The organism is Rhodococcus sp. USK13 (assembly GCF_018343855.1).
Lineage (GTDB): Bacteria > Actinomycetota > Actinomycetes > Mycobacteriales > Mycobacteriaceae > Rhodococcus_F > Rhodococcus_F oxybenzonivorans.
In genome coordinates this window covers 5805724-5863394 of record NZ_CP069242.1, presented here as the reverse complement: position 1 = coordinate 5863394, position 57671 = coordinate 5805724, and the positions used below count along the sequence as shown (strand labels likewise).

Here is a 57671-nt window from a genome sequence, read left to right as displayed (position 1 = left end):
TCGCCAACCGTGGTGAGATCGCCCGCCGCATCTTCGCCACCTGCCGGCGGGCGGGCATCGGCACCGTCGCCGTGTTTTCCGACGCCGACGCATCGAGCCCGCATGTTGCCGAGGCCGACGCCGCGGTCCGGTTGCCCGGCAACAGCCCCGCCGACACGTACCTGCGCGGCGACCTCGTCATCGAGGCTGCCCGCCTGGCCGGAGCCGATGCCATTCACCCGGGCTACGGGTTCCTCTCGGAGAATGCCGATTTCGCGCGCGCCGTCCACGACGCGGGACTCACCTGGATCGGGCCACCCTCGCCCGCCATCGAGATGATGGGCTCGAAGGTGGAGTCCAAGAAGCTGATGGCCTCCGCCGGGGTCCCCGTCCTGGCCGAACTCGATCCCGACTCGGTCACCGAGGCCGATCTGCCCGTACTCGTCAAGGCGTCCGCGGGCGGCGGCGGGCGTGGCATGCGGGTCGTACGCGAGCTCGCGGACCTGGCGGAACAACTGGAAGGCGCTCGCCGTGAAGCACAGTCGGCCTTCGGTGACCCGACGGTGTTCTGCGAGCGTTACCTGGAAACGGGCAGGCACATCGAAGTGCAGGTGATGGCCGACCGTCATGGAACGGTGTGGGCGGTGGGGGAGCGTGAATGCTCCATCCAGCGTCGTCACCAGAAAGTGATCGAAGAGGCGCCGTCCCCGTTGGTCGAGGCCACACCCGGGATGCGGGAGCGGCTTTTCGAGGCGGCCCGGCTCGCCGCGAAAGCCATCGACTACGAGGGTGCCGGCACGGTCGAATTTCTTGCCGACCAGGCGGGAGAGTTTTTCTTCCTCGAAATGAATACCCGCCTGCAGGTGGAGCACCCGGTCACCGAATGCACCACGGGGCTCGACCTCGTGGAACTGCAACTGCAGGTGGCGTCGGGTGTTCCTCTCGACGCGGAGCATCCCACCGTGTCGGGCCACTCCATCGAGGTTCGGTTGTACGCCGAGGATCCGGCTCTGCACTGGCAACCGCAGAGTGGCACCGTCCACCACTTCGACGTGCCGGGCACGACCACGGAGTTCGACGTTCTGCGCTCGCCCGGCGTCCGCCTCGATTCCGGTGTGGTCGACGGCTCCGTGGTGGGCGTGCACTACGACCCCATGCTCGCGAAGGTGATTTCGTTCGCGGCGACGCGGTCCCAGGCGGCTACCCGGCTGGCGTCGGCCCTCGGCCGTGCGCAGATCCACGGGCTGCGCACCAACCGGGACCTGTTGGTCAATGTCCTCCGGCATCCGGCGTTCCTTGCAGGCGACACGGACACCGCCTTCTTCGCGACCCACGACCTCGAGGTGTTGTCGCGGCCGCTCGCGTCGGCCGACGCCCACAGGTTCTCGGCGCTCGCCGCCGCCCTGGCGGACGCGGCGCACAACCGCGAGGTCGCGGCGGTGAACGCCACGCTCCCCAGTGGGTGGAGGAACCTGCCGTCCGCTCCGCAAAGTAAGACGTTCAGCACAGGTGACCGTGAGATCGAGGTCCGGTATCTACTCGGCCGGTACGGGCTGACGGCGGACGGTTTCGACAATGTCACCCTCGTCGCGGCGACCGCGCGCAGGGTCGTGCTGGACGTTGCTGGGTTGCGCAGATCGTTCGAGGTGGCGCGCTACGGCGACGACGTGTTCGTCGACTCGGCGCTCGGGCCGGTGAGCCTGCGCGCAGAGCCGCGATTCACCGATCCGAGCACCGTGGTGGCGGAGGGGTCCTTACTCGCCCCGATGCCCGGCTCGGTCATCCGCCTCGGCGCCGAGGTCGGCGATTCCGTGACCGTCGGCCAGCCGATCGTGTGGCTCGAGGCGATGAAGATGGAACACACGATCAAGGCACCGGCATCCGGTGTGGTCACCGAACTGTCGGTGATCGCCGGTCAGCAGGTCGACGTGGGAACGGTACTGGCAGTGGTCGAAGCAGCGCAGGCTGAAGGAGAATCATGAGCTTCATCGAGACCGAAGAACAGAAGGAACTCCGTGCCTCCGTGTCGAGGCTCGGGGAGCGTTTCAACTACGTCGATTACGTGCTTCCTCGGGCGCGGCGCGGTGAACCACTGACCGAATTGTGGAACGAGGCGGGCAAGCTCGGGTTCCTCGGCGTCAACCTTCCGGAGGAATACGGCGGCGGGGGAGCGGGCATCTACGAACTGGCGCTGGTCCAGGAAGAACTTGCCGCGCACGGTGCCGGGCTGCTGCTCGTGGTGGTGTCGCCCGCCATCTGCGGCACCATCATCGGCAAGTACGGCACCGAGGAGCAGAAACAGAAGTGGCTCCCAGGACTCGCCGACGGGTCGAAGATCATGGCATTCGGCATCACCGAGGCCGACGCGGGTTCGAACTCGCATCAGATCACGACCACCGCGCGGCGGGACCGGTCGAGCGGAGCGAGGGGTGATGATCAAGCCGAGGACTGGGTGCTGTCGGGGAACAAGATCTATATCTCCGGGGTCGATCAGGCCGATGCCGTCCTGATCGTCGCGCGGACCGAGGACTCGAAGACCGGCAAGCTGAAGCCTGCGCTGTTCATCGTCCCCACTGACGCCGAGAATTTCGTCAAGACGCCGATGGAGATGGACATCGTCGAGCCCGACCACCAGTTCATGCTGTTCCTCGACAACGTGCGGCTTCGGGCGGACGCACTCGTCGGCGAGGCCGACGCCGCGTTGATGCAATTGTTCGCGGGCCTGAATCCCGAACGCATCCTGGGTGCGGCCATGGCGGTCGGTATGGGCCGGTACGCGCTCGACGCGGCCGTGAAGTTTGCGAAGGAGCGCACGGTATGGAAGACGCCGATCGGCGCTCACCAGGGGATCTCGCATCCGCTTGCGCAAATCAAAATCGAGCTCGAACTCGCCAAGCTGATGATGCAGAAGGCCGCAGTGCTCTACGACAGCGGCGACGACTTCGGGGCCGCGGAGGCCGCGAACATGGCCAAGTACGCCGCCGCCGAGGCGAGCATCAAGGCCCTCGACCAGGCCATCCAGACGCACGGTGGGGCAGGCCTGACCAAGGAATACGGCCTGGCAGCGATGCTCGGTGCGGCCCGCATCGCCCGGGTGGCGCCGGTCAGCCGGGAAATGGTCCTGAACTTCGTCTCCCAGCACTCGCTCGGGTTGCCGAAGTCGTACTGATGTCGAACGGACAGCGCATGACCGAAGTACACGCCGACCGGTTCGTCCGGTACGAGGTGAGTCGCGGGTTCGCCACCCTCACCCTGGACTCGCCGCATAACAGGAACGCGATCTCCGGGAGGCTGGTCGAGCAGATCCTGCAGGGATTGCGGGACGCCGCTGCGGACAACGACGTCCGCGGCGTCGTTCTGACCCACACCGGCGGCACCTTCTGCGCCGGGGCCGATCTCAGTGAGACCGGTGGAGATGTCCGGTCCCGGACCCGTCAGATGGCGGAACTGCTGCGCGCCATCGTCGAGCTGCCTAAACCGGTGGTGGCGCGGATCGACGGTCACGTCCGAGCGGGAGGCATGGGTCTGGTGGGTGCCTGCGACATCGCGGTCGCCGGACCTCGCAGCACCTTCGCCCTCACCGAGGTGCGACTGGGGCTCGCCGCCTCGATCATCTCGTTGACCGTCCTTCCCCGCATCGACGCACGCGCGGCAGGACGGTACTTCCTCACGGGGGAAAAGTTCGGCGCGCACGAGGCCGAGGCGATCGGACTGATCAGTGAGTCGGCGCAGGACCCGGACGACATCGTCGAGGAAATTCTCGATCAGTTACGGCAGGGGTCACCACAGGGGCTGGCGGAGAGCAAGGCCCTGATCACGAAGGCACTGCTCGCCGATTTCGACCGCTACACCGACGAGCTGACGACGCAGTCCGCGAGGCTCTTCGAGTCCGAGGAAGCCCGGGAAGGCATGATGGCGTTCCTGCAGAAGCGGCCGCCCACCTGGGCCTCCGGCCCCGTGCGCGGTTGACGAGTCTCAGGACTCGTCAACCGCGCACGGGCGAACAGCGCAACGAGAGGAAGTGACCGCATGACCCGCGAACCGAAGCAGGACCGTAGCCGGGTCACGCGTGAGCATCTGCTCGAGGTCACCATCGACTGCCTCGCCGAATTGGGGTGGAGCGCCACCACCGTCAGCCTGGTGGCGCAACGCGCCGGGGTGTCGCGCGGTGCCACTCAGCACCATTTCCCGACCCGGGAGGATCTGATCACTGCCGCCCTCGAGGTGATGTTCGACGCCAGGATGGAGCAGGCCCGGCGGGAGGCCACCGACCTGCCGTCGGGAGCGGGCCGCACCGAGGCCGTGGTGTCGCGGCTCGTCGACTACTACACGGGCACTCTCTTCAAAGCGGCCCTGCAGGTGTGGACCGCAGCCGCGGCGGACCCGGAGCTGCGGGCGCGGATCGTGCCGCTCGAGGAACGCTTCGGACGTGTCGCCCACCGCACCGCCGTCGAGCATTTCGGCTTCGACGACTCCGACCCGGTGGCACACCGCCTCGTGCAGGCCACTCTCGACCTGGCCCGCGGGCTCGGCCTCGCCGACGTCCTCACCGACGACTCGAAACGCCGCGCCGAGGTGGTACGTCAATGGGCTGCGCAACTCGACGCCGCGCTCCCACGGGGCACAGACGGCGCCGAACGGACACTCGACGCGGTGGCAGTCGACTGAACCCGGCACACCCCGGCCGGATCGGTAGAGTCAGCGTTCATGGGCAGGAAATGGGGAGTGCTCGCCGCGGTCGGAGTCGTGGCTGCCCTGGCCGGCTGCGGGGGCGGCGACGATGCCGGGACCGATACTGCCGCCCCACCCGCCACCGGGCAGATCACCGAACCGGGACCCTTCTTCGGTCAGTGCGGCTCCGTCACGGACGACGAAGTGTCGACGGCATTCGGTATGCCCTCCTTCACCGGCGTCACCCGCAACTCCGTCGGCTGTGAATGGGAAACCGCGGGAATTGGCGGGCCCAGCGTGACGTTCTCCTGGTACCGCGGCAGTCCGATCGGCCGCGAACGGGCGGGATCGGAACTGATCGGCCGGCCGGCCACCGACATCGACATCCAAGGGAACCCTGGCTTCATCGCCTCCTCGGAGGGGATTCTGTGCGAGCTCGGTGTGGAGTTCGGCGGCGATTTCATTCACTGGTCGGTGATGTATGCCGACGCCCGGCCGGCCGCCGACCCCTGCAAGGTTGCGCGGGACCTCGCCGAACTCAGCGTGTCGAGGGCGAAATGAGTGGGGGCCAGATGAGCGGAGGGGTGATGAGCGGCGGACGTCGCCGCGCGGCCGAGGCTACGGCCGCGATCGTGTCGGTGGTCGGGCTGATCGCGGGATGCGGGTCGTCGATCGACGGTTCGCCCCGACCCGAAGGTGCCTCTGTCACGGGTGACACGGAGAGGTTCACCGCCCTCCTCGAGGAGTGCGACGCAGTCACCGACGAACAGATCGCCGAATCCGTCGCCGCCGACGCCATCGAGCGCGGCTTCTTCGGCGCGATCTGCCGCTGGGATGCCGTCGGCGCGAACGGTCCGGTGAAGATCACCTTCAACTGGTTCGAGACAGGTTCGCTCGACACCGAGAAGGAGACGGGCGAGGAGCTGGGCTACAAGGTGGAGTCGTCGACCATCCAGGGGCGCAGAGCCGTGGTGATGCGACCACCGGAGGATCCAGGAGCCTGTGGGGTGAGCGTCGGGTCGCCGTCCTCGGGTGTGGTCGGCTGGTGGGTGCAGTTCACCGCTGCCGCGGCGGATCCGTGCAAGGCGGCGTCCACCCTCGCCGATCTGACGCTCAACCTGAGCAGCTAGTGTGCTGGCACTCGAACCGGAAGCCCTTCCTCTCGCCTCGCAGCCCTTACCACCGCCCGCCCGCTTTGACCTTCCGGCGCGCCGCCGGGTATCGTTGTGGGTCGTGTCCGGCATGCCCGGGCCGATCTGTGTGCCTAGCGAGGTATTGCCGTGCGCGCGTTCGTGCAGATTTGCTGCATGGAACGAGCATCCGGCTGCCTGTGTGGGGGTATGCGACACACCCGACCGTGGGGTGCGTGCACGTCACGCACCGTCGATCGAGTGCGGGGCAGTAGCTTCCTTGCCCCAACTGCTAGATCCCTAATTTCAGAACAGCCAAGGTTGCTTGTCCAGAGCAGTCTGTTCAACACGAAGAAAGCCGGTAAATGCCAACCATCAATCAGTTGGTCCGCAAGGGCCGCCGCGACAAGACCGCCAAGGTCAAGACGGCAGCTCTGAAGGGCAGCCCGCAGCGTCGTGGCGTGTGCACCCGCGTGTACACCACCACCCCGAAGAAGCCGAACTCGGCGCTCCGTAAGGTCGCGCGTGTGCGCTTGACCAGCTCCGTCGAGGTCACCGCTTACATCCCGGGTGAGGGCCACAACCTGCAGGAGCACTCCATGGTGCTCGTCCGCGGTGGTCGTGTGAAGGACCTCCCCGGTGTGCGCTACAAGATCATCCGCGGCTCCCTCGACACCCAGGGTGTCAAGGGTCGCAAGCAGGCACGCAGCCGCTACGGCGCCAAGAAGGAGAAGAGCTAATGCCACGTAAGGGCCCCGCTCCGAAGCGCCCGCTCATCAACGACCCGGTCTACGGTTCGCCCCTGGTGACGCAGCTCGTCAACAAGATCCTCCTGGACGGCAAGAAGTCCACCGCCGAGCGCATCGTCTACCAGGCGCTCGAGCAGGCACGCGAGAAGACCGGCACCGATCCGGTCGTCACCCTCAAGCGCGCTCTGGACAACGTCAAGCCTGCCCTCGAGGTTCGCAGCCGCCGTGTCGGTGGCGCCACCTACCAGGTGCCGGTCGAGGTCCGTCCGGGCCGTTCCACCACCCTCGCGCTCCGCTGGCTCGTGACCTTCTCGCGGCAGCGCCGTGAGAAGACGATGGTCGAGCGTCTCGCCAATGAGCTCCTCGACGCCAGCAACGGCCTCGGTGCCGCTGTGAAGCGCCGTGAGGACACTCACAAGATGGCTGAAGCCAACAAGGCATTCGCCCACTACCGCTGGTGACGTCACGTCGGAGCAGTCACCTCACCGTGACTGCTCCGGCGTCGTTGCTACGTCGGGCCCTACCCGGGCCCGGCTGATCTACAACTCGAGACAACGGCCCCGCTGGTGGAACACCGGGGAGGCCGACACCCGATACACGAGCTACGAGCGGGGAAGAATCCTGTGGCACAGGAAGTGCTGACCGACCTGAACAAGGTCCGCAACATCGGCATCATGGCGCACATCGATGCCGGCAAGACCACGACCACCGAGCGCATCCTGTTCTACACCGGTGTCAACTACAAGATCGGTGAGACGCACGACGGCGCGTCGACGACGGACTGGATGGAGCAGGAGAAGGAACGCGGCATCACGATCACCTCTGCCGCGGTGACCTGCTTCTGGAACAACAACCAGATCAACATCATCGACACCCCCGGACACGTCGACTTCACCGTCGAGGTGGAGCGTTCGCTCCGCGTGCTCGACGGCGCTGTGGCCGTGTTCGACGGCAAGGAGGGCGTCGAGCCCCAGTCGGAGCAGGTGTGGCGTCAGGCCGCCAAGTACGACGTTCCGCGCATCTGTTTCGTCAACAAGATGGACAAGATGGGCGCGGACTTCTACTTCACGGTCCAGACCATCATCGACCGTCTCGGTGCCAAGCCCCTCGTCCTGCAGCTGCCGATCGGCGCCGAGGACGACTTCGACGGTGTCGTCGACCTGGTCGAGATGCGGGCCATCACCTGGCGCGGTGTCGTGCCGACCGGTGCCGAGCCCACCATCGAGGAGATCCCCGCGGATCTGGCCGACAAGGCCGCCGAGTACCGCGAGAAGCTGCTCGAGACCGTTGCCGAGTCCGACGAAGCCCTCATGGAGAAGTACTTCGCCGGCGAGGAGCTCTCCGTCGAGGAGATCAAGGCTGCCATCCGCAAGATGACGGTCGCGTCCGAGCTGTACCCGGTGCTGTGCGGTTCCGCGTTCAAGAACAAGGGCGTGCAGCCCATGCTCGACGCGGTCATCGACTACCTGCCGAACCCGCTGGACATCGGTGAGGTTCAGGGCCACGCGCTGGGCAACGAGGAGGAAGTTCTCACTCGTAAGCCGAGCAAGGACGAGCCGTTCTCGGCTCTGGCCTTCAAGATCGCAGCGCACCCGTTCTTCGGCAAGCTGACGTTCGTCCGCGTGTACTCCGGCCGGATCGATCCGGGCGCCCAGGTCATGAACGCGACCAAGGGCAAGAAGGAGCGCATCGGAAAGCTCTTCCAGATGCACGCCAACAAGGAGAACCCGGTCGACGAGGCCGTGGCCGGCCACATCTACGCGATGATCGGTCTGAAGGACACCACCACCGGTGACACCCTTTGCGATCAGAGCAGCCCCATCGTGCTCGAGTCCATGAGCTTCCCGGACCCGGTCATCCAGGTCTCGATCGAGCCCAAGACCAAGTCCGACCAGGAGAAGCTGGGCACCGCGATCCAGAAGCTCGCCGAAGAGGACCCCACGTTCTCCGTCGAGCTCGACGAGGAGACCGGCCAGACCGTCATCGGCGGTATGGGCGAGCTCCACCTCGACATCCTCGTCGACCGTATGCGTCGCGAGTTCAAGGTCGAGGCCAACGTCGGCAAGCCGCAGGTCGCCTACCGCGAGACCATCACCAAGAAGGTCGAGAAGCACGACTACACCCACAAGAAGCAGACGGGTGGATCGGGCCAGTTCGCCAAGGTGATCATCGCGCTGGAACCGTTCGTCGGCGAAGACGGCGCCACCTACGAGTTCGAGAACAAGGTCAGCGGTGGCCGCATCCCGCGCGAATACATCCCCTCCGTGGATGCAGGCGCACAGGACGCGATGCAGTACGGCGTCCTGGCCGGTTACCCGCTGGTCAACCTCAAGCTGTCGCTGCTCGACGGTGCATACCACGATGTCGACTCGTCTGAAATGGCCTTCAAGGTTGCCGGTTCGCAGGCACTGAAGGAAGCCGCCCGCAAGGCCGGCCCGGTCATTCTCGAGCCGCTCATGGCTGTCGAGGTCACCACACCCGAGGAATACATGGGTGACGTGATCGGCGACCTGAACTCCCGCCGTGGCCAGATTCAGGCCATGGAGGAACGCAGTGGTGCCCGTGTCGTGAAGGCGCTGGTTCCGCTCTCGGAGATGTTCGGTTACATCGGTGATCTGCGGTCGAAGACCCAGGGCCGGGCGAACTTCTCCATGGTGTTCGATTCCTACGCAGAGGTTCCCGCGAACGTCTCGAAGGAAATCATCGCCAAGGCGACCGGCGAGTAACCTCGGTTAAGCCGGCCGAAAGCACGACCCAGTAATAACAACCGCACTGCTGCATACCGCAAGCATCAATCAGTCCAGGAGGACACACAGTGGCGAAGGCGAAGTTCGAGCGGACGAAGCCGCACGTGAACATCGGCACCATCGGTCACGTCGACCACGGCAAGACCACGCTGACCGCGGCCATCACCAAGGTTCTGCACGACGCGTACCCGGACCTCAACGAGGCCTCGGCCTTCGACGAGATCGACAAGGCTCCTGAGGAGAAGGCTCGCGGTATCACGATCAACATCTCGCATGTTGAGTACCAGACCGAGAAGCGCCACTACGCGCACGTCGACGCTCCCGGTCACGCCGACTACATCAAGAACATGATCACCGGTGCGGCGCAGATGGACGGTGCCATCCTCGTGGTCGCCGCCACCGACGGCCCGATGCCCCAGACGCGTGAGCACGTGCTGCTCGCCCGCCAGGTCGGCGTGCCCTACATCCTCGTCGCTCTCAACAAGGCCGACATGGTCGACGACGAAGAGATCATCGAGCTCGTCGAGATGGAGGTCCGTGAGCTCCTCGCTGCGCAGGAGTTCGACGAGGACGCTCCGGTGGTCAAGGTTTCCGCACTGAAGGCGCTCGAGGGCGACCCGGAGTGGACCAAGAACATCCTCGAGCTCATGGCTGCGGTCGACGAGTCCATCCCGGACCCGGTTCGCGAGACCGAGAAGCCCTTCCTCATGCCCGTCGAGGACGTCTTCACGATCACCGGTCGTGGCACCGTCGTCACCGGTCGTATCGAGCGTGGCGTGATCAACGTCAACGAGGACGTCGAGATCGTCGGCATCAAGGAAACCAAGACCAAGACCACGGTCACGGGTATCGAGATGTTCCGCAAGCTCCTCGACTCGGGCCAGGCCGGTGACAACGTCGGTCTGCTCGTGCGTGGTATCAAGCGCGAAGATGTCGAGCGTGGACAGGTTGTCGTCAAGCCCGGCACCACCACCCCGCACACCGAGTTCGAGGGCCAGGCGTACATCCTGTCCAAGGACGAGGGCGGCCGCCACACGCCGTTCTTCAACAACTACCGTCCGCAGTTCTACTTCCGTACCACGGACGTGACGGGCGTTGTGACGCTGCCCGAGGGCACCGAGATGGTCATGCCCGGTGACAACACCGAGATGTCCGTCAAGCTGATCCAGCCCGTCGCCATGGACGAGGGCCTGCGCTTCGCGATCCGCGAAGGCGGCCGCACTGTCGGCGCCGGCAAGGTCACGAAGATCAACAAGTAGGCACCCGCCTGCCTGTGATCGGCTGATCACGCTGCACTACACGCCAGTGGCGCTCATCCTCCGGGATGGGCGCCACTGGCGTTTTCTCGTCCGACCTCGTGGGGTGTCAACGGAAGCTCAGGGCGTCCCACTCGCGGATTTCTCCGGGGAGCGCGATGCCCTCGAGGACGAAGGGGTCGTTCGCGACGAATTCCTCGGCTCGCTCCCGGCTCGTGAAGATCGCCATCGACCCATGAGTCACGGGGTCGTCGAACGGGCCGATACTCAGCAGACCTCCTCGAGTGGAGAACTCGTCGAGGTACGCCAGATGCCGTGGGTACACCTCGGGGATACGCGCTGCACTGGCCGGATCGGTCGCATAGAACACCACATATTCCATGAGCCCGAACGTACCGAGTACGTGCGGGTGCGCGGGTCAGCTCTCGGAATTTTGTGCCGGCTGATCTGCCCGATCGAGGTGCAGCAGGACCTGGGTGGCCACCTCGTTGTCACCGACCGTCGCCGCAACCCAGGCGGCGATGCGCTCCGATGTGCGGGTGAAGTCGGCGAGGTCGATCGTCGGATCAGCGGTCACGACGACGGACAGGGTGGGTAGTCCGCGTTCGTTGACTGCCCGTGCGCGGGTCTGCCGCACCCCCGGGTACCGCTCGAGCTCACTCGACACCCCGTTGGCGAGAGACCCGAGGTCCACGGTGACGAAGGTTCCGGAGTCGCGGTCCGGCACCGCAACGGGCGCAGTGCGTCGCCTGGTGAGATCAAGTGCCAACAGCACCGTTCCGAACAACACACCCCCGACGACCGCCGCGGCGAGCGCCCACCCCCACCAGTTCTCCTCAGGCAACGAGGTGACACGTGCGCGGTCGTAATGCGACACCCATTCCCGGACGATCGGTACGCCGAGGTCCCAGGCGACGGCGTAGGCGCCCACACCGAAGAGGATGAGGCCGACGACGAGGACGATCAGACGATTGACGGCGGCGGTGCGATGCGTCATGGCTTCACCTGCACTCGGAGTTCGGGTGCGGTGCCGAGCAGTGACAGGGTCGGTTCCACCGCTTCGCGGACCGAGATGGCGACGTCACCCGCTGAGAACGCTTCGCTGCGCACCACCCGAACGGTGACGTGTTTGCGGTCGACCGTGGTGTGCGCGGACTGCACGCCGGGAGCGGTGCGGGCGTGGCTGCTGCAATGGCGAGCGAGGTCGGTGGGTCGAAACCAGACGATCGGTGTGTCGCCGACTCGCAGTGGCAGATGTGTGCGTGGGCGGGGTTTGACAGCCGCGACGATGAAGACGACGCCGAGTACTATCGCGCTCACTGCGGCCGGGACTATCCACTCCGACCAGTGCAGTCGTCCCAGCCACTCCACGGTGTTCCGTATCCAGGGTGCATTCGCGAAAGTGCCTCGCATGATGAGCAGTTCGCGCGCCGAGACGAGTGCCAGGCCCAGAGCTGTGACCGCGATTATGATCGCGGCCGGTACCGCGGCCGGTGTGGCCCGCGGTGTGCGCGGTCGGAGCGGGACAATGGGCGCGTCCGGAGCGCGGGAGTCGTCGTCCTGGTAGGGCGTGTCCGATGAACTGTCCTCGTCCGGGGCTGCCTCTGTTCCGGCGACCACGATGTTCAGTTCGCACACCGGCATTCCGGTCAGATCCTCGATGCGGCTGCTCACTTCCGCACGCAGACGCCGGCTCAGGATGTCGAGACGGCACGGCCAGCGCATCGCGATGTACAGGTTGATGGCGACGGCATCGGCGCCTGTGGACACATCGGCGCGGGGGAGTTCGCGACCGGTGAGCCGGGACAGTCCGCCGGACTGCCTGACCACGCCGGGTACCTGCAGGGCTGCGGCGACGGCGATCTTCACGATGGCGCGCTCTTTGATGACCAACTCGCCGCGCAATCCGGACGCGTCGTAGTCGGCGGCCGCCTCGTCGACACCGGCAGCCGATCCGGAGGGGGAGGGTTCAGCCACGGCCACGGCTTCGGAGGATGGCGCCGAGGTCGAGGTGACCGTCCCGGTGTGCACCGACGGCCATTCCTACCGCGCCGAGAAGTACCGCGAAGACGAATCCGCTGAAGCCGCCGAGGATTCCGGCGATCGCGAGGAGTAACCCGACGACCAACCCTGTGACTGTACTGTTCATTGCGTGTGTCCTGTCTCGGTCAAGAGATCTTCGATGGTCACGTCTACGGGGACGTTCACCAGCGATTCGACGGCGGCCCGTACGTTTTCGGCGGTATCGACGACATTCGCCGGGTAGCGCACGGCTACGTGAACGGCGCACGACGACGGGCCGATGGTCACCCCGGTGACACGACGGCCGGGCAGATAGGTCGCGATTTCCCCGAATTGGCCGCCGTGCAGGGCTGCGACGCCCGGAGTGGCGAGGACGGCGGCGGCAACCAGTTCCGACAGATCTTCGGTGCCGGTGTCCGGCAAGGGCGACCCTGACCCTGTCACTGCACCCTCGGTTTGAGGTCCGACTCGGCCACGATGTCGGGTTCCTCGAGCATGACGTCGAAGACGGTGATGTTCACTTCCGTCACCTCGAGCCCGGTCATGCGCTCGACGGCGGCGATGACGTTGCGGCGAATTCCGACGGCGAGTTCGTGTAGTGCGACGCCGTATTCGGCCACGATGCCGATGTCGATGGCGGCCTGCTTTTCCCCGACCTCGACGGCGACCCCCTGGGCGTGATTGACCCGTGCGCCGGGGATCCGGTCACGGAGAGCGCCGACTGCGCGGGCGGTGCCGCCACCCACGTCGTAGACACCGTTGATCTCGCGAGTGGCGATGCCGGCAATCTTGGCGACCACGGCGTCGGCGATGATGGTCCGCCCCTGGGAGCTGACGAGTTCCGGCGTCGCTCCGGCACCGAACTGCACGCGGCTGCGCGCGCCTGAATCGCTGGTCATCGTGGATCCTTCCGAGTCGCCTGCCTTGTCCCCAACAGTAGTGATACCCGACCGTACGTGTGACCCGACACGAGCTATGCGCCGACGGGAAGTCGCGAGCGTCGGTGGGCGAAAAATATCTGATATTGCCCACGGGTAGCATTCGGGGTGATCCAGGTAACAACACGCACTACCGAAGGACATCGATGGCTGACGTGCCCGCCGTGGACAGCGCTTCCCCGGAAAAGTCGACTCCACCGGAAGAGGGCACAGCACAGGCGGCGCCCGGCTTGGAAGCTGCACCGCCGTCGGCCGGGCGGACGTCCGGGACGGCAATCGCCGGCGTGCTGTCGGTGGCGGCGCTGGCACTGTTCGCCCTCAGCGGGTACTTCGGCTACTCGCACTGGCAGGCCGAGCGCGATGCACGGGAGCGGTCCGAGATACTGGACGCCGCCCGCCAAGGGGTCGTGAACTTGACGACGATGAACTTCGAGCGCGCCGACGAGGACGTGCAGCGAGTGCTCGACGGCGCGGCCGGAGAGTTCCGCGACGAGTTCGAGGCGCGCTCGAAGGATCTCGTCGCCGTCATGCAGGAAGCGCGGGTCCAGTCCGAAGGCGAGGTGCGGCAGGCCGCGATCGAATCGCAGAGCGGCGATTCCGCCGACGTGATAGTCGCTGTCGCACAGAAGGTTTCGAATGCCGGTGGCGCTTCGGAAGAACCGCGCGGACAGCGGATGCGGGTCACGGTGCAACTCGACGACGGCCGGTACAAGATCGTGAAGGCGGGATTCGTGCAGTGAACGCAGAAGAGAAGGTGCAATGGTGGTCGCGGAACCCACGCAGGTGGGTCTCCGTCCTGGCTGCACTCACCGCGGTGGCGGCGGTGCTGGCAGCAACCCTCTACGTGACGACGTATCGACCGGACCAGCGTGTCGATGACGACGTGCGCGCGGCGGTGACCGACACCGCGTCGCAGGGCGCTGTCGCCCTTCTGTCCTACACGCCGGACACCGTGGCCAGCGTCGTCGACACCGCCCGCGGTCGTCTGACAGGAGAGTTCCTCGACTATTACTCGAAGTTCACCACGGAGGTCGTGGTGCCGGCCGCGCAAGAGAGCCAGGTAGCCACCGAGGCGACGGTGGCGGCGGCCGGTCCCGTGGACGTACAGGCCGACACGGCGACAGTGCTCTTGTTCGTGAACCAGACGACGACCAGTGCCGCGGAACCCGAACCGGCCACGACGGCGACGAGTATCAACGTCGAACTCACGCGCTCAGGTGACGACTGGCTGATCTCCGGCTTCGATCCTGCCTAGTCGGCGCGAGTAGCGTGTGCGCGCATGAGCACCCTCCAAGAGGTCGGCGAACGCGCATCGTGGCGCTGCTGGCTGTGTGACGAACCGGTGGATCCCGACATGTCGGTCAACGATCCGCGTGGACCCAGTATCGACAGCGTTGTCACCGCGAAGAAGGCGAAGGCGAAGGGCGGCGCCGAACGCCTGGCGCACCGCGCGTGTAATACCAAGAAGGGCGCGGTCAAGCCGGTCGTGCCGTGGCCGGACCGGTTGTTCGTCGTCGATCCCGCACCGATCATCGGCGTGGTCGAGCAGTTGAGCCGCAAAGGCGGACGTGTCGCGGTGGCACGCTGCCCGGGAAAGTCGGATGCCGAAGAGGCGTCGGAATGGCTGCTCGACCGGTTGTCCCGGCTGGCTCCGGACCTGCGGGTGGAGTCGCAGATCGACGCCGCCGGTGGTGCGTATCTGCTGGTCCTTCGCACTGCCTGACCCGTGAGTATTTGTTAACCGTGGCCGGTTGATAAGTACTCACGGGCGGCGAAGCCGCACGAGGGAGTAACGTCGGATCCAGAACATGAATCCGACCTCGAGTGCGAAGGAATCCCGATGAATCTGGCTTTGACCGACGAGGAGCTGGCGTTCCGCGACGAGATGCGAACGTTCTTCACCACGCAGATTCCGGCGGAGATCCGTGAGCGGTATGCGCGCGGAGAAGAGGTGGGGAGGGAGGGGTTCGTCGAGTCGCAGCGGATCCTGAATGCCAACGGGCTCGCGACGCCGCATTGGCCGGTGGAGTGGGGCGGCCGGGACTGGACACCGGTGCAGAAGCACATCTGGTTGGAAGAGTTGCAGTTGGCGTCGGTGCCCGAGCCGCTCGCGTTCAATACCGGCATGGTCGGCCCGGTAATTGCGGCGTTCGGTTCACAGAGGCAGAAGGAAAAGTTCCTGCCGCCGACCGCGAATCTCGACATCTGGTGGTGCCAGGGGTTCTCCGAGCCCGAGGCCGGCTCGGACCTGGCGTCGCTGAAGACCCGCGCCGTCCGCGACGGCGACGAGTATGTGATCAACGGTCAGAAGACATGGACCACCCTGGCGCAGCACGCGGATTGGATCTTCGTTCTCGCTCGCACCAATCCGGATGCGCCCAAGAAGCAGGCCGGTATCTCGTTCATCCTCGTCGACCTGAGTACGCCTGGGGTGACGGTGCGCCCGATCAAACTCATCGACGGCGGCCACGAAGTCAACGAGGTGTTTTTCGAGGACGTTCGGGTGCCGGCGGAGAATCTCGTGGGCGAAGAGAACCAGGGCTGGAGTTACGCGAAGTTCCTCCTCGGCAACGAGCGCACCGGGGTGACCCGGCTCGGATTCTCCAAGGTGCGTATAGCGCAGGCGAAGAAGCGCGCCGCAGAAATCGCGGTCGGGGACGGCACCTTGCTGGAGGATCCGCTGTTCGCCGCGCGAGTCGCGGAACTCGAGAACGAGATCATCGCGTTGGAGTTGACGCAGTTGCGGGTGGTGGCGAGTTCGGCCGACGGGAAGCCGAATCCGGCGTCGTCGCTTCTGAAGCTGCGGGGGTCCGAGCTGCAACAGGCCACGCTCGAGTTATTGACCGATGTCGCGGGACCGGACTCGCTGCCCTTCGCGGCCGGTGAGGGTATTGCCTCGCCGCTCTGGGCGCAGCGGACGGCACCGACGTATCTGAACTACCGCAAGGTGTCCATCTACAGCGGATCGAGCGAAGTGCAGCGCAGCATCATCGCCTCGTCGATCCTCGGATTGTGAGGGGTGTGTCATGGATTTCGAACTGACCGACGAACAGAAACTGCTGCGTGACACCACCAGGGAACTGCTCGGCCGCAGTTACGACGCGGAGAAGCGTAATGCCGTCACCGACACCGAGCAGGGGTGGAGCCCGCAGGTGTGGAAGCAACTCGCCGAGGTGGGACTGCTCGGTTTGAGCTTCGCCGAGGATGACGGCGGAATGGGCGCCGGTCCGGTGGAGGTGGCGTCGGTGATGACCGAAATCGGCCGCCGGCTCGCCCCTGAACCCGTACTCGACGCGGTGCTCGTTCCGGGCGGGCTGATCGCTGCGGTAGGCAGCACGGAGCAGCGCCGCCGAGTCCTGCCGGAGGTGTCGGAGGGCAACCTGTTGCTGGCGTTCGCCGATCGGGAACCGGGGGTGCGGTGGCCCTCCACCCGAGTCTCCACGACCGCGAAGCAGGACGGCGACTCCTGGACGGTGTCGGGGATCAAGAACCCCGTCCTGCACGGGGGAAGCGCGGACACGCTGGTCGTCACGGCGACACTCCCCGGTGGTGGGGTCGGGCTGTTCCTCGTCGACGCCGACGCTCACGGGCTTACCCGCACGGGTTACGCGACTCACGACGGACTGCGCGCCGCGCAGGTCGAACTATCGGATACTCCGGCGGAGCCGCTCGGTGAGGGCGGCGACGCGTCGTCGGCGATCGAGGGCGCGCAGATCCGGGCGCAGGCGGCGTTGTGCGCGGAGGCGGTCGGCGCGATGGAGGAAGCGTTGCGGTTGACGACCGAGTACCTGAAAACCCGCAAGCAGTTCGGTGTCCCGATCGCGAAATTCCAGACCCTGACACATCGGGCGGCGGATATGTACGTGCTGCTGGAACTGGCTCGCAGCATGAGTCTGTACGCGACGATGTCGCTGGCCGACGGAACCGTCGACCCGGTGGTCGCCTCCCGTGCGAAGCTGCAGATCGGGCGTTCGGCCCGCAAGATCGGGCAAGAAGCGATCCAAATGCACGGTGGCATCGGCATGACCGCGGAGTATCCGGTCGGGCACTATGTCAGCCGGCTCACCGCCATCGAACACACCCTCGGCGGCTCCGACGACCACCTCCGGGTCCTCGCGTCGGCGACCACCCAGGGGACCATCAGCATCATCTAAACCCGCCTGTGAGTACTTGTTAACCGCTCGCGGTTAACAAGTACTCACAGGGGTTGGTCTCGGCTTGGTATCGAATTACGGCGTTTCCGACGTGTCGCGCGGGTGGTGGTGGTGTGACGCGGATAACGTTCTGCGCGCAACACCAGAACTCACGGGGGACGTTCGTAATCTCGGTGAAGGAGCATTGCCATGGGGTCCGGTCCAGTCAAAGCGATCATGTGGAGCCTGCTTTTCGTGGGACTCGTCGGTGCGGGAGTCGGGATTTCCGAGCTGCACGTTCAGTGGACGGTCGCGTCGCTCATCGTCGCGTCGGTCTCCGGCCTTGTCTTGCTCAGGATTCGCGCAGACGCGCACCCCGAACTGCACAGCGACCGCCGGATGGCCGCCGGCTAGGCCCGCGTCACTCCGTCTGAAGACTGTCTGCCCACCTGCGAATGTCGCCGCGTTCCAGTGCGAGCGCCAGCAGTTCCGGGAACTTGTCCGGTGTGCAGGCGAATGCGGGAACCCCGAGAACACTCAGGGCCGCCGCGTTGTCGTGGTCGAACGACGGGGCGCCGTCGTCGGACAGTGCCAGCAGCACGATCACCTGGACCCCGGCAGTCTTCATCGCAGACATCCGCCGCAGCATCTCGCCGCGGATTCCGCCCTCGTACAGGTCCGAAATGAGCACGAACAGCGATTCGGTCGGTCTGTCGATCAGCGACTGGCTGTAGGCGATGGCCCTGTTGATGTCGGTGCCGCCGCCGAGCTGTGTGCCGAACAGGACGTCCACGGGATCGGACAGTTTGTCTGTCAGATCCACGACGGCCGTGTCGAAGACGACGAGCGAAGTTTTCAGTGCGCGCATCGATGCGAGAACGGCGCCGAAGACGGAGGCGTAGACGACGCTCGACGCCATCGACCCCGACTGGTCGATGGCGAGGACAACGTCGCGGTGCACCGACGGTGATCGACGTCCGTACCCGATCATCCGTTCCGGCACCACGGTCTTGTACTCGGGAAGATAGTGGGCGAGGTTGGCGCGGATGGTGCGGTTCCAATCGACATCGCGGAGCTTCGGATTGGTGGTGCGCGCAGCCCGGTTGATGGCGCCGGTCACCGCGGTCCGTGTTTTCTGCGCGATGCGTTCCTCGATCTGCCGGACCACTGTGTCGACGACCATGCGGGCGGTGGCTTTGCTCGTTTCGGGCATCACCCGATTGAGGCTCAGCAGCGTGCCGACGAGGTGGACGTCGGGTTCGACGGCGTCGAGCAATTCGGGTTCGAGCAGCAACTCGGTAAGTCCGAGCCGGTCGACGGCGTCCTTCTGCATCACCTGGACGACGGTGCTCGGGAAGTACGTCCGGATGTCGCCGAGCCACCGCGCCACCTTCGGCGCCGAGCTTCCCAGGCCGGCACCGCGGCGACGGCTACCGGTGTCCTCGGGGTTCGCGTCGTAGAGGGCCGACAGCGCACCGTCCATCGCGGCATCCGACTTGGAGCCCAGCCCGCCCGTCGACTCCTCGGCGGCGTCACCGAGCAGCAACCGCCACCGTCGTAACCGCTCGACGTCTTCGCTCACGACGGCACTCCCAGAATGTCGGCCACCGTGCGGATCGCGACCGCGGCCCGCCGCGGGTCGACCGGAGCTGCAGCTTCGGTTCGGTTTCCGCCCTGCACGGACTGGCCGATCGCCTGACGTTCCCCGGTGTCGAAGGCGCCGAATGTTCGCCGCAGCAACGGCAGCGTGTCTACGAAGTCCTGCTCACCCAGTCCCGATACCCACGTGTCGAGCAGGCGCAGCAGTTCCCGATCATGGACGAGAAGCAAGCCACCGCCGCCGAGAAAGCCGTCCACCCATCCTGCCTTCGCGGACGGTGTGGCGCCGACGGACAATGCCCGCGACAACCTGGTCGCGGAGTCGGTTTCGCTGATCGCGCCGGCGTCGCGGAGCAGCCGGACCATCCGGCCGATCACCAGGCCGTTGACGTCGCTGCGATCGACGAGCCCGGCGAGTGTACCCAGCCATCGTTTCGACGCGCGATCCTCGTCGCGGAGCATCACGGCGGCATGGACCCCGTCGATCGCCCGGCGCATCTCGATCGCGCTGTCGTCGTCCAATCCCGACAGCGCCGATCCCAGTCCCGCGCAGATCCGCACCAGGAGGCTGTCGTTGACGCGGGCGAGGGACGAGATGTCGGTGCCGCGGACGTCACCGTAGCGGAGGGTCCGGGTCAGGGACGGCAGCGCATCCATCAAATGCATCACGTCGTGGTCGAGGGCGGCGGCCGTGTCCAGCGCACGTAGCAGTTCGGGCAGCGCATCGGTGAGGTTCGACAGCAGCGCCTGCTCGAGAAGTGCGGTGAGCTGGGCGAGGGAGACGTCCTCATCCGACGCCTCGGCCCGTACTTTGGCGGTGGCTGCGGCCTCGACTGTCGTTCCCCAGAGTGATGCCTCGATGATGGCGACGGCGAGTTCCGGCTTCCAGGTCAGTGACCACGTTTCGCGGAACGTCCCGGTGGCGTTGATCTCGCTGTTCGCGGGAACGCCCCACCCGACCCCCAGGAGCTGCAGGCGGTGGAGTAACCGGGAGCGCGTGCCGTCGATGTCCTTTCGAAGATCGAGGTCGAGTGTCTTCTCCGTGGCCTGTTGCTTGAGGCGGAGCGTTTTTGCCCGTGCACGCAGGTCGGCGTCGAGCGGGACGGTGGGTGTGTCGTCCGGGACGCCGCCGAGTGCCTCACCGACCACGAGTCGCCGGGTGATCAGGTCGAGCAGGACGTCGTTGCCGTCGCACATCACGGCGCGGGTTGCCTCGGTGACCTCGGACAGGCCGGCCAGGGGACGTGAGCGCATGGCGGCCAGGGTGTCTGCCAGGCGTACCGCCTCGATGACGTGCGCGCTCGACACCGGGAGGTCCTCGGCGCGCAGCACGCGGGCCACCTTGGTGAGCCATCGTGGGATCGTACGGTCGCCGGCGGTGAAGAGGTGGTGGTACCAACCCGGTGAGGTGATGCCCGCTCCGTACCCCGAGGCCGTGGACAGACGCGAATGGGTCCACGGAACCCACGTCAGTGAGGTTTTGATCTTCGGCAGGCCCTTGAGGATTCGCGCATCGGCGGTGGCGGGGCCGAGGGGCCCGGAGAGCGCCGGCGCATGCCAGGCGCCACAGATCACCGCCACGCGCTGAGCGCCGCCCTTGATGGCCCTGCGCAGCGTCTGGCGCATGTAGGCCTCGCGTCTTCTCGTCTCCTCGTCGAGGTCGGTGGCATTGCGCAGAACGGACATCGCTTCGGTGATGGCGTCGAACGAGTCTGCGCCGGTGCCGGATTCGATTACTGCGTCCCACCAGCGTTCGGGGTCGTCGTATCCGGCAGCCGCGGCGAGCTGGGCCAACGGGTCTGTGCGATCGGATTCGGCGGATTCGGCGGCGAGCGTCTGGGCAGCCGGGAGATCACAGAACCGCACGTCCACTCCGTGCTCCGCGGACCACGAGAGTGCCTGCCACTCAGGGGAAAACACTGCGAAAGGCCAGAACGCAGCCGTCCGCGGTTCCCCGGTGGCGTAGGCCAGCAATGCCACCGGCGGTTGCATGGCGTCGGCGGCCGTCAGTGCGATCAGCGGGTCGGCGTCCGCGGGCCCTTCGATCAGGACTGCATCGGGAGTGAACGCCTCGAGTGCGCGTCGCACCGACCGTGCGGATCCGGGCCCGTGATGGCGGATGCCGAAGACACGGACATCGGAACTCACCCGGTGACCTCCCGGCAGACTCGGTAGAAGTCCGACCAGTCCTCGCGTTCACGGACAACCGCTTCGAGATACTCCGTCCACACCACCTTGTCTGCCACCGGATCCTTCAGTACGGATCCGAGGATGCCTGCGGCCACATCAGAGGGCCCCAACGTGCCGTTGCCGAAGTGCGCGGCGAGCGCCAATCCGTTGGTCACCACGGAGATGGCCTCCGCGGTCGACAATGTTCCGGACGGCGACTTCAGCTTGGTACGACCGTCCGAGGTGGCGCCGGAGCGTAATTCGCGGAACACGGTGACCACTCGGCGAATCTCGTCGACCGTCGCGGGTATTTTCGGCAGTTCCAATGAGGCGCCCAATTGCTCGACGCGCCGCGTGACAATGGCGACCTCGTCCTCCTCGCTGGCGGGCAGCGGCAGGACCACCGTGTTGAAGCGCCTGCGGAGTGCGGAGGAGAGGTCGTTCACACCGCGGTCCCGGTCGTTGGCGGTGGCTATCAGGTTGAAACCCTTGGCTGCCTGCACTTCGATGCCCAATTCGGGCACCGGCAGGGTTTTCTCCGAGAGCACGGTGATGAGCGCGTCCTGCACGTCGGCCGGAATTCGGGTGAGCTCCTCGACTCGGACGATCCGGCCGCTCTCCATCGCGGTCATCACCGGGGAGGGGACGAGGGCTCCCGCGGTGGGGCCTTCGGCCAGGAGCCGGGCGTAGTTCCACCCGTACCGGATGGCCTCCTCCGGGGTTCCGGAAGTTCCCTGGATCAGTAGCGTCGACGTTCCGGAAATCGCGGCCGAAAGATGTTCGGACACCCACGTCTTGGCTGTTCCGGGGACACCGAGGAGCAGGAGTGCCCGATCGGTGGCCAGGGTAGCGACTGCGACTTCCATCAACCGGCGGGGGCCGACGTATTTGGGGGTGATCACGGTGCCGTCCTCGAGTTCGCCCCCGAGTAGGTACGTGACGACGGCCCACGGCGACATCTTCCAGGACGGCGGCCGCGGCCGGGTGTCCTGGGCGGCGAGGGTCGCGAGTTCTTCGGCGTAGTCCTGCTCGGCATGGGGACGCAGCAGGTCGGCCTGGCCGGCCACGATCTCGGTCACTCGAGCTCCTTCAGCAGCGTTCGGCGGTGTTCGATGTTGGCGGCGGCCGTCGAGAACGCCTGCTGCCAGCCGGGGTCGCGGGTGCGTTCGGCGGCCGCGTGGAGCAGGGGAATCGCGCTGAAAGGGAAGTGTGTCTCGGCACTGCGCAGCGTCGAGTAGTGGCTGTGCCGGGACAATTGTCCGAGTTCCTTGCCTGTCGAGGCGTGCCGCAGCGCGATGTCCTCGAATCGGGCGATGATGCGTTGCGCGAGTTCGAGGGGCCACGGGTGCGGGAGATCCTCGAACAGTGCCGCCCCGTCCACGCCCAGCAGATAGGAGTCGGCGTGGCCGGCGAGTATGTACTGCAGCCGCTCACCGGCGGGAACGAGAGGGACGACGCGCCGCTCGGTCTGCCGGCCCTGTTTGTGCAGGAAGGCGGACGCCCATCGCGGGTTGCGCTGCAACACTGTCGCATTGACCAAGGCCTCGGTCATCACATCACGCCATTGATCCTCGATGTGGATGTCCAGGGCCTGGGATGCGGATCCGATCATGTCGTCCCACACCGACAGTGGTGCCGCGGTGACCACCATTCGCAGCCACCAACTCCGAATTCCCTTGTTCTTGAAGTGCACGTTTTCGATGCCGTCACGCCGCGCCGAATCGTCGAGCGAACCCGGCATGTTCACCACCAGGCGGGTGCGGAGGGGCTTCTTCTCCACCCGCACCCACGCGCGGGCGCGGGCAGCCATCCGCTGCGCGTACGCCGAGCGGGGAAGTTGGCGCAGCAACTGGACTGCATGCTGGCGAACATCTTTGCGCCGGTCGTCGAGTGCGTGCTCGAGGAGGCCGGCGTCCGCGTCACCGAGCCCGGTGGCCAGTGCTGCGATGAACGCGGCCCGGTGCTCGCCGCGTTCGGTATCCCACGTACGTTGCAGTTCCGCCGTGGCGGCCGCCGGATTCACCGAGCGCATCGCCGTGAGCCACTGCAGACGTTCCGGATGGGATCCGCGATGCCACACCTCGAGGCGATCGGCTGTCCGCCGGAGCATCGACCATTCCGGGTTCTGGGCGGCCAGCCACTGTCCGCGTGGTCCGGTGAGCCGGAGAATGTTCTCCCGGTGCGTGTCGTTGCTCCGTGCCGCGGACATCAGGTCGGCGACGAGATGATCCGGCGCCCGGTACCCGCGCTCGACGGCTACGGCGAACCACTCCGTCAGTGTCCACGACCTGGCGGCGAGCAGTTGCATCAGGTGGTCGGCCGCCGCCGGGGGCAGTTGCACTCGGTCGTCCTCGTCGGCGGGCGCAGGCACTACGTGCAGGGAGGCAGAGACCCCGCCTGCTCGATGGGCGTTTTCCAGAGCGGCCGCACCCAGCAGCACTTCGGCGGGATCGCCGGTAATCGATTGCGCCAGTTGCCCCGTGGCGAGGTCCTGTAATGCGGGAGTGGACCGGGCCGTACCGAGGAGGGCCGTCGACAGAAGTTCGCTCATCGTCGTCTGCCTGCCGTGCGGGTCGCGACGGCGGGGGCCGTTGCGGATACGAGCGAGTGGACGACACCGCGGTCGAACACGGACACCGGAGTCAGTGCCTCACTGTTCCACTCACCGCACACGGTGACCGGGTGGCCACCGGAGATGCCGAGCAGTGTCCACAGATTTCTCTCGTCACCGGTGACCGGCAACGCTCGCCCTTCGGCGTCGACCAGCAGCCATCCCTCGTCCGTGACCGTCGGCGTGACACCGCCCAGCAACACGGGCCACGAACGAACCCACGGATCGGCGCCGATGACGTGGGCGAAGGCGTCGAGGGCCGGGTCGATGCCTCCCGCGCGAAGCGTCGTGAACGGTTCTGCCGCACCGTGGTCGGTGCCCCACAGGGCGCGCAACGGCGCGGCGCCGGGATAGAAGTGCAGATCTGCGTCGACGAGGGAACCGAGCGGCGGAACGGCGTTCGCGAAGTTCGTTGTGCCGTGGGCGAAATCGAGCAAGAGTGCCCAACGGCCGTGATCCCGGCCGAGTAACCACACCTTGCGGGTGAAGAGCCGTTTCTCTTCGGTGGTCTGGGAGCCCAGCACCATCCACCGATCACGCACAGCCGGTTCACCACGCACCTTGTCGGTGGAGACCGGGTATCCCACGTGGGCGCGGACCGACGCCCGCAACGGCTCCGGCAGTTCGGGGAGACGACGATGCGCGACCACGAGTAGATGCAGCTTGGCGTACTCGGCAAGCAATCTCGCCGGCCAGTCGGGGCGCAGCGCGACGGCGAAGGCGAGCCGACGCAACGCCGATGCGACGCCGGGAGCCTGCGCGTCGACCATTCGGGCCGCAACCGCATCGAATGCGGCGGGGGACGTGTCCGTGGATCCCAGCCCACCGCGGATCTGATCGGTGAGCCACAGGTCGAGTTCGTCGAGGCCCGCGGCCACCCGATCGGCTCGACGTTCGGCAGCCTTCCCCTGGGCGGTCGACGGGGGAGCAGGCAGACCTGGTTCGCTTGCCCGCGTGGCCCGTCGTCCCAGCCATTCGCGCGCGAACGGCGGGAAGTCGGCCGCGTCCGGGACCCGCCCCTGCGACCAGAGCAGGAGCAGCCCGAGCGCGTGCTTGCAAGGGAATTTCCGGCTCGGACACGAACACGAGAAAGCGGGCCCGTCGAGATCGACCACCGTGCGGTACGGGTTCCTGCCGCTACCCCGGCACAGTCCCCACAGTGCGGTGCCGCTGTGGCCGGTATCCGACCACGACGCCGAGAGCGTGCGTGCGGCAGCGAGAGAGCCGGCATCGGCCGCTACCGATGCGACCTGTCCCTCCGACCAAGGCGACGTCACGTCAGTCACCGTAGGCGAGTAGTCCGACATGCAGGGAGGAGGGTGCGCTCACAGGCACGGACTAGGTGGGTGTGGGCGTACCGGGGTCGGGTAACCGGTCCGCGGGCCGGGGTGGGTCGAACAATCCCGCGATGCTCGAAATCCGGTCGGTGGAATCTTCGACGGCGATGTTCTCGCCGGTCCGCAACCATCCGTTCCGCAGCGAAGACGTCAGCCAATTGTCCAGGGCCGCCTGCGTCTCGAACTTGAGGACGATGACGCACACAGCGGACGTGCTGCTCTCCTTGAGCCATCCGCCGCCGAGGAAACCGGGGAAGAGGCGTGCCAGACCGAGGCCGACCTGAATCCAATCGGCGAACTCTTCTTCGCACCCCTGGCTGACCCGCCGGACGATGGTCGTCGTCACGGACGTGTCGACGACGTCGCCCGTTCGGACGCTGTCGGCGGCGTTCGTCACTGTCGTTACCTCGGATCCTGCTTGTCTATTGGCAAACTACCAGCGGCTCGGGAGCTGCACACTGTGCACTCGCCTCAGAGTTGATAGAACGGCGCGGCGTACCGGAACATTCCCGACAGGGCGGTGTCCCAGGTAGTGAGACGGCGAACCTGGAAATGGGACGACCAGGAAGGCTCGTCCGGTTCGATCCCGAGGGAGGATCCGGCGACGAACCCGAACCGGGGGTAGTACTCGAGGTGGCCCAGCAGTGCTACCAGCGGTTCGTCACGGGAATCAGCGGCGCCGAGGGCGGCATGCATGAGCGCCGAACCGACCCCACCGAGCTGGTGGCCCGGCAGCACACCGATGGGGCCCAATGCCAGCACCGGCGTCGAAGCAACGGTGGCGCGGGTCAGACACACGTGTCCGATCACCGAGTCGTGCCACTCGGCGACGAAGGACAGCGGCGGAATCCACGCCGGGCCCGTCCGGAGTCGCTCGACGAGGTCGACCTCGACGGGGGCGTCGCCGTCGAAGGCCTGGCGATGGACCTCGGCGATCGCGGCGACGTCGTGGGCAGTTTCCCGTCGTATGAGCATGTTCGACAGCCTGCCGCGAGAATTCTGTCCGTCGCAACGAATTTATGCGGCGGTTTGCTGCTGGCCGATAGCTGGACCCGGAGCCCGCGCACAGAAGGTTCTGAGCGATGCCGGACAGATACCGTTGCAGCACTGGGAGTCGGCACAGGGCGAAGCGTTCTCCAATTGTGACCCTCGAGGGTTTCCCGCTTTCGGGTTTTTCCGAGTCGGGGATAGCAGTATGAGCACCACGCGTGAGTGTGTCGGCCGCCGCGGCGGGTCGAGGAGCGGCGAGGGAAGTGGGTGCGAGTGGCCGAGGCGCGGGAGTCTCGATATAGTTGCAGTGTGCAACACAACGAGGTCGAATCGGGTGAGTCGTCCGCATCGGGCGTCGTGGCTGTCCATGACGAACTCGTCCGGCTCGTCCGCCAGCTCGTCGCCGGTGACGGACCTCCGGCGGGTTCGCCGACATTCGCTCAACATTCGCTGCTCTCGTACATCGCCCGCAATCCCGGGTGCCGGGCCACCCAGATCTCCGAGTCCTTCGGAGTGCACCGCTCCACGGTGTCGCGGCAGCTGCGTGTCTGCATCGACGAGGGGTGGGTGCGGGCCGAGGCCGGACCGCTTCGCAGCGGCCATCCGCTGACCCTCACCGACGCCGGTGTCGCCGTGCTTGCGGGAGCGGATGCCCGGCGGGTCGAGGAAGTGCGCGACCGGATGGCCTCCTGGTCGGACCGTGACATTGCCGCGTTCGCCGATCATCTGCGCCGATTCCGTCGTGGCGGCGACGACCCTTCGCGGCACCCCTCGACCTTCGAGAGCAACGGAGACGACACCCGTGCGTGAGTTCACGAGCCCGCCGACCTTCAGCGTCTCCGAGCACGAGAACGCGGTCTTGACGGTGTTCGCACATGCGGAGAGCGCGCCCGACCGGGTGATGTACGCCCGGCAGGAGGCCAATGGCTGGGTCGACGTGACGGCCAAGGATTTCGCCGCACTCGTCACCGGGGTCGCGAAGGGCCTCATCGCCCATGGTGTCCGGCCGGGCGACCGGGTAGCACTGCTGTCGTCCACTCGGTTCGAATGGTCCTTGCTCGACTACGCCATCTGGGCGACCGGCGCTGCCTCGGTTCCGGTCTACGACTCCTCGTCGCCCGATCAGATCCGGTGGATCATCGAGGACTCGGGGGCGGTGGCTGCCGTGGTGGAGACGCCGGCTCATGCGTCGAGCTTCGAGGGCGACGGCATCCCGTACACGTTGAAGCACATCTTCACCATCGACGAGGATGCGGTGGGCACCCTCATCAAGGCCGGACGCTCGGTCGACGACTCCGAGGTGTTCAAGCGAGTCGTCGCGCTGACCGCGGGCGATCTCGCGTCGCTGGTATATACCTCGGGAACCACCGGAAGACCCAAAGGGTGCATTCTCACGCACCGCAACTTCTTGTCGGAGGTGCGGGCCCTCCTCGCTGCGCCGATCGGGGACGTGGCGCGTCCCGGCAACCGTGTCCTCACATTCCTTCCCCTGGCACACGTTCTGGCCCGGGCGGTGTCCCTGGCAATGTTCGAGGCGGGGGCCACCCAGGCGCACTGGTCCGATTTCGGGACGGTCACGGGAGAATTCGAACGTTTTCGCCCGCACACGATCCTCGGTGTTCCACGGGTCTTCGAGAAGGTGCGCGACGGTGCCGCCCGTAAGGCGGCATCCGGTGGTGGCCTGCAGAAGCGGATCTTCGACTTCGCCGAGACGACGGCCGTCGAGTACAGCCGGGCCCAGGACAACGGTGGACCGGGACCGTTGCTCGCGCTGCGCCGCGCCGTCGCCGACAAGTTGGTCTACGCCAGGCTGCGGGCAGCCTTGGGCGGCGACTGCTGGTGGGCGATCTCGGGAGGCGGAGCGCTCATGCCGAGCCTCGGGCACTTCTTCCGCGGGATGGGCGTACCCGTGTACGAAGGATATGGACTCACCGAATCCACTGCCGCGCATTGCGTGAACGTTCCCGGGGCGCAAAAGATCGGAACGGTGGGCAGGCCGCTCGGCGGACACGGCGTGCGCATCGCCGAGGACGGTGAGATCGAATTGTGCGGTGACGTCGTCTTCGGCGGCTACTGGCGCAACGAGCACGCCACTCGGGAGGCGCTGCACGACGGCTGGTTCCGCACCGGTGATCTGGGCTACCTCGACGACGAAGGCTTTCTCACCATCACCGGGCGCAAGAAGGACCTTCTGATCACCGCAGGGGGCAAGAACGTGTCACCGGGGCCCCTCGAGGATCGCCTGCGCTCGCACACACTGGTGTCGCAGGCCGTGGTCGTGGGTGACGGTCGCCCGTTCATCGGTGCGCTGCTCACGGTCGATCCTCAGGAATTCGACAAGTGGAAGGCAGCCCATGGGCGGCCTGCCGACGCATCGGTCGCCGATCTGCGCGAAGACGAGGAATTGCGCGCGGAGCTTCAGGATGCCGTCGACGACGCGAATACCACCGTCTCCCACACCGAGTCGATCAAACGGTTCGTCATCCTCGACCGCGACCTCACCGAGGCGGACGGGGAATTGACGGCCACCTTGAAGATCAAGCGTCCAGTTGTGACCGAACGCTTCGCCGCCGATATCGATGCGCTGTATCGCCGGACCTGACCGGTTACCGTGGCGACATGACGACCGCTTTCGTTCTGTCGGGTGGAGCCAGCCTCGGAGCTATCGAGGTCGGAATGCTGCAAACGCTCATAGGCAGGGGAATTCGCCCCGATCTCATCGTCGGAACTTCTGTGGGTGCGCTCAACGGCGCTTGGCTGGCGGCCGGGTCCTCGGAATCGGATCTACGTGAACTGGCCGATCTGTGGCGCGGGCTGAAGCGGAGCTCGGTGTTCCCGACCGGCCTGTTCACCGGCTTCGTGGGTTTCGTCGGGATCGACAATCATCTGGTCTCCAACCGGGGAATCCGGCGGATTCTCGAGAAGCATTTGCGCTTCGGGCGGATGGAGGACGCTCCGATCCCGCTCCACGTGATCGCAGCCGATGTGCTGACCGGCAAGGACGTTCGGCTGTCGAGCGGTCCCGCTGTCGATGCCGTCCTTGCCAGCGCTGCCATTCCGGGAATTCTCCCGCCCGTAGTCGTCGAGGGTCGCGCGCTGATGGACGGTGGCGTGGTCAACAACACCCCGATCTCGCATGCCATCGAACTCGGTGCCACGACGGTGTGGGTACTGCCCACCGGATATGCCTGCACGCTGTCCGAGGTTCCCCGCAGCGCACTCGGGATGGCTCTGCTCGGGGTGACGCTCGCGATCAATCAACGCCTTGCGCTCGATATCGAACGTTATGAGGGCGCTGCCGATATCAAGGTCGTGCCACCCCTCTGTCCTCTGGACACCAGCCCCGCAGATTTCGGCGAGGCGGACGAGTTGATACGGCGGGCCCGGGAGCAGACTGCGCAGTGGCTCGACGAGGCCCCCGTCGAAGTAGGGCAGGCAGATCTGCTTCTGCCACACATGCACAGCTAAAGCTCCAGCGGCTACGCGGATACTGTAATCCCGGTCACATCACCGCAGATCGACACGGGCGCAGCGGTGATTTGATTTCACCGTGGGGTCGCTACTGTGAGTGCATGGCGGTCACGGTGGAGCGGGCAGTGCTGGATCAGGCGGAAGACATCGTCCAGATGCACTGGGACGCAGAGGATTGGCTTGCTGAGCAGCAGATCGACCCGCCGTGCCGCGGTGATGTGTCGCTCGCCGATGTGCGTGAGCAGATCGAGGCCGGAGAATGGCGCGTCGCGCGCTCCGGTGGAATCGTGGCGGGCGCCCTGCGCGTACTGCGCGCCGATCCCGACATCTGGGTCGACGACGAGATTCCCGCTACCTACGTCGCGCGGGTGATGACGGATCGCCGCCATGCAAGTCCAGGGTTGGGAGCGCAACTGTTGCGGTGGGTGGACGAGCACGCCCGGAGCGAGGCCGTGTCCGTCGTCCGGCTCGAATGCGTGGAGACCAACAGTCGGCTGCGCACGTACTACGAGGAGCAGGGTTTCTTCCTGGTGGGCCGCCGCGACTTCGAGGTCGAATGGCCCAGCGTCGTGCTGTTGGAGAAGGCCGTTCGCTGACCCATCAGAGCGGATCGAGGATGCGGTGCAGGAATTGCCGTAGCCGCTGTCCGGTCGGGTTCGTCAGTAGGTCCTTCGCCGTACCGCGTTCGAGAACGACGCCGCCGTCGATGAACAGGACCTGATCGGCCACCTGCTGCGCGAACCGGATTTCGTGAGTCACGATCACCATGGTCCAGCCCTCGGTCGCGAGATCGCGGATCACGCGTAGGACCTCGCCGACGAGTTCGGGGTCGAGTGCGGACGTCGGTTCGTCGAACAACATCAGTTTGGGCTTCAGCGCGAGCGCCCTGGCGATTCCGACGCGCTGCTGCTGGCCACCCGAGAGTTGGTACGGGTACTGATCCGCCTTGTCCTCCAGTCCCACCTGGGTGAGCAGTGCCAGAGCGTCGGCGCGCGCTTCGTCTCTCGGCCGCTTCTGGACGACCACCGGACCCTCGGTGACGTTCTGAAGCACCGTCTTGTGCGGAAACAGGTTGTGGGCCTGGAAAACCATGCCGCTCTGTGCCCGGAACCGAGCCAGGGTGGACCGGTCCACCTGGGCAGCGAAGTCGACCGACACCTCACCGATCGAGATCACGCCGGCGTCCGCGCGGTCCAGCGCATTGAGTGTTCGCAACACCGTGGTCTTTCCCGAACCGGACGGCCCGATGATCACGGTGACGGTGCCGGGCAGGACCTCGAAGCTGATGTCGCGCAGCACGCGATGTTCACCGAACGATTTCTCGACGCCGGAAACGTGGAGCAGCGGGGTGCGGGTGTCGGTCATCTGGCCACATACCTGTCGAGTCGGGCCTCGAGTCGGCCCTGAACGGCCGAGAGGACGATGCAGATCGCCCAGTAGTACAGCGCGGCGACACCGTACAGGGCGAAGAAGTCGAACGTGGGTGCGGCGGCGAGTTGCGCGACGCGCAGCAGTTCGGTGACGAGGATCGTCGAGGCCAGGGAGGTGTCCTTGACCAGCGAGATGAGCGTGTTGGACAGCGGCGGAACGGCGACCCGGGCGGCCTGGGGGAGCACAATCCGCTGCAACGTCGTGGTGTATCCCATGCCGATGGTCTGGGCAGCTTCCCACTGACCTTTCGGGATGGACAGGATCGCCGAACGAATGACTTCCGCGGCGTAACCCCCGACGTTGAGGCTGAACGCGATCACCGCCGCCGGGAACGGTTCGAGCGTCACCCCGAATTGCGGCAACGCGTAGAAGACGATGAACAGCTGCACCAGCAACGGTGTGCCCCGGATGATCGAGATGTAGAAGCGGGCCGCGATCGCCAACTGCGTGATCGAGGAGATTCTGGCCAGCGCGACGAGCAGGGCAATGACCAAACCGATGGTGAAGCTGACGATAGTCAGCGGAATCGTCATGGTGAGTGTGGCCTTCAGCATCGGCCACAGGTTGTCCAGGATCAGTTGGATCGTTGCGTCGTCCACTCCGGCGCTCCTCGTGCGTGCCGGCTCAGTTACTCGGCGCTGACACGTCGGTGCCGAAGTACTTGTCCGAGATTTTCGCCAGTGTGCCGTCGGCACGCAGTTCGGCGAGCGCCTTGTCGATGTCGGGCATCAGGCCGCTGTCCTTCCGGGCAGCGAAGGCCTGTTCGCTCGTGTCGCCGGTCTCGGCCGAGATCTTCACGCCCGCGTCATTCGTCTGCTTCTGATACTCCGCGACGGCGAGGTTGTCGTTGACGGTGGCGTCGACCCGTCCGTCCTTCAGAAGTGTGATCGCTTGTACGAAGCCCTCCACGGACTCGACGTTTGCCCCGGCGTCCCTTGCGACCTGAGCCCAGTTGCTGGTCGCGGATTGTGCTGCGGTCTTTCCGTTCAGATCGTCGAGTCCGGTGATCGAGTTGTCGTCGGCGCGGGTCACGATCACACCCTCCGACACTGTGTACGGCGTCGACAGGTCGTACTTCTGGGTGCGCTCGTCGTTCACGGTGACCTGGTTGGCGACCAGGTCGTACCGCCTCGCTTCCAGACCGGCGAAGATGGAGTCCCACGGAGTCTGGGTGAACTCAACGGACACACCGAGTTTGTCACCGACGGCGCGGATGACCTCGACGTCATAGCCGGTGAGCTGACCGTCGGGGCCCTGATAGCTGAACGGGGTGTAGGTGCCCTCGGTGCCTACCTTCAGGACGCCCGCCTCGCGCACCTGGTCGATGACCGGGCCGGAGTCGGAATTGCTGCATCCTGCCAGGGACAGGGCGGTCACAGCGGCGATCAGGATGGCAGGGAGTGTGCGTCGCACGGAGTTCCTCCTCGTTCAGCGGATCAGATCACCGTACTGGTCGAGTGCGGTTCGGAGAGGATCTTCCGCGTACGACCTCGGCGAGCAGTTCCGGGTCGATGGTTCCGTCGGCCCAGGCGAGGCAGAAGCCGGCACCGAAATCGCCGATTTCCTCACGGCGGTCCGGCCGTCGGCAGCAGTTATCACGTTGACCTCGAAGTCCGACTACGCCGCCCAAGTGATAGAGCCGCTGTCTACTTCGGTGCCATGCGGATGGCCCCATCGAGGCGGATGGTTTCACCGTTGAGCATGGCGTTGTCGACGATATGAGCCGCGAGAGCCGCGTACTCGGTGGCTCGGCCGAGGCGAGATGGGTGTGGAACTTGCTTGCCGAGTGAGGTTTGCGCATCCGCGGGAAGTCCGGCCAGCATCGGCGTTTCGAAGATTCCGGGTGCGATGGTGACTACTCGGATGAGATGGCGCGCAAGTTCGCGAGCAATCGGCAAGGTCATTGCCGCGACTCCACCTTTCGATGCCGCGTACGCCGGTTGACCGATCTGACCGTCGAATGCTGCTACGGATGCGGTGTCGATGATGACGCCACGCTCGCCGTCCACCGGCTCGGTCTGCGCAATCCTCTCGGCTGCAAGTCGAAGCACGTTGAAAGTTCCGATCAAGTTGATGCGAATTACCCGCTCGAAATCTGAGAGCGGAAGGGGTCCGCTCTTTCCGAGAACCTTGCCTGGTGTTCCCACGCCAGCGCAATTGACTACCACCCGCAAATCACCGAGGGATGCGGCGAAGTCGATCGCCGACAGGACGTCACCAGAGGAGGTGACGTCGGCGGCCACGAAGTAGGCGCGCTTGCCTATCTCTTTCGCAGCGACGTCTCCTCCGGAGGATGGCAGATCCAGCAATACGACGTGTGCTCCACGCTCGTGCAAGGTGCGGGCGGTGGCATTGCCGAGGCCGGATGCTCCACCGGCGACAACGGCAACGGCTTCGGTGATGTTCATTGGTTCTCCTCTGTTCTGGACAACTGATGCATTGCCGACCGTGAATAGTTGTGGCCGTGTATGACGAAGAGTTGGACGCCCAGTGCCGCTGCTTGTCTTCTGGATCGAGGGTCTTGGCCGCCGGTGGAAGCACCGCTGGGCGTCGGGGTCAGATGCGTTCGATGATGGTGGCGTTGGCCAGCCCACCGCCTTCGCACATCGTCTGCAGGCCGTAGCGTCCGCCGGTGGCCTCGAGCTGGTTGACCAGTGTGCCGAGCAGGCGGGTGCCCGAGGAGCCGAGCGCGTGGCCGAGGGCGATCGCACCGCCGCGGGGGTTCAGCTTGGCCGGGTCGGCACCGAACTCGTGTGCCCACGCCAGCGGCACCGGGGCGAACGCCTCGTTGACCTCGTAGGCGTCGATGTCGTCGATGCTCAGCCCCGACTTCGCGAGGATCTTCTTCGTCGCCGGGATCGGGGCGGTGAGCATGAAGACCGGGTCATCGCCCGCAACGGCGAACGAGTGGAACCGTGCCCGCGGGGTCAGGCCCAGCTTGGCGGCCATCTCCTCGCTCATGATCAGTGCGCCGGACGCAGCGTCGGTCAGCGGGGACGAGTTGCCCGGGGTGATGTGCCACTGCGCCTCGGGGAACCGGGCCGCGTACTTTTCGGAGTAGAACGACGACTTCAGCCCGGACAGCCCCTCGGCGGTGGTCGAGGCGCGCACGGTCTCGTCGACGAGGTGCGTCACCGTCTCACCGGCCGCGTTGGTCACCTCGATCGGCAAGATCTCCTTGTCGAACAACCCCTTCGCGGCGGCGTCGGCGGCGCGGCGATGCGACTCGGCCGAGTAGGCGTCGAGGGTGTCGCGGTCGAACTTCCACTTGGCGGCGATCAGTTCGGCCGAGATTCCCTGGTTGACCAGGCCCTCGGGGTAACGGGCCGCGATGCCCGGGCCGGACGTGTCCTGCCCGAGGGTCGTCGTGCCCATCGGCACGCGGGACATCGACTCGACACCCGCAGCGATCACGATGTCGTAGGCGCCGGCGATGACGCCCTGCGCGGCGAAGTGCGCCGCCTGCTGGCTCGAACCGCACTGGCGGTCGATGGTGGTGGCCGGGACCGAATCAGGGAACCCGGCCGACAGTAGTGCGGTACGCGAAATGTTCACCGCCTGCTCACTGACTTGAGAAACGCAGCCGCCGATGACATCGTCGACCAGCGCGGGGTCGATGCCGTTGCGCTCGACCAGGCTGCGCAGCACGTGCGCGAGGAGTTCGACCGGGTGGGTGCCGGACAGCGCGCCGCCCGGCTTGCCCTTACCGGAGGCGAGGCGGACGACATCGACGAGTACCGCGTCGGTCATATTGATCCCTTCGAAAAGTTATGCGAGTTTCCTCATACGCGAGGGTGCAGTGCGTCGCAATCAGGAGTCGGCGACCGCTGTCGGGCAGGACAAGAAGCGATGAATTGCCGAATAGGGTGACGATGCAAGTACGAGTGCCAGAGGGGTTCTTGGACATCTTATGAAGTCGTTATTCAAACGATGACTGCCGAAACCGACCCGGATACAGTTGTCGACGTGCCCGGGTTGGTTCCGGCATGCATGCCGCTCGAGGTCTGCGTCGCTGGAGCTAGCGGCATCGGAGGATCAGTAGATGATGACGCCGCGGATGTTGAGGCCAGCGTGCATGTCGGCGTACCCCTGATCGAGTTCGTCGAGGGAGTAGGTGCGAGTGATGATTTCGTCGAGTTTGAGCTGACCGGCCGAATACATGTCAAGCATCTTGGTGACGTCCCACATCGGGGATACTCCGCCGAACATCGATCCCTGAATTCGCTTCTGATAGAGCGTCAGCTCGAAGGGAGAAATCGGCAGTCCGATGTGCGCCGAGTCGCCAAGCGCAGTGAGTACGACGGTGCCGCGCTTCGCGACGGAGTCGAAGGCTTCGGTGATGTGTTCAGGCTCGAGGGTGCCGACGGTGACGATGGTTGCCGCCGCGCCTTGCCCGTTGGTCAAGCTTCGGGCGATCTCGGTCGCCTCGGTCATATCGGCGGCGGCGTGTGTCGCGCCGATCTCGAGAGCCGTCGATCGCTTGAATTCCACTGGATCGACTGCAATGACGTTGGTAGCACCGCCGTGACGGGCTCCTTGCAAGGCGAAGGCGCCGATGCCACCGATGCCCATGACGATCACGGTGTCGCCGGGGACCGGCTGCGCCATGTTGAAACCGGATCCCCAACCCGTGTTGACGCCGCACCCCACTAAGCAGGCCTTGTCAAGGGGGATGGCTTTGTCGATCTTGACTGCGGACACCACACCTACCGTGGTGTATTCGGAGAACGTAGAAACACCACACCACTGACCGACCGGTTTACCGTCGAGGGACATCCGCCAGCTCTGGGGGTCATCGAATCGGGAGCCGAGCATCAAGTGCTGTGCGAGGTCGCAGAGGTTGCCGTGGCCTGTTGCGCACATCTTGCAGCGTCCGCACTGCGGTAAACAGGAAAGTACGACATGGTCGCCGACCTCCCAGCCGGGAGTATGGGGGCCGACCATCTCCACGACGCCGGCTCCTTCGTGTCCGACACACATCGGAAAGTGGCCGATGCCCATGTGCCCGGCGGCGATGCTGGCCTCGGTGTGGCAGAGACCGGATGCTGCCATCTTGATAAGTAGTTCGCCCTGCCGAGGCTCGTCGAGATCCAGTTCGACGATCTCGAACTTACCTGGCTGTTCGCGCAGGATCGCTCCGCGGGTTTTGATCGTTGCCATGCTGATGCCTGCTCCTATATGTCTCGACGTTTGTTCACGAAATTCCAGTGCGGTGTCAGAGGCGACGCCTGGTAGCCGTCCTAGCGCAAGATGTGAATGCCGTTGATCGAGGGGAAGCGGTTACCGCAACGAGCCGAATTCCTGACTTCCGCGTCCTGGCGAACTGGCGATTCCCCCACGCTCCGATCGGCCGTTGTGTTCGTGGCTCGAAATCGAGTGAGTGGTCTGGAGACCAGCTGCCGGGGGCCTGATCCGGTGCGCGGAGCAGGCCCCCGGTCTCTAGTTCGACTTTGTTATCCGGCGGAGACGGCGGGCTGCGGAAGGGAAATCCTCGGCGCTACTTCGCTCTGGATCATCGCGAGAGAATTGAACCAGGGGGCGGGATCGTCGGAGTAGTCGTGGGATTCGATCTGCAGCGTGCCCCATCCGCCGCTGGCCTCGAACAACGTGTTGATCTTCTCCACCACGGTGTCGGGTGAGCCCACACAGAACACGTTGTCGACAACCCATTCGAGGTCGACGTCGGCCCTGTCCGCTCCGGCGTCCTTGATGAATCCGTCCATCATCCCGAATCGCCACCAGATCGGAATGAGGTAGCGCTCGAAGCAGTATCCGATCGGCCCTTCCATCACAAGCCGCTTCGCCTCTTTGTCCGTGTCGGCGACGAACACCGTCTGGGACACGTGATAGCGCGAACGGTCAGCGACGTGTCCATTGGCCTCCGCGGCGGTGGAGTAGATGTCCCAGTGCATCTTCAGGGCGTCCAGCCCGGAGAAGATCGACATCGGCCGGAATCCGCGTTCGCCGGCGAATTTCATCGACGGTGACTTGGCGCTGAATCCGGTCACGGCGATTTCCGGTGCACCACCCCAGGGACTGAGGTCGGCCAGCTTGTGCTGGTCGTCGCCCTCGTCGCCGTGCTTCTCTTCCGGGTAGCCGGCGTTCCAGAAACGTCCCTCGTAGAAGAAGGGCTCGCGCTTCCAGATCTTCTCCATGATGTCGAGGGACTCGCGGACCATCTCGTTGGTGAACTGGGTGTCTTCACCGTTCTTGATGCCATGAATGTAGGAGGCGTCCGGGTAGGCGCCGGCACCGACGCCGAGGAAGTACCGGCCCTCGAGGATCTGAGACAGCCAGCCGACCATGATCGCGAGCTTCGCCGGATTGTGGTGGGGAAGGATGTGAGCCATCGGCGCAAACTTGATCCGCTCGGTCTGGCGTGCGGCCGCGGCGATGATCAACTCCGGGTTGGGGATATTCTCCCAACGCTGTGAGGCATGCTCGGAGAACATGATCGAATCGAAGCCGATCTCGTCGGTCTCGATGGCCTGCTGTACGCACCAATCGAACGTCTGGCGCGCGGTTCGTTCGGGGCGCATGTACGGGTGGACGATCAGTCCTGTTTCCATTGCCATTGTTCTGTCCTTTCATCGGGGGAGGGTGTTTCTGGGCGAGGACTTTGGGGCACCCGCGCCTCGCCGGGCGGGTCAGCTCAGGAGTAGAAGATGTCGTAAGCGTGTTTGGTGTCCATGTACTCCTTGACGTGAATGATTTTTCCGTCAGCGATTTCGAATAAGAAGTGATATTGGTTTTTGTAGACGCGGCCATTGTTGAGTTCTGCGTAGGACTCCGCCTCGACGGCAACCCGGTCACCCTGGGCGACTGCACCTGTAGGTGTAATCTGCAGCGCGCCTTCTTTGTAGATGCTTGTCACACCGCGGAGGAGTTCACCAAGTCGCTTCTTGTCGTAGGTGCCCGACATTCCCTCGATCTGACCGGACACCCAGTACGTGGCATCGGGGTGGAGGCAGTCGAGGATGGCGTCCACGTCTCCTGTCGAGAACACCTTGGCGAAATTGTTCGCGATTTCTATGTTTTGTTCAGGGGTTGTCACGAACTTCTCCAGACATGATTCGGGATGGTCGTACTGTGGATGAATAACTACGGATCAGGATTAGAGCGCGCCGACGCCGGTTTCTATTTCCGTGAGGCGCTCTGCGAGTGCGCGCTTGTTGATCTTGGTCGCGGACATCGGCCAGTCATCGGGTTGGACGAGGTGCACCGCGCGGGGGACCTTGTACCGGGCGATCCTGCCTTGGCAGAACTCGATCAGTTCATCGGGCTCGACATTGTGGCCTGCGCGAATTTCGATGAACGCCACCGGAACCTCGTCGAGACGCTCGTCGGGTCGGCCGATCACGGCAGCGGTCTTGACGGCCGGATGCTCACACAGGAAGGCTTCGACCTCGATGGCGGCAACGTTCTCGCCGCCGACCTTGAGCATGTCCTTCAGCCTGCCGTGGAACACGAGGCAGTCCGTCTCTGTCCGGCTGTACAAATCGCCGGTGTGGAACCACCCATCCGTGTCGATGGCAGCTGCTGTCTTGATCGGATCCTTGTAATAGCCTTCCGTGACGCAATACCCGCGCACGAGCATTTCGCCCGGGGTGCCCTGAGGTTGTTCGGCGCCGGTGTCGGGATCGACGATGCGCAGCTCGATTCCAGGGGCGGCCTTGCCCTGGGTTCCCGATCGGTCGGCGATGGTGTCGGATCGCTCGCTGAGCGCGTAGATGCCAGCGGTTTCGGTCATCCCGCACGCGGCCACGAGTTCCGCGGACGGGAAGGTTTGCTGCACCTGCTCGATCAGCACGCGAGGTCCAATCAAGAATAGATAGCGAAGTGAGTCGAGCACTGATGCGTCGAATGACGGGTGGTCCATCAACGATTGCATCATCGCGGGGAACCACGGCCAGACGGTGGTCGGGCGCTCCCGCTTCATCAGTGCGAGGGCACGACCGGGCTCGAAATAGACGTCGGTGACATAGGTGCCTCCGGCACCCATCGCCCCGATCAGTGGCGAGAGTGCGGCGATGTGGAACAGCGGTCCACCTGCCCAGCTGATGTGACGGTCGTCCGTCACGAGCCGTTTGCCGGCGCGCTCGACTGGTCCGCGGGTCAAAGCCTCATGGGTAAGGATGCACCCTTTGGGGTTCGCCGTTGTGCCCGAGGTGTACAAGATTGCTGCGGCGTCGCGAATTCTGACTCGCCGCCGAATCTGATCGACATCCGAGGGGGGAACCGTCTCCGCCAACCCATCAAGCGTCGAGCGGCCGACGAACCCTCGGTTGTTGCTCTCACCGCGGAGGAGTACCGCCTGCCGCAGCAGGGGTGCCTCCGGGAGGTGCAGGTCCCGGTCCGTGGCGGCCTCGGCCAATGATGGAAGAGCGTCGTGCATGACATCGACGAAGTCGACATAAGCGTCATCCCCGGACACCGTCAACACTGCGGCCAAGTCTGCGTTTCGGACGATGTACCCGAGCTCAGTGGCCTTGTGTCGGGCATTGAGCGGAACGATCACACCGCCGATCAGCGCCGCGCCGAAGAAGCCCTCGATGAACTCGATTCCGTTCGGGGCGAGCAGACCGACGTGGTCGCCTCGACGTACCCCGAGGGCGATGAGTCCCCGCGCAACGTGTGTTGCCCGTTCGAGCACGTCTGCGTAGGTGTATCGGCTGTCCGGGAAGACAATCAAGTCCCGGTCAGGATGGCTCCGGGCCCCGCGGACCAGGAGATCTGCAACCGGTAGCACCTCGCACCAGTCACCATTGTCAACCATGTCGTTCCTCGCTCGATCGTGAACACCAGGGGAGTTCCATCGGATGCCGGCGGAGTGTCCTCCATCCGCCGGGCGCTGAGCCGCCGACTAACGGAACAGCTCCTCATCGGAACTCCGCGTCGGTGTGGTGCCCATCACTCTGCCGACTCAGCGGCGTGTATGGAACCCGTTCCTCTACGCGATCCACTACGCATCTAGTCGGGCTCGTACGAGAGACATCTTCGTGCAGGTCAGAGCCGGTTTCACGCCGGGGCTGCGCGTCATGGCCGGCGTCGTGTCACATGCTGTCAGATCTTGACCCCGTAGTTGCACAGTGTCACGATGGCGCAGTGGACGGGGTTCCCTGACACCACGCCGCGCGGGGTACCCAGGAAGGCATCGTGAACGCCGACGAATGGCACGAAATACGCGAACTGCACGCGAAGGGCGCAACGATCAAGGGGATTGCCGAGAGTCTTGGTATGTCGCGGAATACTGTTCGTCGCGCACTTGCTTATGACGAGCCGCCCACAGACCACCGTCCCCGGAAGGGGTCGGTCGCCGACGCCTTCGAACCGGCGATTCGGACCCTGCTGGCCGAAGACCCGGACATCAGCATCGCCGACATTCACCGTGCTATCGGTTGGGACAGATCGCGGAACACCCTCGCCAAGTTGGTGCGCCACATTCGGTCGGAATCGTCGAACCAGCCACTAGAAGTCGCTCCGTATCCCCAGTACGGCAGCAGTATTCCGACCTTCTCGACGGGGTTCGTCGGTCGAGACGGGGAATTATTCGCCCTCCGGCGGCTCCTGGGTACCACACGTCTGATTACGATTACCGGTCCTGGCGGCATCGGAAAGACCCGCCTCGCTGTTCAGACAGCCACCGACTTCCGGAGGGCATTCGCCGACGGCGTGCGCTTCATTGAACTGGCGTCTTTGAAGACATCGGGGCTTCTTGCTCAGGAGGTCCTCGACGGACTGGGGATCGGTCAAACCGACCTGGTTGGGCGTCCGCTCGAGGAGGTCTTGGTTCACTACCTCAGGCACAAGCAGATGTTGATCATTCTCGACAACTGTGAGCACATCGTCGATTCCTGTGCGGAGCTTGTCGCCTACCTACTTCGCCACACGACGCAGGTCAGTATCATCGCCACCAGTCGTGAACGTCTCGCTGTCCCAGCCGAGCACGTTTTCACGTTGGCACCACTCTCGACGACACGCTCCGACGATTCCGGATCCGTCGGCGCCGCCCTCCAGCTATTCGAAAGCCGAGCGGCAGCAGTGCTTGCGGGCTTTTCCATCACCGATCGCAATCGCGACACTGTCCGTCGAATATGTAGCCAGCTGGACGGTATTCCGCTCTCGATCGAACTCGCCTGCGCACGATTGAGCGTGCTTTCGGTCCAAGACCTCGAGCAGCGGCTCGATCGACGACTGGAGCTGCTGACGACCGGAAATCGGTCCGGACCCGAACGGCATCGCACCTTGCAGGCCACGGTCGATTGGAGTTACGAGCTCTGTACATCGGCCCAGCAAAAGCTATGGGCGCGCTTGTCCGTCTTCGTCGACGAGTTCGACCTACCGATGGCCGAACAGGTGTGTAGCGATGACGACCTACCCGCACAATTGATCCTCGACGGCATCTCCGCACTCGTGGGAAAATCGCTGCTGCAACGCGAGCAGCGGGGTGATTCGGCCCGATTCCGCATGCTTGAAACGATCCGCGAATACGGAGCCGGGAAGCTCAGTCCGGCCGAAGCCGACGCACTACAACTGAGGCACCTCGAGTCGTGCTCAACGCTTGTCAGGTCCTCCGTCGAGTCCTGGGCGAGCTCCGGACAACAGCGGGCAGGCGAATTGCTGCGAAGCAACCGGGCTAATCTGCGCAAGGCCTTGCACACCGCGCTATCGGCGGGAAGCGACAAGATGCTCTCCACCGCAACCGAACTCGTCTCAACGGCCTGGTTCCTCTGGTCCTCTGGCTTTTCGGTGCGTGAGCATCGGATGTGGTTGATGCGTATCGCCGAGAGAGATACCGCTCCCACAGCTCGCCGAGGCCGGCTGCTGGCGACCCTGGGGCTGGTCCAGACAATGCAAGGCGATCGGTCGGCGGCGTCCGACGTTCTCGACGAATCGATCCGACTCGCCTCGGCGTGCGATGACGACGCGACCATAGCCTTCGCAACGCAGACCAAAGGACTGAAGGATTACCTGGACGGTGACTTCGACTCGGCCGAACCGCTATTCAAAGACGCTCTGAACAGGTATAAGGAACTGCCCGAGAACGTCGATCTGCTGTGGGCACTCCATATTGAAATGGGAATGTTCTACTGCTCCACGCTGGACACTGTGCGCGCGCTCGAGCATTTCGAGTTTGTGCGTGTGCACTCAGAACTCGCGGGGGAGCGATGGATGCTGTCCTATGCCGTTTATGGCCTCGGTCTCGCTGCTATGGCGGATGAACGATACGATGAGGCACTGCGCCGTGCGATGGAAAGCCTCGCCCTGAAAAGGGAGTTTCTCGACGACGTGGTCGGCACGTCGCTGGTAACTGACCTGCTCAGTTGGGCGGAGGCGGCCGCAGGGTCCAAAGAACGTTCGGCGGTCCTTCTCGGCGCGGCGTCGCGAATGTGGGAGTCGTTCGGCATGCAACTTTATGGATCCCGGCATTGGGTGGAGCGGCGCGCCGAGTTCGAGTCGGCCGCCCGCACCGGTCTCGGGGATGAGCGGTTCGCACAATGTCGCCGCCGTGGGGCGGAGATGTCGATACCGGAGATGGTCCGGTTTGCCCTGAAAGAGGAAGTGCCTACCGAGCGCAGATCTTCGGGGTCGTCAGCTGCCGCACTGCTGTCACCGCGCGAACTCGAAGTCGCCCGACTTATTGCGGATGGACTGTCGAACAAAGAGATCGCGGCGCGGATGGTCCTGTCTCCCCGCACGGTCGAGGGCCATGTCGTGAGGATCCTCCGCAAGCTTGGAATGACTGGCCGCCACCAGGTAGCGACGGCCTTCGTCGGTGACGCACATGTAGTCGGCTAACCGGGTTCTAGGCATCTATGGCCGGATGTTTACATTTACGTTGACGTTGACAGGGTGGGTAGTTATCTGCGACGCTCGTCACATTCGCGGTGCCAGAGCTGACTCTGCAGATCTCGGGTAGTTATCAGCCAGCTCGATTGCAGCCACGAATCGAAGTCCTGAAGTCGCACACTCTCGCAGAAGGAATCAACCTATGAACAGACTGGACGGCAAAGTCGCACTCGTCACCGGGGCGGCCCGCGGAATGGGGGCGTCCCACGCCCGGAAATTCGTCGAGGAGGGCGCCAAGGTCATCTTGACAGACTTGTCTGATGCCGCTGGCAAAGAGTTGGCCGAAGATCTTGGGGGCAATGCCCTTTTCCTTCATCACGATGTCACTGATCCGCAGTCGTGGGCTGAGGTGGTCGAACACGGCGTCCGTGCCTTTGGTGACATCACGGTCCTCGTCAACAACGCGGGTATTCTCGGACCCGTTACACAGACCGCAGAACTGAGTGAGGCCGACTATCGGACGGTGTGCGCGATCAACCAAGACGGGGTCTTCTACGGGATGAAGTCGGTCCTACCGTCCATGGAACACGCAGGAATCGGCGCCATCGTCAACATCTCGTCCATCGCCGGAATCGCGGCCAACTACGGATTTCCCAGCCTCGCCTACGTTGCGAGCAAATTCGCGGTACGCGGCATGACGAAGGCAACCGCAATAGAGTATGGGCCGAAGAATATCAGGGTCAATTCCGTTCATCCGGGATTTATTCAAACCCCGATGATGGTGGAAGCTACCGATGAATCGGGCGGTGACGCGCTCGGACTGATCCCTTTGGGAAGAATCGCCGATCCTAACGAGGTGTCCAATCTCGTGCTCTTCCTTGCTTCGGACGAATCCTCCTACATCACCGGTGCCGAACACCTTATCGACGCCGGCATGCTCGCCCAATAGGTTCGGCTCGTCCGCCGCGGGCAGATTGCGTACGGCCTGCCAGTGCCTCGAGAGCTGATCGGAAACCCGGCGCGCACCCCCGAGCTGAGCACCGCGAGTGCGATGACGGCATCGGGGGTGCGTCCCCCGGGCCCAGTCGATCCAGCGGTCGAGTTTGGCAGCGGCCTGCTCGACCGGGAGCCGGAAGATCTACCCCACACGCCACCCGGCCGCGTCCGAGGTGACGTGGTGATCTTCTGCGACCTGCTCGGCCCCGAGCAGGTCGCAGAACCCGGACGGTGTGGCCGCGTCACGACCCGGGGCCGCCGACACCAGCCGGCCGGCGTCGTGATCGACGACGACCGTCAAATACTTGTGGACCTTCTTGTACGAGATCTCGTCGATCCTGATCCGCCGCAGCCCGGGCGGGGGCGGTGCCGGTCCCAGGGCGCCGCGTCACCGTGACTCCGTGTCCGCGGCAGCACACCCGCGGGGCGTCGGCCTCGACGAAGGTGCGGACCAGGCAGCTGTCCGGGCGCGCCACCGCCGTGGCCGTGTGGTCGAAAGCGATGCCCTCGATCACCGTCTTTTCGAACACCCAACTCGATATCCTGGCCTCGCGCATGCCGTTCCCACACGTGTAGCCAACTGACCCTGAACTAACCAGAACGCCACTGGGACAACGTCGTGCGCCCTCACCCTCGACGAACTCCACCCTCGATCACAGCAGGAGAGCCGCAATCGGCGCAGGCCTACCGCGCCAGCGGGGTGACCGCTAGCAGATCACCTTGATGGCAATACGGTGGGCGATCAGGGAGCATGCTCCGCCGGAACCGGCTGAACGGGGGTGGGGACTCTCCCCGGTGCTCGTAATGAGTGTTCGGAATGGTACCGGCCGCCGCACTTGGTCCAGGTCCGCAGTAGGGGCCGTTGATATGGGTGAATCCGAGAGCTGAACCTCGCAATCTGGAAATAGCGTGGGAGGTGATCGCATGGGATATGTTGCACGATCATGCTGGGGCGTTCGTACGTCATGCCCTGTCCCGAAGTTGCCGTCGGCAATAGCTGCAGGGATGGTCGCGGGCGACCCGTTTGCTACGCAACGTGACCTGCCCGTTGATCTCACCACGGAGTTGACTGCGGCCGGGTTCGAACACCCTGTGGAGATTGGTAAGGGTGGCTTCGGTGTCGACAAGTCCTCGAACGTCTCACGGACAGATACAGACTGCTGACCGTGGGCAGTCGTGGTGCACCGACACGGCAACAGACACTGCGGCTATCGGTCGACTGGAGTTATTACCTGTGCACCCCCCGCGAACGGCAGGTATGGGCTCGGATTCGGTATTCGCCGGAGTGTTCGAACTGGATGACGCGAATGGGATCTGCGGCCTGGTGATGTCACCGGAAGACCTACTCGATGCGTTGACATCGTTAGTTGACAAGTCGATTCTGATTCGCGAGGAATGGGGCACCACAGTGTGCTTCCGGATGCTCGAGACGCTCCGCGAATATGGCCGCGAGAAGGCGGAAGAGGCAGCCCAATTCGTGGACCTGCGTCGGCGTCACCACGACTGGCATCGGCGTTTGGTAGCCGAGGCAGAGTGGATCAGTGCATACCAACTGGAGTGGATCACTCGTCTCGAACGTCAAAACTCGAATTTGCGAGAGGCGTTGGAATTCAGCTTGGCCGGGGATGACGATGCTGCGATCGAATCCAGCCTGACTATGACGGCGACGCTGCTGCTGTTCTGGCTCACCCGTGGCCGGTTCAACGAAGGACGGAACTGGCTCGGTCGTGCACTCGCGCGCAAGACCCCGGGATTCGACGGCCGAACGCGTCAAGGCCTTGTATGCCGCGAGCGTTCTCGCCGAAGTACAGGGCGATTTCTCTGCCGCAGCTGACTTCGTCGCGGAGAGAGAGGCACTGGTCGCACACGTCTGAGGACGAGCTGACTCATGCGCGGATTGCTCATGCCGATGGGCTCCACCCGATCTACAGTCGCGATCTTCCTCGCGCATGCTCGCGTTTGGAAGAAGCCCTCAGAGTGTTTGGGGAGGAACAGGATTCCGTCTTGCACGTCTGTACTCTAATGATGCTCGGATGGCGTACCAGCTGAACGGTGACGCTCCTCGGGCTATCACTTGCCATGAGCAAGTACTCGCGGTCACGAAATTCCGCGGTGAGTCGGTATATCGATCTTACTCATTGTGGGCGAGGGAAGTCGCGGCAGTTCAGCAGGATGACTTCGACGGTGCTGTCTGTTTGGAAGCTCTGTCATGGATCGCATGCCGACGACAGACGTACGAGCGGGCGGCCGTACTCATGGGCGCGGCCGAGGCGATGGGTTGCTCCGTGGGTAGTTCCGCAGTTTTGTTCCACAACCTGACCGTCTACCACGACGAGTGTCAGGCGTTGACCCTCGAAGCACTCGGTCCGAATAGGTACCACGCGAAGCACATCAGTACGGCGCTTCGCTGAGGTTCGATCCGGCAGTCGACGCCCTCGGGGAGCCGTCCGTTGACCACAGCACGGATGCTGATCACACAGAAGACCGGGACTGAGCGGTCAACGGAGGGTGACCATTTCCAGGCGGACTTCACTGGGATGTCCGGTGGTCAACATCGGTACGCCTCAATGCCGGCGCCGGTGTGACTGTTTTCAGCACCGGCACCGGCTTCGGGGTGAGTCGCGCGCGGCGGACTTCAGTCCCTCACAGGTGTTCGACCATCATCTGACTGTGTAGTTCTCCAGGTCGGGCCGTCGGGTCATCTCCCAGTACTCGACGTTGAGGAACGGCATGACGAAGACGACTCGTCCGCGCGAGTTGCGGTAGTAGGTCGACATCCCACGGTGGGTCCAGACGGTGCGGTCGTGGGTGGTGTCGACGAGCTCGTTGTACTCTTCGGTTGCATCGGTTCGTGCGTCGATGGCGGCGATGTCATGTTCGAACATTTTGGTCAGTAGGCCCCGGATGTACCGCATTTGAACTTCCATGAAGAACATGAAGCTGCCGCTACCGGGGAAGGAGTTTGGGCCGCCGAGCATGAAGAAGTTGGGGAACTGGGGAACCGAGACGCCCAGGTACGCCCGTGGGTCGTCATCATTCCATGCTTCTCGCAGGGACAGTCCATCGACTCCGCGCACATCCAGCGAGGAGACGAAGCGGGCGGCCTCGAACCCCGTAGCCCAGACGATGATGTCGGCGTCGATCTCGGCTCCGGATGCGCTGACGAGTCCCGTCTCGGTCACGGCGGCGACCGATTCGTTGACGAGGTCGACGTTGTCCCGACGCAGGGCCTCGTACCAACCGTTGTCGAGCAGGATGCGCTTGCCGAACGGTGGGTAGTCGGGCATCACCTTGTCGAGGAGGTCGGTACGGTCGCCGACCTGTGCAGTGATGTACCGAGTGAAGTACTCACGGTGCGCATCATTCCGAGCGTTGACAGACCGCTCGGGGTGTTCCCACTCGGGATCGACGCGCAGGGATTCGATGACCTTGTCGCCGAACTGCCAGAACAGTCGAATCCAGTACCAGCTGTGATAAAGGGAGCACGACTGCAACAGTCGCCGAAGTTCCGTAGGGATGGGCATCCGGAACTTCTCGAAGGGTGCCACCCATTGTGGTGAGCGCTGAAAGACCGTCAGGTGCTCGACCCGATCCGCGATGGCGGGAGTGATCTGCATCGAGCTGGCGCCGGTACCGACGATGGCGACCCGCTTGCCTTCGACCTCGAGTCCTTCGGGCCAGTTCGCTGAGTGGAAACTCGTTCCGCGGAAGCTCTCCATGCCGGGGAGATTCGGTGTTACCGGCCGATTGAGAACACCGACAGCACTGATGACGACATTGGAGCGCAAGGTCTCGATCGATCCGTCAGCGTTTCGTACCTCAACGTGCCACCCTCGTGACGTCTCGTCGTAGGTCGCGGCGAGAACTTCGGTGTTGTACCGGACTCGTTCGTTGCCGCCGACCTCCTTGAGGACGCGCCCAAAGTACTCCTGCAGTTCGTTGCGTAGTTCGAAGTGGGTGTTCCAGTCGTTCTTGGCGAACGAAAAGGAATACAGGTGGCTGGGGGTGTCGACGCCGGCGCCGGGGTAAGTGTTCTGCCACCAGTTGCCACCGGCTTCCGGTTGCTTTTCGAGAATTATGTAATCGATGCCCATGTCTTCGAGCTGATGAGCTGCTGCGATGCCGGCGACACCCGTGCCGATCACGATGACGTTGAATCCGACGGGTGGATCGACGGGGGGGAGTGCGAGCTCGGGGGCGTTCGGCGCTGCGCGTCGCGCCAGCTCCAGCGACAACATCGGACCGTACTGGTCTGCGACTGGCTCGCCCATGCAGACGCTGATCATCCGGACTGTCTGTTCAGCTGTCGGTGCCTCGATCGCGGGCTTGACTCCGGCCTGGAAGTCCAGGATTGCGTGCACTGCCGCCTGGCGAATTTCCTCCTGGATCTCCTCGGTGAGTCCTCCGGAGTCGTGGTCGCCGAGACCCTTGCCGCGTGTGGGGCGGTAGGGCTGCTCGAGCCACTTCCCGTCTCCGGTCATTTGGTAGACCACCATGAGCAGAGCGGGGACATTCGCGATGGAAACCGCAGTCCGTACCTCGGACTCACTGAGGCGATCCGGGTTGAACTGACTCGACTCGGTCGCGGTTGCGGATGTGACCGGACTGGCTGTCTGCATATCTGACTACCTCTCGCGGGGGCCGAACGTTGTAGCGGCAGAGAATCAAGCGATGACGACTCGTTCAACGTTCGCGTTGATTATTCGTTGTTGCCATGGTCGCAGCCGGTCGCGCACTTTGTCAACGTGTGAGTTGAAAATCGACTGAATGCAGTGCGGGGCGCGATCGGCGATCTATCTACATCGCCGTTGACAGGGAACTGTGGATGTGCCAGCCTCATTCCTGGCTGTGCCGTGTATCACACACCAGTGTCAGCCGATCCCACTAGGTGGTTCGCTGGCTCTCACCAGAACGGAATCGCAATGACTCACGCCATTACTCCGGACTCCTCTACCGAGAGGGTGCTCGATCTGCGTGCCTCCCGGAAGGCGCTGATCGCCGGGTCTCTCGGCAACCTCGTCGAATGGTACGAATTCGCCATCTACGCATATATGGCACCGATTTTCGCGCCACTGTTCTTCCCTTCCGGCAATCCGACGACGGCGATCCTGTCGACGTTTCTCATCTTCGCGCTCGCGTTCTTCCTGCGTCCTGTCGGCGCAGTCGTCTTTGGTCGTTTGACCGATCGAATCGGACGCCGGCCCGTACTGGCGATGATCATCGGGCTGATGGCCGCGGCCACCACGGCTATAGGACTCCTTCCCACGCATGCCCACATCGGGATGCTGGCGCCGATTTTTCTCACTCTCTGCCGTGTCGGCCAAGGCCTGTCGGCGGGCGGTGAGATGGGCGGCGCCGTTTCACTGATGGTGGAGTCCGCACCGTCGAACAAACGCGGCGTGTACGGGTCCTGGTCTTTCGTCGGGACCACACTGGGATTCGTTCTCGGTGGTGGAGTGGCAACAGTGCTGGCGATTGCCCTTTCCGCCGATCAGTTGGCGTCGTGGGGATGGCGAGTCGGCTTCCTGCTCGCTGCGCCAATGGGTGTCGTCATCCTCTATCTGCGGATGCGCGTCGACGAGACACCGCACTTCAAGCACATGACTAGCGAACGCGCAGCGCATGACCCGTCGTCGGAGGATTCGTCGGCACCGCAAGGACGCTCGTTGATCTACTTTCTCGTCACGATGGGTGCCGTCGTCGTCTACAACGCGGTCGGAAACACCTTCATGGTCGGGATGCCGGCGTTCTTGTCGAAAAGCTTTGAGATGTCCTTCGAACGCTCCTACCTGCTCGCATTGATCACCGGGCTCATCGCGGCAATCTCCATGCCGATCTTCGGTGCCATGTCCGATCGAGTGGGGCGTCGTCCTGTCCTACTGGGCGGTTCAGTGGCCGTTGTGGTGCTTTCCTATCCCCTTTATGCCATGCTCAACTTCGGTTTCGTGGGTGGCCTGACCGCGCTTGCGCTCGCTGGGGTGCTTATCGGTGCAGTGGGGGGACCGATGCCGGCCTTTCTTTCCGAACGCTTCCGCACGCGAAACCGAGCCACCGGAATTTCCGTCACCTACGCGCTCTCGGTGGCCTTGTTCGGAGGCACGGCGCCGTACATCATCACCTGGATGGCCTCGGCGACCGGTGATCCGTTGTCCGCGGCCTACTACACACTCGGCTGCGCCGTGATCAGCGTGATCGCCCTCCTCACGATTCGCGGTGTCGATCGGGACCAGCATCGCGCGGCGCTCGAAGACTGACGGTGAGCGGGCGCCCGTCTCCCTCGGGGGGCGGGCGCTTCCGCTGCTGTATCACCAGGTATCGAGATGCCACCGAACCCGCTCAACGGGTTTGCTGTTTGCGCGGTCGAAGGTCTCGACGATCCACGCTCTGGTGTCGGCCGGATCGATGACATCGTCGATCTCGAACACCGATGCCGCGTTCGTGGCACGCCCCTGGGCCTCGTAGTCGGCCAATAGAGTCTGGAAGGTCTGCTCGCGTTCGTGCGGGTCGTCGATCGCGTCGAGTTCTCGGCGGAACCCGAGCCGCACTGCCCCTTCGGGCCCCATAGCGCCGAGATCTCCAGTCGGCCAAGCGAGCATCGCGTCCGGGACTCGAAAGCTTCCGCCGGCCATGGCCTGCCCTCCGAGTCCGTAGGACTTGCGGATTACGATCGCGCACAGTCGAACAGCGAGATTAGGGCCGGTGACAAGCAACCGGCTGACATGCCGCACCATAGCCGTCTCTTCTGCTTCGGGGCCTACCATGAATCCAGGGGTGTCGCAGAGGGAGACAATCGGCAGTTCATAGGTATCGCAGAGCCGAAGGAAGCGCGCCATCTTGTCGGCCCCGTCGCTGTCGATCGCGCCGCCGCGGTGACGTCCGTCGTTCGCGACGATGCCCACCGGTCGACCCTCCACCCGAGCCAGGCACGTAACCATTCCTCGCCCGAATTCCTTTCGAAGCTCGAGTACCGACTCCTCATCGGTCAGGGTGTGGATGAGCGCACGAATATCGAACACCCGCGATCGTCGCTCGGGTACAGCGTTGCGCAGTCGACGTTGATCGGCGCAGGACCACTGACGGGCAGAGCCCTGGAAGTAGCCGAGGTATTTCTTGGTTGCGGCCACGGCCGCGGCCTCGTCATCGACGAGAATGTCGACGACCCCATTGGCCGCCTGGACCGTGGCGGGCCCGATCGCTTCCGGCGCGAACGCCCCCAGCCCACCTCCCTCGATCATGGCCGGTCCACCCATCCCGATGTTCGCGTCGCCGGTTGCGATGATGACATCACAGGCACCGAGCAGTGCCGCGTTGCCCGCGAAACAACGGCCGGCCGCAATGCCCACCGTCGGAACGTGTCCGTTGAGCCGACCCAACGCGACGAACGTCCCCAAGTCCATCCCGGTTGCCTTGGCCTGATTGTCGGTGTCCCCGGGACGGCCGCCGCCCCCTTCGGCGAAGATGACCACCGGGGTGGCCCGTCGCCGGGCGAGTTCGAACATCCGCTCGGCCTTTTTGTGGTTCTGCAGTCCCTGGGTTCCCGCCAGCACGGTGTAGTCGTACGCGAGGGCGGCGACCTGGGTGTTCTGTGCGTCGGACTCGGCCGCGCTCACCCGGCCGAATCCGGCGACGAGGCCGTCGGCGGGCGTATTGGCTTCGAGGTCGTCCAGCGTCCGCCTTCGACGTTGCGCCGCGATGACAAGCGGGCCGTACTCACGAAAGGAGCCAGGGTCGAAAAGGTCTGCGAGGTTCTCGCGGGCGGTCCGTTTCCCGGCCACGTGCCTTCTTGCGCTGGCTTGTGGGCGGGCGGCGTCCAGACCGGCTTCGTGGCGATCTCTGATTTCGGCGACATCGGAACGGAGGTCGTCCAAGTCGGGAAGTCCACAAGTTGCGATTGTGGTATCCGCGGGCCGGTCGTCGAAGGCGACCGCCGCAAGCGTTGCGACCCGGGCTCCCTCGGCGACAAAATCGCCGACCTGCACGGTCACCTTCTCCAGCCGTCCGGCGGCCGGGGCGATTATCTCATGCTCCATTTTCATGGCCTCGAGAATCGCAACCGGTTCCCCTTGCTCTACCCACTGCCCGGATTCGCCGGCGATCGAAACCACCGTTCCGGCCGACGGTGCGAATAGGTCGGTCGCCTGGCTGTCTTCCGCCTGCACCGGTATGCGCGATGATCTGAGCAGGTAATCGTCGACGAAGCTCGTCGTCATCGCACCGCCCGAAATTGCAGGGTCGGCCAGCACCGACCGCAGCAGCGGCAGGTTGGTGGGCACCCCCTCGATGACGATATGACGTAGCTGGGTCTCGAGGTGAGCGAGAACCTGTGCCAAGGTCGCGCCCAGTCGGTGAACGATGATCTTGGCCAGGAGCGGATCGTAGTCATTGGTTGCCTGCATACCGGCGTAGCCGTGGCTTTCCACCCGAATACCGGACCCGGCCGGGAGGTCGAATCGCGTGATCTTCTGTGTGGGGGCGACCGCGGGCTCGAGGGTGACTCGCGCTTCGACGGCGATCCCGCGGGGGTTTCCGATGGCCTCCTGGGAAAGACCCTGGTCCTTCAGGGACACCCCCTCCGCTATGGCAATCTGGGCTGCGACCAGGTCCACGCCCGTGATTTCTTCGGTGACACCGTGCTCGACTTGCAGTCGTGGATTTCCTTCGATGAAGTAGTAGACGTCGGGGGAGTCGGCATCGACAAGGAATTCGAATGTGCAGACACCTCGGAAGTGTGTTGCCCGCGCGAGATCGAGTGCGGAGCGTAGAAGAGCCGATCGCGTCGCGTCCGGCAAATGCGAAGCAGGCGCGATCTCAATAAGCTTCTGATGGCGGCGCTGAATCGTACAGTCGCGGTCCCAGAGGTGTATCGGGTCGCCGACACCGTCGCCGAGCACCTGAACTTCGATGTGCCGCGCGCGGGGAAGGTAGCGCTCGACATAGACTTGTGATTGCCCGAAACCACGCAGCGCCTCGGATCCGCAACGAATGAGCGCTTGCCCGATGTCGGCGGAGTCTGTGACGACCCGCATTCCGCGGCCGCCGCCGCCGGCGAGAGCCTTCACCATGACCGGGCCGCCCGAGTGCGCTTCCATGAAGGCCAGCGCTTCCGGAAGATCCGTTGCACCGTTTGTCGCGGGAAGGACAGGAACTCCGATCTCTTCGGCCAGAGCCCTCGTCGCCGACTTGTCACCGAAGAGCCGGAGGGTCTCGGAGTCGGGTCCCACGAATGTGATACCTGCGCGTGCACAGGCGTCTGCCAGCTCCGGATTTTCGCTCGCGAATCCGTATCCCGGATGGAGCATGGTGCATCCGGACGTGATGGCTGCGTTGACCATTTGATCGATCTCGAGGTAGGCAGCCGCGCCGCAACTCGACAGCGGGCACACCTCGTCGGCCGCTCGGACGTGGGTTGCTTCGGAGTCGTCGACGCTGTGAACCGCGACGGTGCGAAGTCCGGATCTGCGGGCGGTGCGGATAATCCTCAAAGCGACTTCGCCGCGGTTGGCGATGAGTAAGCCCGGCAATCGCTTTCCCTTCGTTGTCAACTGGGTCGGCCGGAACCGTCCCGTCCTCGAGGATGGTCAGATCACGGTGGGCGTGCATCCGCCCAGCTTCGCGGTGACCCTCTCGGCCGCCGTCATCAATCGATTCCGATACTGTTCGACCGTCGCGCCGGACAGTTGGCGGGGGAGTTGGTACAGGCTCAGCAGCAGCACCGGTTGGGCGTCTTTGCCGAATACCGGAGCGCTGATGATCCGGACGTCATAGGTGGCAGCAGGGTCGATTTCGGCGGGTTCGTATCCCTCCAAACTGAGGGCGCGGGCGGCCTCGGTGACGTCAGACGCCAGATCGCCGGTGGCACCGGTAAGCGGCAGACGCGCAACGGCCCTTTCGAACCGCACTTGTGCGTCGCTGCGAAGCACGAGTGACCAGCCGCGGTCGCGGACACGGGACACCGCCTGCGCAAGCAAGGCACGATCGAGAGCCTCGCCGCCGCGTCCGATCCACTTGTCGCGTTCGCGTCCCTCGGACCATGCCATCAGTGGGAGGGCGAGTGGGGGTACGAAGGGCATTCGCTGCCCGAGGCGGGTGTGTGGTGACGTCGGTAGAGTGCTTGACATGCTGCTGCCGACCAGGACCAGCTGATCCCGAATCGCGACCGAGGCGCAGCATTCGACTCCCAGTTCGCGGGCGACCGCGTCCATTTCCGAACGTGCCTGATCGACGATGCTCAGGGGCCGCAGCAGGTCAGCCTCACCGGGCGCGGTGAGGGAGGTCGACGAGAAGCAGCCGTAGCCACCTTGGAAGAAGATGAGCGGTGAGGCGGCATCATCGACCTCGAGCGATGTAACCCGACCGATCACCAGGAAATGGTCACCGGCGTCGTGGATTGTTTCGATTGTGCAGTCGATCCAGGCGATGCAGTCGTGGATACGCGGATTGTCGCGATTGGTCGGCGTCCAGGAGATCGACGCAAACTTGTCTGATCCCTTCATTGCCAGACTTCGGCAGACGTCCTGCTGGCCGGCGCCGAGCACGTTGACGCAGAAGCGACCGGATTCCCGGATCTTCGGGAAGGTGCTGGAATTTTTGTCGGGGAGGAACGCGACCAGCGCGGGATCCAGCGATACCGATGTGAAGGAGCCGACGGCCATACCGACCGGACCTCCCGCGGAATCAGTGGAGGTGATCGCCACGACGCCGGTCGGGAAGTGGCCGAGCACAGTCCGGAAATGTCCCGGGTCGATCACTGTGTTGGTGTCGGTGAGTGTCATCGGGTTGTCCTTCTCGGCTCAGGACCCAAAGGCCTGATCGGTGTGTGTGTGCTTGCGTCGAGTCTGGTTTCGCGGGTACGGGTCCACCGCTGTGCTGCCATGCCGTCCTCGCGCTCCGAGCGCCTTGGGATCACCCCGGTCTGCTCGAGGTGGAACTGCATGAAGTCTCCGTCTCGGTCGGGCATGTGACGTGCGTCGCTCTGAAGACGATCGTCGCATCGACCTTCGTGGAATGTCAACTCTAACGTTGACAAATTTCTACAAACATGTTGATAACAGATGGAGCGTGTGTGGGACGCCAGAAGCGTCATGAAGTGCTCAAATATTGATCCTGGGACACGGGATGGGCGGTGCATGGGGGGAAAGTGCGTCTACACAAGCGTTGAAAATCGGTGTAGCTTGTTGGTAGTTTCTCGTCCAGAGGCGCCTCAGCGCAGCTTCACCGCCAGTACACGCCTGGCACCGAGGAATCCGCCCTCAGCACATCGCCACATCACATCGGAGGAAGATCATGACTACCAGTGCACTGTCGAGTCGAGAACTGACTGAACTCGTCGAGGCCCAGAAAGTCGAACGAGTGTTGTACGACTACGCGTACTACCTCGATATGAACCAGCCCGACGATCTCGCGGCCCTGTTCACGTCGGACTGCTACGTCGCGTATGGACCCGACTTCGGCGCCGAGGGACGCGACGCCTATCGAAAGACCCTCGACGGAATCGGCACCTTCTTCACCGCCACTAGTCATCATGTCTCCAACGTCGTTGTCGACTTCGACGAGGAAATGCGCACTGCGACCGTCCGCTCGGTGCTGTATGCGTGGCATCAGTACACCAAGGAAGGCAAGCCGGACGGCCACTTCTTCGGCCAGTACCACGATGTTCTGGTGCGCGACGACGAGCACGGCTGGCGTTTCACTCGCCGTGAACTGCGCGCGGCAGGTGTCGTCGACTTCCACGTCAAGAAGCAGATCCCGATCGGACGTGCCTCGGCATGACCACGCCGACCACTACCGCCACAGTAGACACCGAGTACCAGAACTTGCGTGTCGAGCACCGCGGGCCGATCAGCTGGATCGTCCTTGACCGCCCGGACAAAGCGAATGCCCTGTCGAATGCGCTCCTCGACGAGTTCAGCGACGCCCTCGAGCGTCTAGCCACCACCGGCGGTCCCGTCGTCGGGATCCGCGGCGAAGGAAAGGGCTTCTCCGCCGGCTACGACATCGACCAGGTCGGCGAATATACCACCACCAAGGACCCGGTGTCGGATCGAGAACGACTCGCGCGCAACGTTAATCGCTATCTCGCGATTTGGGATCACCCTAAACCGGTAATCGCGGCGGTCCACGGTTACTGCATCGCGGGCGCTACGCAGATGTGTGTATTCACCGATCTCACGATAGTGGCGCATGATGCGCGCATCGGTGAACCGGCTGTGCCGCTCGGTGGGGGATACATAGCCCCGCTGTGGGCGCCGCTGGTCGGACCCAAGCGGGCGAAGGAACTCGCCTTCATCGCCGGCAACTCGATCGACGGTGACACCGCGGTTGAATGGGGGTGGGCCAACCGAGCCGTTCCGGCAGACACCGTCGTCGAGACTGTCGAACGCCTCGCCGCCCAAATAGCCCGGGTTCCTTCCGATCTCTTGCGCATCAAGAAACTGTCGGTCAACCGCGCTATGGAGGCCATGGGCGTACGCACTGCCGCACAGGGTGGCGCAGAAATGGACGCGCTGTTACATCTATCGCCCTCGGTGGCGCAGGTTCGTGCCTTCATTGCCGAGGTCGGCCTGAAGGCGGCCATTGCCTCGTACCGTGCGCCGGTCGATGCCCCACTCTCCACTTCGTCAGTACCATCCGGAAAGGCAACATCATGAGCAGCGGAGTCACGTTCATACGCGATGGCCACATCGCACGCGTCACACTCGATCGCCCCAAGGCGTTGAACTCGATCAATGCCGAGATGGACCAGGCGTTGTACGAGGCGTGGACCGAAATCAACGCCGACCCGGACCTGTGGGTGGCCGTCCTGTCAGCCTCCGGGGAGAAGGCGTTCTGTGCCGGCGCCGACGTGAGCGGCGGCACGGAAGGCGACGGTCGCAGGATGGCCCTCGGCGGTGGACTCACCGGCGTCGGAGGCCCGTTGCTGAAGCTGCGCAAACCGCTCGTTGCCGCCGTCCAGGGGTACGCCGTGGGTGGCGGATTCGAGCTGGCGATGTGCGCGGATATCATTGTGGCGGCGGACAACGCCCAGTTCGGTATCCCGGAAACGAAGGTCGGAATCATCGGCGAGGCAGGCATCATGCACCGCGCGATTCGGCAACTTCCGCATCACATCGCCATGGCGATGATTCTCACCGGGGACCGGATCACTGCCGTCGACGCCGAACGGTACGGACTCGTCAACGAAGTCGTCGCACCCGAGCAACTCGGTAAGGCCGCCGACCAGTGGGCCGAGCGTATCGCGGCCGCATCCCCGCTCGCCGTGCAGGCGGCCAAGGATGCCGTGCTGTCCCGATTGGACTGGCCCTTGGACATCGCGTTGGCGACCCGCTACGAACCCATCGAAGCGTATGCGGCCAGTGCCGACCGGCTCGAGGGGCGAGCGGCGTTCGCCGAGAAGCGAAAGCCGCAGTGGACCGGCCGGTAGACGAGGAACGGTTGTGGACGTGCCGCGGGCCGCGATGTAGGTCGCGCGCTCACGGCGCCCCACCCGCTCGGGAACGGCGAAAGGCTCCCAACAGTTGACGTAGTCTCTGATACTTCCTAATCCTGTCTGCTACTCTCCGCTTCATGTGAATTGGTGAGGTCGCGGTGTACCTGAACTGTCAGTCGTGGGAGTTCGCAAGGCTGCGTCGGAAGGCCGGATAACGCTCCCGGCG

Annotated in this window: 51 protein-coding genes and 2 pseudogenes (1 of these 53 running past the window's edge); 27 read left to right on the top strand and 26 right to left on the bottom strand. The window is 64.5% G+C overall.

The genetic code is table 11. The annotated features are described in order from the left end of the window. The 10 genes from JQT59_RS29440 to tuf form a co-directional block, all read left to right on the top strand. Nucleotides 1-1961: the 3' portion of an acetyl/propionyl/methylcrotonyl-CoA carboxylase subunit alpha gene (locus tag JQT59_RS29440; protein ID WP_249353946.1), read on the top strand. The gene continues 43 nt to the left of window position 1, outside the view; 1961 of the gene's 2004 nt are visible here — the last part of the coding sequence; its start codon lies beyond the left edge, outside the window; the stop codon is at nucleotides 1959-1961. Then, entirely contained in the window at nucleotides 1958-3148 is a 1191-nt protein-coding gene (locus JQT59_RS29435; RefSeq protein WP_213573041.1) for an acyl-CoA dehydrogenase family protein, read from the top strand. The genes JQT59_RS29440 and JQT59_RS29435 overlap by 4 nt, the downstream gene beginning before the upstream one ends. Continuing rightward, nucleotides 3148-3948, top strand: coding sequence for an enoyl-CoA hydratase family protein (locus tag JQT59_RS29430; protein WP_213573040.1), 801 nt, complete (start codon nucleotides 3148-3150; stop codon nucleotides 3946-3948). Before JQT59_RS29435 ends, JQT59_RS29430 begins: the two co-directional genes overlap by 1 nt. A 60-nt stretch (nucleotides 3949-4008) precedes the next feature. Beyond that, nucleotides 4009-4647, top strand: coding sequence for a TetR/AcrR family transcriptional regulator (locus JQT59_RS29425; RefSeq protein ID WP_213573039.1), 639 nt, complete (start codon nucleotides 4009-4011; stop codon nucleotides 4645-4647). 39 nt (nucleotides 4648-4686) lie between these two features. Further along, the gene (locus tag JQT59_RS29420) at nucleotides 4687-5211 is read left to right on the top strand and encodes a DUF3558 domain-containing protein (RefSeq protein WP_213573038.1); all 525 of its coding nucleotides are present in this window, start codon (nucleotides 4687-4689) and stop codon (nucleotides 5209-5211) included. 26 nt (nucleotides 5212-5237) lie between these two features. After that, complete coding sequence (locus JQT59_RS29415; RefSeq protein ID WP_249354677.1) at nucleotides 5238-5780, top strand: DUF3558 domain-containing protein; 543 nt, start codon at nucleotides 5238-5240, stop codon at nucleotides 5778-5780. A gap of 365 nt (nucleotides 5781-6145) precedes the next feature. Then, complete coding sequence (gene rpsL, locus JQT59_RS29410; protein ID WP_005252198.1) at nucleotides 6146-6520, top strand: 30S ribosomal protein S12; 375 nt, start codon at nucleotides 6146-6148, stop codon at nucleotides 6518-6520. Continuing rightward, a complete protein-coding gene (gene rpsG / locus JQT59_RS29405) occupies nucleotides 6520-6990 on the top strand; it encodes a 30S ribosomal protein S7 (protein ID WP_072738343.1) in 471 nt (156 codons plus the stop codon). Before rpsL ends, rpsG begins: the two co-directional genes overlap by 1 nt. A 162-nt stretch (nucleotides 6991-7152) precedes the next feature. Next, complete coding sequence (gene fusA, locus JQT59_RS29400; protein WP_109328039.1) at nucleotides 7153-9255, top strand: elongation factor G; 2103 nt, start codon at nucleotides 7153-7155, stop codon at nucleotides 9253-9255. Between the two features lie 89 nt (nucleotides 9256-9344). Next, a complete protein-coding gene (gene tuf / locus JQT59_RS29395; protein WP_109328041.1) occupies nucleotides 9345-10535 on the top strand; it encodes an elongation factor Tu in 1191 nt (396 codons plus the stop codon). A gap of 106 nt (nucleotides 10536-10641) precedes the next feature. Here tuf and JQT59_RS29390 read toward each other — a convergent pair whose 3' ends face one another. The 6 genes from JQT59_RS29390 to JQT59_RS29365 are packed head-to-tail and all read right to left on the bottom strand — an operon-like array spanning nucleotide 10642 to nucleotide 13453. After that, nucleotides 10642-10914, bottom strand: coding sequence for a YciI family protein (locus tag JQT59_RS29390; RefSeq protein ID WP_213573036.1), 273 nt, complete (start codon nucleotides 10912-10914; stop codon nucleotides 10642-10644). 36 nt (nucleotides 10915-10950) lie between these two features. Beyond that, complete coding sequence (locus JQT59_RS29385; RefSeq protein ID WP_159920449.1) at nucleotides 10951-11529, bottom strand: Asp23/Gls24 family envelope stress response protein; 579 nt, start codon at nucleotides 11527-11529, stop codon at nucleotides 10951-10953. After that, the gene (locus JQT59_RS29380) at nucleotides 11526-12509 is read right to left on the bottom strand and encodes a DUF6286 domain-containing protein (RefSeq protein WP_397517750.1); all 984 of its coding nucleotides are present in this window, start codon (nucleotides 12507-12509) and stop codon (nucleotides 11526-11528) included. Before JQT59_RS29380 ends, JQT59_RS29385 begins: the two co-directional genes overlap by 4 nt. Next, nucleotides 12502-12681 carry a DUF2273 domain-containing protein gene (locus tag JQT59_RS29375; RefSeq protein WP_109328047.1) on the bottom strand — a complete coding sequence of 60 codons (180 nt, stop codon included), beginning with the start codon at nucleotides 12679-12681 and terminating at the stop codon, nucleotides 12502-12504. The genes JQT59_RS29380 and JQT59_RS29375 overlap by 8 nt, the downstream gene beginning before the upstream one ends. Beyond that, complete coding sequence (locus JQT59_RS29370) at nucleotides 12678-12998, bottom strand: Asp23/Gls24 family envelope stress response protein (RefSeq protein ID WP_213573035.1); 321 nt, start codon at nucleotides 12996-12998, stop codon at nucleotides 12678-12680. Before JQT59_RS29370 ends, JQT59_RS29375 begins: the two co-directional genes overlap by 4 nt. After that, nucleotides 12995-13453: an Asp23/Gls24 family envelope stress response protein gene (locus JQT59_RS29365; protein WP_109328051.1), complete on the bottom strand. Its 459-nt coding sequence runs from the start codon at nucleotides 13451-13453 to the stop codon at nucleotides 12995-12997. Before JQT59_RS29365 ends, JQT59_RS29370 begins: the two co-directional genes overlap by 4 nt. A 185-nt stretch (nucleotides 13454-13638) precedes the next feature. On the opposite strand from JQT59_RS29365, the gene JQT59_RS29360 reads away from it, so the two are divergent. From JQT59_RS29360 to JQT59_RS29335, 6 genes are all read left to right on the top strand, one after another. Then, nucleotides 13639-14232, top strand: coding sequence for an Rv1363c family protein (locus JQT59_RS29360; RefSeq protein ID WP_213573034.1), 594 nt, complete (start codon nucleotides 13639-13641; stop codon nucleotides 14230-14232). Continuing rightward, entirely contained in the window at nucleotides 14229-14747 is a 519-nt protein-coding gene (locus tag JQT59_RS29355; protein ID WP_249353942.1) for an Rv1363c family protein, read from the top strand. The genes JQT59_RS29360 and JQT59_RS29355 overlap by 4 nt, the downstream gene beginning before the upstream one ends. 24 nt (nucleotides 14748-14771) lie before the next feature. Further along, complete coding sequence (locus JQT59_RS29350; protein WP_201453529.1) at nucleotides 14772-15215, top strand: hypothetical protein; 444 nt, start codon at nucleotides 14772-14774, stop codon at nucleotides 15213-15215. A 117-nt stretch (nucleotides 15216-15332) separates the two neighbouring features. Further along, nucleotides 15333-16508: an acyl-CoA dehydrogenase family protein gene (locus tag JQT59_RS29345; RefSeq protein WP_213573033.1), complete on the top strand. Its 1176-nt coding sequence runs from the start codon at nucleotides 15333-15335 to the stop codon at nucleotides 16506-16508. A gap of 10 nt (nucleotides 16509-16518) precedes the next feature. Next, the gene (locus JQT59_RS29340) at nucleotides 16519-17646 is read left to right on the top strand and encodes an acyl-CoA dehydrogenase family protein (RefSeq protein WP_213573032.1); all 1128 of its coding nucleotides are present in this window, start codon (nucleotides 16519-16521) and stop codon (nucleotides 17644-17646) included. Between the two features lie 189 nt (nucleotides 17647-17835). After that, nucleotides 17836-18039: a hypothetical protein gene (locus JQT59_RS29335; RefSeq protein ID WP_109328063.1), complete on the top strand. Its 204-nt coding sequence runs from the start codon at nucleotides 17836-17838 to the stop codon at nucleotides 18037-18039. A 7-nt stretch (nucleotides 18040-18046) separates the two neighbouring features. Here JQT59_RS29335 and JQT59_RS29330 read toward each other — a convergent pair whose 3' ends face one another. The 7 genes from JQT59_RS29330 to JQT59_RS29300 all read right to left on the bottom strand — a co-directional run bounded on the left by JQT59_RS29330 (nucleotide 18047) and on the right by JQT59_RS29300 (nucleotide 26316). Beyond that, complete coding sequence (locus tag JQT59_RS29330; RefSeq protein WP_213573031.1) at nucleotides 18047-19207, bottom strand: VWA domain-containing protein; 1161 nt, start codon at nucleotides 19205-19207, stop codon at nucleotides 18047-18049. Next, nucleotides 19204-21372 (bottom strand): DUF5682 family protein, encoded by a 2169-nt coding sequence (locus tag JQT59_RS29325; protein ID WP_213573030.1) that lies wholly within the window; start codon nucleotides 21370-21372, stop codon nucleotides 19204-19206. The genes JQT59_RS29330 and JQT59_RS29325 overlap by 4 nt, the downstream gene beginning before the upstream one ends. Further along, nucleotides 21369-22472, bottom strand: coding sequence for an ATP-binding protein (locus JQT59_RS29320; RefSeq protein WP_213573029.1), 1104 nt, complete (start codon nucleotides 22470-22472; stop codon nucleotides 21369-21371). Before JQT59_RS29320 ends, JQT59_RS29325 begins: the two co-directional genes overlap by 4 nt. Then, entirely contained in the window at nucleotides 22469-23944 is a 1476-nt protein-coding gene (locus tag JQT59_RS29315) for a DUF5691 domain-containing protein (RefSeq protein WP_213573028.1), read from the bottom strand. Before JQT59_RS29315 ends, JQT59_RS29320 begins: the two co-directional genes overlap by 4 nt. After that, nucleotides 23941-25281, bottom strand: coding sequence for an SWIM zinc finger family protein (locus JQT59_RS29310; protein WP_213573027.1), 1341 nt, complete (start codon nucleotides 25279-25281; stop codon nucleotides 23941-23943). Before JQT59_RS29310 ends, JQT59_RS29315 begins: the two co-directional genes overlap by 4 nt. A gap of 61 nt (nucleotides 25282-25342) precedes the next feature. Beyond that, complete coding sequence (locus JQT59_RS29305) at nucleotides 25343-25738, bottom strand: antibiotic biosynthesis monooxygenase (protein WP_213573026.1); 396 nt, start codon at nucleotides 25736-25738, stop codon at nucleotides 25343-25345. A 74-nt stretch (nucleotides 25739-25812) separates the two neighbouring features. Next, entirely contained in the window at nucleotides 25813-26316 is a 504-nt protein-coding gene (locus tag JQT59_RS29300; RefSeq protein ID WP_213573025.1) for a GNAT family N-acetyltransferase, read from the bottom strand. Between the two features lie 282 nt (nucleotides 26317-26598). Between JQT59_RS29300 and JQT59_RS29295 the strand changes: the two genes are divergently transcribed. The 4 genes from JQT59_RS29295 (at nucleotide 26599) to JQT59_RS29280 (ending at nucleotide 30398) form a co-directional block, all read left to right on the top strand. Further along, nucleotides 26599-27141 carry a MarR family winged helix-turn-helix transcriptional regulator gene (locus JQT59_RS29295; protein ID WP_213573024.1) on the top strand — a complete coding sequence of 181 codons (543 nt, stop codon included), beginning with the start codon at nucleotides 26599-26601 and terminating at the stop codon, nucleotides 27139-27141. Next, nucleotides 27134-28933: an AMP-dependent synthetase/ligase gene (locus tag JQT59_RS29290; RefSeq protein WP_213573023.1), complete on the top strand. Its 1800-nt coding sequence runs from the start codon at nucleotides 27134-27136 to the stop codon at nucleotides 28931-28933. The genes JQT59_RS29295 and JQT59_RS29290 overlap by 8 nt, the downstream gene beginning before the upstream one ends. 17 nt (nucleotides 28934-28950) lie before the next feature. Continuing rightward, nucleotides 28951-29799, top strand: a complete 849-nt coding sequence (locus JQT59_RS29285) for a patatin-like phospholipase family protein (RefSeq protein ID WP_213573022.1) — start codon at nucleotides 28951-28953, stop codon at nucleotides 29797-29799. Nucleotides 29800-29903: 104 nt separating this feature from the next. Next, nucleotides 29904-30398: a GNAT family N-acetyltransferase gene (locus JQT59_RS29280; protein ID WP_213573021.1), complete on the top strand. Its 495-nt coding sequence runs from the start codon at nucleotides 29904-29906 to the stop codon at nucleotides 30396-30398. Between the two features lie 4 nt (nucleotides 30399-30402). On the opposite strand, the gene JQT59_RS29275 is transcribed toward JQT59_RS29280, so the two are convergent. The 9 genes from JQT59_RS29275 to JQT59_RS29235 all read right to left on the bottom strand — a co-directional run bounded on the left by JQT59_RS29275 (nucleotide 30403) and on the right by JQT59_RS29235 (nucleotide 40009). Continuing rightward, the gene (locus JQT59_RS29275; RefSeq protein ID WP_283254028.1) at nucleotides 30403-31167 is read right to left on the bottom strand and encodes an amino acid ABC transporter ATP-binding protein; all 765 of its coding nucleotides are present in this window, start codon (nucleotides 31165-31167) and stop codon (nucleotides 30403-30405) included. Beyond that, entirely contained in the window at nucleotides 31164-31832 is a 669-nt protein-coding gene (locus tag JQT59_RS29270; protein ID WP_213573020.1) for an amino acid ABC transporter permease, read from the bottom strand. Before JQT59_RS29270 ends, JQT59_RS29275 begins: the two co-directional genes overlap by 4 nt. A 25-nt stretch (nucleotides 31833-31857) precedes the next feature. Further along, nucleotides 31858-32646: an amino acid ABC transporter substrate-binding protein gene (locus tag JQT59_RS29265; protein WP_213573019.1), complete on the bottom strand. Its 789-nt coding sequence runs from the start codon at nucleotides 32644-32646 to the stop codon at nucleotides 31858-31860. Nucleotides 32647-32879: 233 nt separating this feature from the next. Then, the gene (locus JQT59_RS29260; protein WP_213573018.1) at nucleotides 32880-33641 is read right to left on the bottom strand and encodes an SDR family NAD(P)-dependent oxidoreductase; all 762 of its coding nucleotides are present in this window, start codon (nucleotides 33639-33641) and stop codon (nucleotides 32880-32882) included. A gap of 148 nt (nucleotides 33642-33789) precedes the next feature. After that, nucleotides 33790-34983, bottom strand: coding sequence for a thiolase family protein (locus JQT59_RS29255; RefSeq protein WP_213573017.1), 1194 nt, complete (start codon nucleotides 34981-34983; stop codon nucleotides 33790-33792). Nucleotides 34984-35268: 285 nt separating this feature from the next. Beyond that, on the bottom strand, nucleotides 35269-36384 hold the full coding sequence (locus tag JQT59_RS29250; protein ID WP_213578200.1) for an NDMA-dependent alcohol dehydrogenase: 1116 nt from the start codon (nucleotides 36382-36384) through the stop codon (nucleotides 35269-35271). 302 nt (nucleotides 36385-36686) lie between these two features. Further along, entirely contained in the window at nucleotides 36687-37808 is a 1122-nt protein-coding gene (locus tag JQT59_RS29245) for an LLM class flavin-dependent oxidoreductase (RefSeq protein ID WP_249353940.1), read from the bottom strand. A gap of 77 nt (nucleotides 37809-37885) precedes the next feature. After that, complete coding sequence (locus JQT59_RS29240) at nucleotides 37886-38287, bottom strand: nuclear transport factor 2 family protein (RefSeq protein ID WP_213573016.1); 402 nt, start codon at nucleotides 38285-38287, stop codon at nucleotides 37886-37888. Between the two features lie 60 nt (nucleotides 38288-38347). Then, nucleotides 38348-40009, bottom strand: a complete 1662-nt coding sequence (locus JQT59_RS29235) for a class I adenylate-forming enzyme family protein (protein WP_213573015.1) — start codon at nucleotides 40007-40009, stop codon at nucleotides 38348-38350. A gap of 380 nt (nucleotides 40010-40389) precedes the next feature. Between JQT59_RS29235 and JQT59_RS29230 the strand changes: the two genes are divergently transcribed. Further along, complete coding sequence (locus tag JQT59_RS29230; RefSeq protein ID WP_213573014.1) at nucleotides 40390-43032, top strand: LuxR C-terminal-related transcriptional regulator; 2643 nt, start codon at nucleotides 40390-40392, stop codon at nucleotides 43030-43032. Between the two features lie 193 nt (nucleotides 43033-43225). After that, entirely contained in the window at nucleotides 43226-43972 is a 747-nt protein-coding gene (locus tag JQT59_RS29225) for a glucose 1-dehydrogenase (RefSeq protein WP_208962294.1), read from the top strand. 201 nt (nucleotides 43973-44173) lie between these two features. Here the strand turns inward: JQT59_RS29225 and JQT59_RS38490 are convergent. Further along, nucleotides 44174-44500: pseudogene (locus JQT59_RS38490) on the bottom strand (transposase); the annotation flags it as partial. Between the two features lie 643 nt (nucleotides 44501-45143). Between JQT59_RS38490 and JQT59_RS38485 the strand changes: the two are divergent. Further along, nucleotides 45144-45733, top strand: a pseudogene (locus JQT59_RS38485) (ATP-binding protein); the annotation flags it as partial. Nucleotides 45734-46679: 946 nt separating this feature from the next. On the opposite strand, the gene JQT59_RS29210 reads toward JQT59_RS38485, so the two are convergent. Further along, nucleotides 46680-48638, bottom strand: coding sequence for an NAD(P)/FAD-dependent oxidoreductase (locus JQT59_RS29210; protein WP_213573012.1), 1959 nt, complete (start codon nucleotides 48636-48638; stop codon nucleotides 46680-46682). 303 nt (nucleotides 48639-48941) lie between these two features. Between JQT59_RS29210 and JQT59_RS29205 the strand changes: the two genes are divergently transcribed. After that, nucleotides 48942-50273 carry an MFS transporter gene (locus JQT59_RS29205; protein ID WP_213573011.1) on the top strand — a complete coding sequence of 444 codons (1332 nt, stop codon included), beginning with the start codon at nucleotides 48942-48944 and terminating at the stop codon, nucleotides 50271-50273. A 51-nt stretch (nucleotides 50274-50324) separates the two neighbouring features. Here JQT59_RS29205 and JQT59_RS29200 read toward each other — a convergent pair whose 3' ends face one another. Further along, on the bottom strand, nucleotides 50325-53540 hold the full coding sequence (locus JQT59_RS29200; protein WP_213573010.1) for a carboxyl transferase domain-containing protein: 3216 nt from the start codon (nucleotides 53538-53540) through the stop codon (nucleotides 50325-50327). Nucleotides 53541-53597: 57 nt separating this feature from the next. Further along, nucleotides 53598-54791 carry a flavin reductase gene (locus JQT59_RS29195; protein WP_213573009.1) on the bottom strand — a complete coding sequence of 398 codons (1194 nt, stop codon included), beginning with the start codon at nucleotides 54789-54791 and terminating at the stop codon, nucleotides 53598-53600. A 511-nt stretch (nucleotides 54792-55302) separates the two neighbouring features. Between JQT59_RS29195 and JQT59_RS29190 the strand changes: the two genes are divergently transcribed. From JQT59_RS29190 to JQT59_RS29180, 3 genes are read left to right on the top strand one after another with little or no spacing between them, the layout of a single operon-like run. Further along, nucleotides 55303-55788: a nuclear transport factor 2 family protein gene (locus tag JQT59_RS29190; protein ID WP_213573008.1), complete on the top strand. Its 486-nt coding sequence runs from the start codon at nucleotides 55303-55305 to the stop codon at nucleotides 55786-55788. Then, nucleotides 55785-56666: an enoyl-CoA hydratase-related protein gene (locus tag JQT59_RS29185; RefSeq protein ID WP_213573007.1), complete on the top strand. Its 882-nt coding sequence runs from the start codon at nucleotides 55785-55787 to the stop codon at nucleotides 56664-56666. The genes JQT59_RS29190 and JQT59_RS29185 overlap by 4 nt, the downstream gene beginning before the upstream one ends. Beyond that, on the top strand, nucleotides 56663-57439 hold the full coding sequence (locus JQT59_RS29180) for an enoyl-CoA hydratase-related protein (RefSeq protein ID WP_213573006.1): 777 nt from the start codon (nucleotides 56663-56665) through the stop codon (nucleotides 57437-57439). Before JQT59_RS29185 ends, JQT59_RS29180 begins: the two co-directional genes overlap by 4 nt. The last annotated feature ends 232 nt before the right edge of the window (nucleotides 57440-57671 follow it).

What these genes read in the sequence shown, in the direction of transcription:
- JQT59_RS29180 (WP_213573006.1), top strand. Translation starts at nt 56,663, where the DNA reads ATGAGCAGCGGAGTCACGTTCATACGCGATGGCCACATCGCACGCGTC.
- rpsL (WP_005252198.1), top strand. Translation starts at nt 6,146, where the DNA reads ATGCCAACCATCAATCAGTTGGTCCGCAAGGGCCGCCGCGACAAGACC.
- JQT59_RS29335 (WP_109328063.1), top strand. Translation starts at nt 17,836, where the DNA reads ATGGGGTCCGGTCCAGTCAAAGCGATCATGTGGAGCCTGCTTTTCGTG.
- JQT59_RS29340 (WP_213573032.1), top strand. Translation starts at nt 16,519, where the DNA reads ATGGATTTCGAACTGACCGACGAACAGAAACTGCTGCGTGACACCACC.
- JQT59_RS29300 (WP_213573025.1), bottom strand. Translation starts at nt 26,316, where the DNA reads ATGCTCATACGACGGGAAACTGCCCACGACGTCGCCGCGATCGCCGAG.
- JQT59_RS29280 (WP_213573021.1), top strand. Translation starts at nt 29,904, where the DNA reads ATGGCGGTCACGGTGGAGCGGGCAGTGCTGGATCAGGCGGAAGACATC.
- JQT59_RS29260 (WP_213573018.1), bottom strand. Translation starts at nt 33,641, where the DNA reads ATGAACATCACCGAAGCCGTTGCCGTTGTCGCCGGTGGAGCATCCGGC.
- JQT59_RS29255 (WP_213573017.1), bottom strand. Translation starts at nt 34,983, where the DNA reads ATGACCGACGCGGTACTCGTCGATGTCGTCCGCCTCGCCTCCGGTAAG.
- JQT59_RS29245 (WP_249353940.1), bottom strand. Translation starts at nt 37,808, where the DNA reads ATGGCAATGGAAACAGGACTGATCGTCCACCCGTACATGCGCCCCGAA.
- JQT59_RS29425 (WP_213573039.1), top strand. Translation starts at nt 4,009, where the DNA reads ATGACCCGCGAACCGAAGCAGGACCGTAGCCGGGTCACGCGTGAGCAT.
- JQT59_RS29210 (WP_213573012.1), bottom strand. Translation starts at nt 48,638, where the DNA reads ATGCAGACAGCCAGTCCGGTCACATCCGCAACCGCGACCGAGTCGAGT.
- JQT59_RS29315 (WP_213573028.1), bottom strand. Translation starts at nt 23,944, where the DNA reads ATGAGCGAACTTCTGTCGACGGCCCTCCTCGGTACGGCCCGGTCCACT.
- JQT59_RS29430 (WP_213573040.1), top strand. Translation starts at nt 3,148, where the DNA reads ATGTCGAACGGACAGCGCATGACCGAAGTACACGCCGACCGGTTCGTC.
- JQT59_RS29195 (WP_213573009.1), bottom strand. Translation starts at nt 54,791, where the DNA reads ATGACACTCACCGACACCAACACAGTGATCGACCCGGGACATTTCCGG.
- JQT59_RS29275 (WP_283254028.1), bottom strand. Translation starts at nt 31,167, where the DNA reads ATGACCGACACCCGCACCCCGCTGCTCCACGTTTCCGGCGTCGAGAAA.
- JQT59_RS29390 (WP_213573036.1), bottom strand. Translation starts at nt 10,914, where the DNA reads ATGGAATATGTGGTGTTCTATGCGACCGATCCGGCCAGTGCAGCGCGT.
- rpsG (WP_072738343.1), top strand. Translation starts at nt 6,520, where the DNA reads ATGCCACGTAAGGGCCCCGCTCCGAAGCGCCCGCTCATCAACGACCCG.
- JQT59_RS29225 (WP_208962294.1), top strand. Translation starts at nt 43,226, where the DNA reads ATGAACAGACTGGACGGCAAAGTCGCACTCGTCACCGGGGCGGCCCGC.
- JQT59_RS29285 (WP_213573022.1), top strand. Translation starts at nt 28,951, where the DNA reads ATGACGACCGCTTTCGTTCTGTCGGGTGGAGCCAGCCTCGGAGCTATC.
- JQT59_RS29420 (WP_213573038.1), top strand. Translation starts at nt 4,687, where the DNA reads ATGGGCAGGAAATGGGGAGTGCTCGCCGCGGTCGGAGTCGTGGCTGCC.
- JQT59_RS29360 (WP_213573034.1), top strand. Translation starts at nt 13,639, where the DNA reads ATGGCTGACGTGCCCGCCGTGGACAGCGCTTCCCCGGAAAAGTCGACT.
- JQT59_RS29385 (WP_159920449.1), bottom strand. Translation starts at nt 11,529, where the DNA reads ATGACGCATCGCACCGCCGCCGTCAATCGTCTGATCGTCCTCGTCGTC.
- JQT59_RS29185 (WP_213573007.1), top strand. Translation starts at nt 55,785, where the DNA reads ATGACCACGCCGACCACTACCGCCACAGTAGACACCGAGTACCAGAAC.
- JQT59_RS29205 (WP_213573011.1), top strand. Translation starts at nt 48,942, where the DNA reads ATGACTCACGCCATTACTCCGGACTCCTCTACCGAGAGGGTGCTCGAT.
- JQT59_RS29345 (WP_213573033.1), top strand. Translation starts at nt 15,333, where the DNA reads ATGAATCTGGCTTTGACCGACGAGGAGCTGGCGTTCCGCGACGAGATG.
- JQT59_RS29375 (WP_109328047.1), bottom strand. Translation starts at nt 12,681, where the DNA reads ATGAACAGTACAGTCACAGGGTTGGTCGTCGGGTTACTCCTCGCGATC.
- JQT59_RS29365 (WP_109328051.1), bottom strand. Translation starts at nt 13,453, where the DNA reads ATGACCAGCGATTCAGGCGCGCGCAGCCGCGTGCAGTTCGGTGCCGGA.
- JQT59_RS29235 (WP_213573015.1), bottom strand. Translation starts at nt 40,009, where the DNA reads ATGGTTGACAATGGTGACTGGTGCGAGGTGCTACCGGTTGCAGATCTC.
- JQT59_RS29350 (WP_201453529.1), top strand. Translation starts at nt 14,772, where the DNA reads ATGAGCACCCTCCAAGAGGTCGGCGAACGCGCATCGTGGCGCTGCTGG.
- JQT59_RS29415 (WP_249354677.1), top strand. Translation starts at nt 5,238, where the DNA reads ATGAGCGGCGGACGTCGCCGCGCGGCCGAGGCTACGGCCGCGATCGTG.
- JQT59_RS29435 (WP_213573041.1), top strand. Translation starts at nt 1,958, where the DNA reads ATGAGCTTCATCGAGACCGAAGAACAGAAGGAACTCCGTGCCTCCGTG.
- JQT59_RS29190 (WP_213573008.1), top strand. Translation starts at nt 55,303, where the DNA reads ATGACTACCAGTGCACTGTCGAGTCGAGAACTGACTGAACTCGTCGAG.